Origin of the sequence: Streptomyces sp. NPDC052396, assembly GCF_044593195.1 — a bacterium.
Taxonomy (GTDB): Bacteria; Actinomycetota; Actinomycetes; order Streptomycetales; family Streptomycetaceae; genus Streptomyces.
Genome location: NZ_JBIUAW010000012.1, coordinates 1 through 57671 on the forward strand (window position 1 = coordinate 1; position 57671 = coordinate 57671).

A 57671-nucleotide genomic window follows, 5' to 3' on the forward strand; every position below is an offset into this window, starting at 1 on the left:
TCGCGAGGGAGTCCAGATCTGGCGTCACAACCGATCTTTGGGCTCCCTCGCTTCATCTCATGCGCGCCAGCAAGCCCTTGGCATCAGTCATCTAGGGCTGAACGGCCCCATCGCGCGGGATGGTTTCCGGCCTCAGGGGTGCGTTCCATTCCAGGTGGGTACCGCCCCCGGCCGGGGTGCCCAGCCTCAGCGCGCCACCGGTCTCCTCGGCCCGCAGGGCCAGGTTGCGCAGGCCGCTGCGGCGGCCTTCGGCGGGGATGCCCACCCCGTCATCGGCCACGACGACCAGCACCTGGGAGTCGGTGGCGCGCAGCGTGACCTGGACCTGGCCGGCGTGCGCATGGCGGGCGGCATTGCTCAGTGCCTCGGTGAGCACGGCGACGACATGGTCGGCGAGTTGGGGTGGCACATCCGTGTCAAGCAGGCCCTCCATGCTCAACCGGGGTGCGAAGCCCAGCAGTTGCTGGGCTTCCGCCACCGCCCGCACGGCCCGGGAGCGCAGGCTCTGGCGGGCTTCCTCCTCGCGGGTGCGCAGGCCGAAGATGGTGGTTCGGATGATCTTGATGGTCTCGTCCAGGTCGCCGACGGCGCGCATCACGCGCTCCTCGGCTCCGGAGTGGTCGATAAAGCGGGCGGCGCTCTGCAGGGTCATCCCGGTGGCGAAGAGCCGCTGAATGGCCAGGTCGTGCAGATCGCGGGCGATGCGGTCACGGTCTTCCAGCAGGGTCAACTGCTCGGCGTCACGCCGCCGTTCGGCCAGTTCCAGGGCCAGGGCCGCCTGGTCGGCGAAGCCCAGCAGCGGACCGATCTCATCCGCGCCGAAGCCCGGTCCGCCGGTGCTCCGGGCCAGCAGCAGCACGCCTTGCACCTGCCCGGTCGCGGCGCCCAGCGGGACGGCCACCGCCGGGCCCAGCCCGTCGAAATGGCGTGGTCCGGCCGTGAATCGGGCGTCCGCGCCGAGGTCGGGACTGGTCACCGGGCAGCCCTGGCCATAGGCGGCACCCGAGAGAGTGCCCTCGGCGGGCATGGTCAGCCCGCGCCGCCGGGCGGCGTCGCCACCCAGCGCCAGCTCCACACTGAACCGGTCGGTGCCCGCCACCGGCACCACCACATCGGCGACCTCCGCACCGGTGATCTCCCGGGCGCGCTGGGCGATCAGTTCCAGCACCTCACCCCGCGAACTGCCGGACAGCAGGCTGCGGGTGATCTCCGCGTTCGCCCGCAGCCAGGACTGCTGACGGCGCGCCTCCTGGTAGAGACGGGCGTTGTCGATGGCCACCCCGGCCGCCACGGCGAGGGTGGCCAGCACCGCCTCGTCCTCCGCGTCGAAGTCCTCACCGCCGCGCTTGTCGGTGAGGTAGAGGTTGCCGAAGACCTCCTCGCGCACCCGCACCGGTACGCCGAGAAAACTCTGCATCGGCGGGTGGTTGGCGGGGAAGCCGGCGGAGGAGGAGTGCTCGGCCAGGTCCCGCAGCCGCAATGGCTGTGGGTGGCGGATCAGTTCACCGAGGATGCCCTTGCCCGTCGGGTACGGGCCGATCGCCTTGATCTCGTCATCGGCCAGCCCCACGGTGAGGAACTGGACCAGTGTCCGGCCGTCCGGCCCGATCACCCCCAGTGCCGCGTACTCGGCATCCACCAGGGTCGCCGCCGCCGCCACGATCCGCTCCAGGACCTGGGTCAACTCCAGCTCCCTGCCCACCGCGAGGACGGCCTCCAGCAGGTTCTGTACGCGGTCGCGCGTGCCGCGGACGTCGTCGATGCGTGCCTGGAGTTCCTCCAGCAGTTCATCCAGGCGTAAACGTGGGATGCGCGGTGACGCGGTCACCTTGTCCACGTACCTTCTCCCTCCCGGCCCCGGCCGACTTCGCAGGGTCCCATCCTGCCATCCGGCGATGGACCGGAATCGCGGGTCCGGTCACCGGGCGGGCGCGGATGCCGGTGCCTGACTTCCCGGACACCGCCGGCGCCCGCACGATGCCCGCGCTGCGCTTCGAGCGCCATGTCCAACTGGCCGTCCTGAACACTGGATTCGACCGGCCGGTGGACTGGCCGCACGCGGGCCGGGCCATCGAGCGGGTACCGCCGCCGGCTCCCGCCCAGGGTGTTCGTTCGGACCTCCCCGCTCCACCAGCTTCTGGAGTGGCCGGCGATCGCCTCGCGGGTTCCGGCGACGGCACTTGGCGGCCGCGTCCAGCCGCCGCGCGAAGTACGGGGTGGGCGCCAACGCCCCGCCGGGCAGCCGCTGGTGGACGACCGGGCCGTACGCCTTGATGTCCAGCACCGCAAGGTCGGCGGCGGCCGGCAGGGCCGGTTGGCCCCGGCCAGGGGCAGTGCAACCAGCGCACCGGGGACGAACCGGGCATTCCCGGCCCGCGCCTGGTCAAGTGCCCAGCGCAGGCGGGCGGTTTACCTGCCTTCCGTGAGCCTCACGGCACGTCGCGCCAGCCACAGGTCATAGCGCACGCTGGGAGAGCGGAGCAGCGACCGCTCAAGGAGCGCCTCGATGCGTGCGAGCCGTTTGCGGGTGGCGGTGGTCGAGAGGGACAGCTCGGTCGCGGTCGGGCCGAGCCGGCCGTCATTGCACAGATAGGTGGCCAGGGTCCGTTCGAGTTCGCCCGCGGAGGGTCTCATCCGGATCGGATGGAGCTGCCGGTGGGCCCATGCCACTGCGGCCGGTTGCGTCAGGAGGTCATCGAGTGAGTGCGCGGTCCTGGTGTCCCGGTTGCCGGAGGGTATGGCATCCGCGCGGAAGGCCAGGGCCAGGAGCGACTGGTCGGCAAGTCGGTCGAGGTTCAGGTTCAGCAGCTCTCCGATGTGCTTGAGGCGAGCGGACAACGTGTTCCGGTGGATCTTCAGGTGTGCGGTCGCCTGTGAGGAGAAGGTCAGCCAGGAGGCCGCCGTGGCCACGAGTTCCCCGCTGCCGGGGTCCTGGGAGCGTTTCGCCGAGTAGGCGTGGAGGGGTGCCAGCACCTCCTTCGCCCAGGCGGCCGCGGCCGGCCCGATGGCGAGCGCCAGATCCGGCCGGCCGGCGAACCGGGCATGCCGGGCGGACTGGCTGCGGGCCGCCGCGAGGGCGTGAAAGGCCTGCGCATAGCCGGTGGCCGTGTCGCGCAGGGGCAGTTCCTCGCTCGCGCCCACCAGGCAATCGTCCGTCAGCGCGGCAAAGGTCTCCGCCAGTGCCGGGGCGCCGGCGGGTGCGATCACCAGGATGTGGTCCACATAGACCGGGCACGGGACGACCCAGGCGTCTTCGGCCACCTCGGCGCAGCGGGCCGAGAGGTCATCGCGTACCCGGGGCGGGCATTCGACCGCATAGAAGCGGATCATCGGGGGCAAGGGCGGGTGCAGCGCCCCGGCGACCTGATGGGCGGCCGTGAGATGACCGTTCATCAGCAGGTGCAGCACGGCCTCCCGGTTGCGCGCCTCGGCACGTTCGATCCGCCGGCGCAGCCGCTCGGCGTGCTCGGCCTGCCAGCACAGGCTCAGGGCCGACGCGGCGTCGGCGAGCAGCGCGGGCAGATGGACCGGTACCGGCCGTTGGACAACCGCGGCGAGGGCCGGCGCGCGGACCCCGCGCGGGGCGCTCAGGGGGAAGAGCAGCACGGTGTGGTTCTCGCCGTCGATGGCCATGGAACGGAGGCTTCGGGAAGCGAGCTCTCCCAGGCCGCGGTGGATGAGCTCGGCGGCCTCGTCGTCCAGGCCGCCGGCCGGGTCCACGGGCACCGCGGCCCCGGCGGTATCGATCAGTCGGGTCCAGGTGCCGGTCCGGTCGGCCAGCCAGCGCAGGAGCGACCGGGTGCCGCCCTTACGCACCGCGCGCTGCATGGCCAGCACGTCCTCGGCTCGCTGTGCGCGCCGGGTTGTTCCCTCGCTGCTGGCATTCGCCTGTATGTACATATCGCCCCTGGCGACAAAGGGTACAGCGACATCCGAACCAAGGTCAGTTCGGATTTCCGGTGTGAACTCAGGACTTCCCCCGGCTGCATGGTGCGCTTCGCGGCGGTCGAGGCTGGGAGGCCGTCGTCGGCCTGGTAGCCGTGGCGCGCGGTGAGCCCGCGCTCATGCGTGCCGTGGTGCCTGGCTCATCGCCGGGTGAGGTTTGTGGGGTGACACCCGACTGCTGTATGCGCTCGAAGAGGTCGTCGAGGCCGAGCTCAACCGGCATCTGAAGGTGGCCAAGGAGTGGATGCCGCACAAGTACGTGCCGTGGAGCGACGGGCGGACATCGGGCGGACCGCCCTCGTCGTCAACCTGCTGACCGAGGACAACCTCCCCAGCTACCACCACGAGATCGCCTCGCTCTTCGGCCGCGACGGCGCCTGGGGCACCTGGGTGCACCGCTGGACGGCGGAGGAGGGCCGGCACGGCATCGTGATGCGGGACTACCTGCTCACCTCGCGCGCCGTCGACCCGGTCGCGCTGGAGCGGTTCCGCATGCGGCACATGTCGGAGGGCTTCGAATCCGACAACCGGCACAGCATGCTGCACTCGGTCGCGTACGTGGCCTTCCAGGAGCTCGCCACCCGCATCTCGCACCGGAACACCGGCCACCACTCCGGCGACCCCGTCTGCGACCGCATGCTCGCCCGCATCGCCACGGACGAAAACCTGCACATGGTTTTCTACCGCAATCTGCTCGGCAAGGCCTTCGAGCTGGCCCCCGACCAGACCATGACCGCGGTCCGCGACGTAGTGGTCGGCTTCCGGATGCCCGGCCACGGCATCCCCGGCTTCGAGCGGGCCGCCGCGCAGATGGCCATCGGCGGGATCTACAACTTGCGCATCCACCACGACGATGTGCTCCAGCCCGTGCTGCGCCACCTCAAGGTCCTGGAGATCGCCGGCCTCGGCCCGGACGGCCTGCGCGCCCAAGAGGAACTGGGCCTGTTCATGGGCGGTCTGGACGCCGAGGCCACCAAGTTCGACGAGCGGCGCGAGGCCCTGCTTGCCCGCCGCGCCGCCCGCGCGCAGCGCGGCTGACGGCGCGCCGAGGGCGCCTCCGGGAAGTCCCGGGGCGCCCTCGGCGCTCAACGGCCGGTCAGCCGGTCAGCAGTCCGAACCGGTGGGCGAGGACGACCGCCTGGACGCGGTCGCGCAGGGCGGAGCAGCTCCGCGGGCGCGCGATTCGAGTCGCGGACGTGGCGGATCCGCTCGTCGGTCATGGCGGGTGCTCTTCATCCGGCACGCTGGTGGGCCGGGGGCAGCTCTGGTGGAGCCATGGATGTGCCCGGATGGCGGTCGTCATGGACTCTCCAGCCGGGCTGCCAGAGCCTCGGGAAGGGTGTCCCGGTTCGCTTGGGTCACTTGGATGAGTTCGATGCCGGCGCGCTGCTTGAGGGCGTCGGTGAACGGGGCGCTCTTCGCGTGGACCGTGGCGACGATGTCGATCTCAGATGTGAACAGGCACCGGACGGTGTCCTGGAAGGCGGTGCACGCCAGCTCCATTCGACCGAGCTCGTCGATCAGCACGAGCTCCCCGGGGACCGGTTGCGTCGCCGCCGACCTGAGCGGCGGCAGTGCGAGGCGTTCCATGACGCCCAGGTCGATACCGTACCGGCCCACCCGCGGTGGGCCCGGGAAGTCGACATCGGCGAGCACGGCTCGCAGACCGCCCGCCAGCGGTTCCAGCGCGAATCCGGTCCGGGTGCCGCCTTGCCGGATCTCCTGCGTGGTGAAGCCGACAGCCTTGCGCGTGTGCAGCAGCGCGGCCAGTCGGCGGACGACGGTCGTCTTGCCCACGCCGGGCCGTCCCTCGAGCAGGATTCTCGTCGGCATCTTGTGCTCCGTATCAGGTCCGTCCTACGAGGTTCCCGGTGCGCCCGTCGGCGTACGCGGCCAATCAGGTGTTGTGCACATCTGGCCCGGTGCCGACCGGGCTGTTGCGGGTAGAGCCGCGCGCATGACCGGAATTGAACTCAGGAGCACGGCGTTCAACGACCATGGGGCGATCCCTCGACGCCACAGCGGGGAGGGCGATGACGTCTCGCCACCTCTGGCCTGGTCGGTGGTGCCGGACAATACGTCGGAGTTGGTCCTGCTCTGCGAGGACCCTGATGCCCCGGGAGGGTCGTTCCTGCACTGGCTGGTGACCGGGATCGATCCGCGGAGTTCTGGTGCGGCGGAGGGGGAGCCACCTCCCGGCGGCCAGGAGTGGCCCAACGGATTCGGCCGACTGGGCTGGGGTGGTCCGATGCCTCCGCCGGGGCATGGCGCACACCGCTACTTCTTCCACCTGTGGGCCGTGTCGGAATCGCTTCCCTTGCACGGCAAACCAACGGTCGACGCAGTGCATCGCGCCGTGAAAGGCAGAGAGCTGGCGAGCGGCAGGCTGGTGGGCACTTACCAAGTGTGACCATTGTGGTGGACATCGGCAAAGCCGCTCACGGACGCCGGGGACCGCGCGCTGGGTGGCGCCCCTGCCGCACCCCGTTCGGATGCGCTTCGAGGTCTCCCCTTGTGGCCGTGGCCGTCACGGCGCACGATCCCCTTACGTCGGGCGCGAATAGCCACAGCAGGTATGCGCGGCCCCTACGGCAATAGGAATTCGCCCCGCATCACCGGCGTGTGCCCATGGTTCAAGTGCCCCCGGGGTCAGAGCCCCTGATCTCGGATGTCCGTCAAACCGAATCCCGGAAGGTTCTCAACAGGACCTGAGCCGTGCCGCCGCCGGTCGCCAACAGGGTTCATCCGGACGGTTCTCAACAGCTCCTGGCGCGGCACACGCAGCACGCCTTCGCCGGTTGGTCATCAGCCCCGGAGGGTTCCCAACAAGAGTGGGTCAACCGTGCTTTGAGGCAGTTCTCATCACCTCTCGGGCCCGGTTAGCACGCCTAGGATGTCGGCAACCCACCACGGCTCCCCCACCATAACCTTGCACAAATGCACAGGTGAGTGCTGTGTGCGCCATCAAAAGCTTTGTGGCTCCCATCCGCGCGCATCAGGGGCGTCCGAGCGCTCGGACGCCCCTGAACTGCTTCCGGCCGGACGGACCTCCGACGGGCGCCTCAGCCTGCATGATCCCGATTTTGGTAACTCAGCTGTTGGGACGGAGAGTCCACACCACGGTCATCTCACCCGTAACCGCCTCGTCCTCACGCTGGATGGCAATGCTCACCGGAAACTCCGGCCGCCGCCCCGCGTCAAGCTCCGCGATGACGTCGGCGATCGGACGCCCCAGCGTGGCCGTGGCCGTCACCACACCCTTGGCGACCTTCTTGTAGCCGATCTCGGCCCGCACCGCCAGCGGAACGGCCCGCGACAGCTGGTCACCGAAGGCGGCGAGGACGATGGCGCCGCTGGCCGACTCGGCGAGGGTGAACATGGCGCCCGCATGCGGCCCCGCGATGTGATTGTGGAAGTCCGGCTGGTCCGGGAGCCGGAGCACCGCGCGCTCCGGAGAGATCTCCAGGAACTCCAGGTTCAGGGTGCGCACCATCGGCACCGTGGCAGCCAGCATCTCGCCGATCGACGGGTTCTCAACAGTCATGGCGCGAGGTTACCCGCCAGTAGAGCCACTGACCATACTCCAGTTACCCATGAGTAGTAACGGGCTGTGAAGGGGCCCGATCAGCGGCCGCCTCCGCGCCCCTTATCGTTGACGGCCATGTGGCCAGGACAGCAGCCCGCCAACGGGGGCGAGCAGAACCCGCAGCAACCCAACCCGTATCAGCAGCCGGGTTACCCGCAGCAGCCGAATCCCTATCAGCAGCCGAACCCCTATGCGCAGCAGTGGACGCCGCCGCCGGCGCAGCCTCCCCAGAGCGGTGGCAGCGGGGGAGGCGGCGGGAACAAGCGCACCACCGTGATCGCGATCGGCGCGGCGCTGGCGGTGGTGGTGGCGGCCGGGATCACCGGCTGGCTGGTGCTCAAGGACGATGGCAAGAAGACCGAGGCCAAGGACGACCCCAAGGCGTCCGCCTCCGCTTCGGCGTCGTCCGCCGGTCCCGCGCCGAGCGCGTCCGAGGACAACCCGCGGGCGGCGGACGGCGGGGAGAAGCCGGTGATCAGCGGCTGGAAGGTGGTGGTCAACCCCACGCACCACGACGCCTTTGATGTGCCGGCCGACTGGAATGTGCTGCCGCCGGACACCGAGTACGGCCAGGAGGACCAGCTCCACAAGCCCGACAAGAACTCCTTTGGCCCCAAGCCGGTCGCGGTGATGGGAGCGCCGGCGACCTATCGCAGCGGCGCCTGCCAGAAGGACACCGCCATGGGCGCCACCGGCACCAAGGGGGCCCAGGGCGCCAAGAACGAGGGCGACGCCGCCGAGATCGAGGCGCTCAACTGGGTCTGGGCCGTCTTCGACCAGCACAAGACCGGCAAGTTCAGCAAGACGGACGCCAAGCCGTTCAAGAGCGACCACGGTCTGACCGGCTACTCCTCCTCGGCCACCGTCACCGGTGTCAAGAAGGACGGCAAGTGCGATTTCGACGGCAAGGCGTTCACCGTCGGCTACAAGGACGTCACCGGCGACTATGGCGTCTGGGTGCTGTACAGCGCCACCGGCACCAAGGACGAGGTGTCGGACGACATCGTCAAGAAGATCATGAGCACCCTGCGCCCGCTCAAGCAGTCCGAGTGAGCCGGGCAGGCGTCCTCACCCCACGCTGAACGCCCCGCCCGGCGGTTCCGGTGAGCCCGTGGCCTGTGCGTCGCTCACCGGTGCCGCTCCGGCGATAAAGCGGACCAGGGCCGTGCCGTGTTCGACCCGGGCCGGGAAGGCGTCGCCCGCGGTGCGCCGGGACAGTTCGGCCAGCGGGAGTTCCGTGTGCGAGGCCAGGAGCACCGCGTTGCCGAAGCGGCGGCCGCGCAGCACCGGCGCCTCGGCGATCAGGCAGAGGTGGGCGAACTCGGCGGCGAAGTTGGCCAGTTGGGCGCGGAGGAAGGCGAAGGGCGCACTGTCCGCCAGGTTGGCCGCGTAGCAGCCGCCGGGCCGCAGCACCCGGGCGGCCTGCCGGGCGTACTCCAGCGAGGTCAGATGGGCGGGCACCCGGGAGCCGCCGAAGACATCCGCCACGATCACATCGGCGGCGGCGTCCGGCGCGGCTTCCAGGGCGGCGCGGGCGTCTTCGGTGCGTATGTCGATGCCGCAGCCCTCGGGCAGCGGCAGGTGTTCGGTGACCAGGGCCACCAGCCCCCGGTCGGCCTCTACCACCAGCTGGCGCGAGCCGGGCCGGGTGGCGGCCACATAGCGGGGCAGGGTGAGGGCGCCGCCGCCCAGGTGCAGGACGTCCAGCGGCTGCCCCGCGTCGGCGGCGGTGTCCAGGGCGTGGCCGATCCGTCGCGCGTACTCGAACTCCAACTGGGTGGGGTCGTCCAGGTCCACATACGACTGGGGTGCGTCGTCCACGGTCAGCAGCCAGGCCCGCGCCCGGTCGACATCGGGCATCAGCTTGGCGGTGCCCCAGTCGACATCGCGGGTCACGGGTATCGGTTCGTCCACGCCCCCATTGTGCCCACCGTGCCCAGCGCCACGGTCCGGCCGCCCTCGCGGACAACCAGGCCCAGGCCCGGCTCCAGGGGGACCGGGCGGTCCAGACAGACCGTCACCGTCACCTCCTCGCCGGGGCGGGCCCGCCCGCCATAGCCCAGGTCGGCCACGCCCGTCACCTCGGCGGTGCCGAGGTGGAACCGGGGGCGGTAGCCGCTGGTCACGGGGGTGCGACGGCCCCCGTGCGAAGGTGGCAGCAGGCGCAGCCGGGCCGTGAACAGCTGCCCTGTCGCCACGGTGCCGGGCGCGGCCAGCGCGTCCCCGCGCCGTAGCCGGTGCCGGTGGGGCCCGGGCAGCAGCAGTGCCACCTGGTCACCGGCCTGTGCGCCGGCCATGGGTTTGCCGAAGGTCTCCAGGCCCGCGACCCGGACGGTCTCGCCCGGGCCCGACGCCCGCACCCGCTCCCCCGGCCGTACCGTGCCGCGTGCCACCACGCCGGTGGCCAGCGTGCCTTGGCCGGGAAGGGAGCGGACCCGCTGCACCGAGAGCCGGAAGGGGGCGTCGGTGTAGCGCACCGGTACCGGCACATAGGTGTCGACGGCGTCCAGCAGCGCTTCCACCGCGCCGGTCCAGCGGGCTTGGCCGCGCAGGGCGCCCTCGGCGCACACCCGGACCACCGGGGTCAGGCCGCCGGGGTGGCCATGGGCGTCGAGCAGTTCACGCACCGCCGCCTCCGCCCGGCCGGGGTCGGCGTCCCCGGCCCTGGTCAGGGCGACGATCAGGTGCTCCACGCCCATCCGGCGGGCCAGCAGCAGATGCTCGGCCGTCTGCGGCCGTACCCCCTCCGGGGCCGAGACCACCAGGATCGCCGCGTCCAGTGCGGCCGCCGCGCTGATCACATGCCGGACGCGGGCGGGCTGCCCGGGCAGGTCGGCATGGGCGTAGTGGCGGGTCCCGGTCTCGTACTCGAGGGGCGCCACCGGCCCGGTGCCGCCGGGGGCCGGTCCGGGCCGGCCCAGGACCTTGGCGATGGCGGCGGTGAGTGTGGTCTTGCCATGGCCCTGGTGGCCGATGGTGCCGATATTGAGGTGGGGCTTGGTGCGCGCGTACGCCTGCTTGGGCATGCTGCTGCTCCGGCTTCTGGGGAGTCTGCGGTGGGGACTGCTGCGGTGCGGGGAGTCGGGCCGGTCCGGCGTCGGGCGCGGGCGGCCGGTGGCGCCCGGGCGTGCTACCCGCCGTGGCAGGCCCGGTGCGGCGAGGCGGTGCCGGCGGCGGCCCTCGGCGCGCCCACGACCAGGGGCGTCATCGCACGGAGGAAGGGCCGGCCCATGGCTGCGATGCTCGCTCACGGCGGTGGAGGCGTCGACTGGTTTTCGGTCGGCCGCTGGTTTTCGGTCGGCCGCACCTTCGGCCCGGTGTCCGGCCGGGCGACGGAGGGCCGGCGGCTGAACACCCGTGCGCCCCCGCTTGGCGGCGTGCGAACGAGTGCTTCGGCGCGCCCCCTCGCGTGATCCGTAGATCACACCGTCGCATCTCCAGGTCGGTTACGCTCCTTCGGTGCTCGATTCCGCAGTGCCCTCCCCCGGTCCCGCCGAGCGCTGCGTCCGTGTGCTGCTGTCCCCCTGGTCCCGCCTGGTGCTGCTGATCGCGCTGCTGGTCGCGGCGGTGATCACGGTGCTGGCCTGCCACCCCGAGCGGCTGCTGACCGACGGTCTGGCCACCCGTACGCCGGGCGTGGCCTCCCTGACGGTGTTCACCCTGGCCTATGGGCTGTGCACCGCGGCCTTCGTCCCGCGCCCGGTCATCAGCCTGGCGGCGGGCAGCCTCTTCGGCACCGCGGCCGGCACCCCGGCGGCGGTGGTGGGGACGGTGCTGGGTTCGGCGCTCTCCTTCGGGCTGGGCCGGCTGCTGGGCCAGCAGGCGCTGCGGCCGCTGCTGCGCGGCCGGTGGCTGACGGCGGCCGACCGCCAGCTGAGCCGGCATGGCTTCCGTTCGATGCTGGCGCTGCGGCTGCTGCCCGGGGTGCCCTTCGCGGCCACCAGCTACTGCGCGGCGGTCTCCCGGGTGGGCTGGTCCCCGTTCCTGCTGGCGACGGCCCTGGGCAGCGCGCCCAACACGGTGGCCTATGTGATCGCCGGCAGCCATGCCTCCTCGCCCACCTCGCCGGCGTTCCTCGCGGCGACGGCTTTTCTGGCGGTCACCGGGGCGGCGGCCGTACTGGTGGCCTGGCGCCGGCGGGGCCGGCGGTTCTCCCTGCCCGGGCGGCAGCGGGCGTCGTCCCGTGTGCCGGGCTCCAACGCGCCCTGTTCCGCCGGGGATTGACCGGAGCGGGTACGGTTCGGCGGGCAATCCGCCCGGCCCTGCGGGGATTTGAGATGGTCCCCTGACAGCAGAAGGCCGCCGATTTCGGACGGTCCCCCGCGCCGCCCGAAACCAGCGGACGTACCGGAATCCACCCCGCTCAGCGGGCAGGACAACCAGTACCCTGCTGAGTATATTGGCTCGGAGCCAGTCAACGCAGGAGTTACAGCATGGTCCCGCGCAGGGCGTCGGTCAATGAGGAGTTACGCCGCCGGTCCCGGGAGCGGCTCCTGCAGGCGACCGTCGAACTGGTGGGCGAGCGCGGCTATGAGGCGACCACCCTGGCGGACATCGCCGACCGGGCCGGTGCCGCCCGCGGCCTGGTCTCCTACTACTTCCCCGGCAAACGGCAGCTGCTCCAGTCGGCCGTGCACCGCCTGATGCACCGGGAACTGTCCGCCGGGCTCGGCCGCGCGCCGGCCACCGAGGACGGCCGTGAACTGCTGGCCCGGGCCATCGATGTGATCCTGGGTCTGGCCCGGGACCACCCCCGCCTGATGCGCACCCATATGGCCGGGATCCTCACCGCCGAGGGTTTTATCCAGTGCCCCGAGCAGCAGCGGCTGGCGTTCCTGCTGCGGGACACCGTGACCCGCTATGGCTCCGCCGACCCGGAGACCGACTACCGCCTGCTGCGGGCGCTGCTGATGGGCGCGGTGGTGGCGGTGCTGGTGCCGGGCGCGCCGATGCCGGTGGAGCGGCTGCGGGCCGAGCTGTTCCAGCGCTATGGGCTGGAGTGGACGCTCGGTGTGCCACCGGATGCGGAGCCCTCGTCGCCGGGTGTCTGACCGCCGGCGGCCGCCGGTGTCCGTGCCTGCCGCCGCCGTGTCTGTACGGGCCGCCGCCGTGTCTGTACGTGCCGCCGCCGTGTCTGTACGGGCCGCCGCCGTGTCTGTACGTGCCGCCGCCGTGTCTGTACGGGCCGCCGCCGTGCCCGGATGTGCCGCTGCCGCGCCCCGGCAGTGGTGCGATGCTGGACGCAACCGCCGGAAGGAGCTCCTCCGTGCTTCGCGTCGCAGTCGTGGGATCGGGGCCGAGCGGTGTCTTCACCGCTCAGGCCCTGGTGGGTCAGGAGAGCGTGCCGGACGTCCGGGTGGATGTGCTGGACCGGCTGCCCTGCCCCTACGGGCTGGTCCGCTATGGGGTGGCCCCCGATCACGAGAAGATCAAGTCACTGCAGAACACCCTGTGCACGGCCCTGGAACACCCCCGGATCACCTTCCGGGGCAATGTCCGGGTCGGCGAGGGGCCCGGTGCGGTGGCTCCCGGACGGCTGCGGGAGCTGTACCACGCGGTGGTCTACTGCGTGGGGGCGGCGTCCGCCCGCCGGCTGGGCATCCCCGGCGAGGACCTGCCGGGCAGCTGTTCGGCCACCGACTTCGTCTCCTGGTACAGCGCCCACCCGGATGCCGCCCCCGGCGGCTTCGAACTGCCCGCGCGCTCCGCCGTGGTGATCGGGGTGGGCAATGTGGCGGTGGACGTGGCCCGGGTGCTGGCGCGCGGGGCGGAGGAGCTACGCCCCACCGATGTGCCGCACCGGGCGCTGGCGGCGCTGGCCGACAGCCGGGTGACGGACATTCATATGGTGGGCCGGCGCGGCCCGTCGCAGGCCAAGTTCACCAGCAAGGAGCTGCGCGAACTGGGCGCGCTGCCCGGCGCGCAGGCCCTGGTGCGGGCCGCGGAGGCGGAGCTCGATCCGCACTGGCGGGACCCCTCGGCGCTGCCGGCGGCCGTACGGCGCAATGTGGAGGCGCTCCAGGACTGGGCGCGGCGGCCGCCGCGGGACCATGGGCGCCGGATCCATCTGCGGTTCTTCCTGCGGCCGGTGGCGCTGCTGGGCGAGGACGCGGTGCGTGCGGTGCGTTTCGAGCGGACGGTGCCGGACGGCCGGGGCGGGGTGACCGGCACCGGGTGCTTCGAGGAGATCGAGGCGCAGCTGGTGCTGCGTTCGGTGGGCTACCGGGGCGTGCCGCTGCCCGGGCTGCCGTTCGATCCCGGCAGCGGTACGGTCCCGCATGCGGCGGGCCGGGTGCTGAGGGCGGGGGCGCCCTCGCCCGGTGAGTATGTGGCGGGCTGGATCAAGCGCGGCCCCACCGGGGTGATCGGTACCAACCGGCCGTGCGCCAAGGAGACCGTGCTCTCGCTGCTGGCCGATGCCGAACTCCTGCTGGCCCGTGGGGCATTGGACGATCCGGGCGTCCGGCTGCGGGCGCTGGGCGTGGATCCCGTGGAGTGGCCGGGCTGGCTGGGCATCCAGGCCGCGGAGGCGGCCCTGGGCCGGCGGCTGGGCCGCGACAAGGTCAAGATCCCTGACTGGGCGGGGCTGTTGGCCGCGGCACGGGCGGCCGGCTGAGGTCCGGCTCGGGCCACGGTTCGTACCGTAGTGGCCTGAGCCACTAGAGTGACGCCCCGTGGCTGGACGTCCTTTGCATGAAATCGTCGAACCGGGCTGGGCCAAGGCGCTGGAGCCGGTCGCCGGGCGGATCGCCGCCATGGGCGACTTCCTGCGCGCCGAGATCGCCGCGGGCCGTACCTATCTGCCGTCGGGGGCCCATGTGCTGCGTGCCTTTCAGCAGCCCTTCGACGAGGTGAGAGTGCTGATCGTGGGTCAGGACCCATATCCCACCCCCGGGCACGCGGTGGGGCTGAGCTTCTCGGTGGCGCCGGAGGTGCGGCCGCTGCCGGGGAGCCTGGAGAACATATACCGGGAGCTCCACAGCGACCTGGGGCTGCCCAGGCCGTCCAACGGTGACCTGACCCCCTGGACCCGGCAGGGCGTGCTGCTGCTCAACAGGGCGCTGACCACCGCCCCGCGCAAGCCCGCCGCCCACCGGGGCAAGGGCTGGGAGGAGGTCACCGAGCAGGCGATCCGGGCGCTGGTGGCACGGGCGCGGCCGCTGGTGGCGATCCTGTGGGGGCGGGACGCCCGTAATCTGCGGCCGCTGCTGGGCCAGGTGCCCTGTGTGGAGTCCGCGCACCCCTCCCCCATGTCGGCCGACCGCGGTTTCTTCGGCTCGCGGCCGTTCAGCCGGGCCAATGACCTGCTGACCGGCCAGGGTGCGGCTCCGGTGGACTGGCGCCTTCCATAGCGGCCGGCGGTAGGGTCCCCGCCATGGGGGCTGGTACGGATTCCGCGCAGGTGCTGGGGGTCGACTCGGGCGGCTCGGGGATCCGGGTCGCCCTGGCGCCGCTGGAGGCCGGTGCGCCCGCGCTGACCTGGTCCTCGCTGTCCCCGGTCGGCACCGGTGAGCGGGGTATCGACGCCCGGGATCTGCTGGCACGACTGCTGCCCGCGGCCCGTGAGCTGCTGCGGCAGTCGGGCGCCGGACCGTGCCGGGCGGTGTGTGTGGGCGCGGCCGGGATGGCCGGCCTGGGCGGCGAGCTGCGCGCGGTGCTGCCCGGGGCGCTCCGCGCCGAGCTGGGCGTACGCCATCTGGTGCTGGCCTCCGACGCGGTGACCGCCTATGCGGGCGCCCTGGGCCAGCGCCCCGGCGCCGTGGTCGCCGCGGGTACCGGGCTGGTGGCGCTGGGCACCGATCTGCTGCCCGGATCCGGCTGGCGCAAGGCGGACGGCTGGGGGCATCTGCTGGGCGACTGCGGTGGCGGCGCCTGGATCGGCCGGGCCGGGCTGGAGGCGGCGCTGCGCGCGCACGACGGGCGGCGCGGCGGTTCGGCCGCACTGCTGGCGCGGGCGGAGGCGGTGTTCGGTCCGGCGGCCGGGCTGCCGGGCCGGCTCTACCCGCGCACGGACCGGCCCGCCTTCCTGGCGTCCTTCGCGCCCGAGGTCGCCCGCTGTGCCGCCGGTTGCCCGGTGGCGGGCGGCATCCTGCGCGCGGCCGCCCGGCGGATCGCCGAGGCGGCGGCCGCCGCCTGCCCTCCTCCTGCGGAGCGTCCGGGTCCGGACACCGGTCAAGTGGCACTCACCGGCGGGCTGTTCGAGCTGGGGGCGCCCCTGCTCGATCCCCTCCAGGAAGAATTGCAAAAGCAACTGCCTTATGCGCGGCTGGTGAACAGTGCGGGCGGCCCGCTGGACGGCGCGGTGCGCCTGGCGGCGGCCCTGTTGACGGACAGTCTGCTGCTGCCCGTGGACTCGGCACTTCTCACCGTCATCGCCTGAACACACACTCTGTCGATCGGATAAACCACCGAATAAAATCGGCCAGAGGCCGTCTGGTAACCCCCGCCCGAACGGCCGAGCCCTCGGAGCGACTAACATGCGGCGCCATGAGCTCCCCCACTGGACCGGCCTCCGGCCTGCCTGTACGAATGCCCCGTCCCCGCCAGCCCGGGCGGCACCGGCGGCCGGAGCCCGCGAGTGCGCCGGCGGGTGCGCCCCCGCTCGTTCTGGCGGTGCCCGGCGCGCCCGACCCTGCCACGCGCCGTCTTGCCGAGGAGATCCTCAGCATCGCCCGCTCCGAGCTGCCCGGCCTGGACGCGCGGATCGGCTATGTGGACGCCCAGGGGGACGCCGAGGGCTACCCGGCGCTGGACGCCGTGCTCGGCTTCGCGGCCTCCCAGCACGCCGCCCGGGCCGAGCAGGCCCGCCAGGCGGCCCTGGCGGCCGACTCCGACTCCGACGCCCCCGCCCCGACCTGGGCGGACGGACCGGCCGCGGTGGTGGTGCCGCTGCTGGCGGGGCCGGACAGCGCGGTTTCGCGCCGGATACGCCAATCGGTGGTGAGCAGCGGCTCGGCCTTTGAGCTGACCGACACCCTGGGCCCGCACCCGCTGCTGGCGGAGGCCCTGCACGTCCGTCTCTCCGAGGCCGGCCTGGCCCGTGCCGACCGGGCTCGCCTGTTCACAGTCGCAACTGCTGCGGACGGCATCGTGCTGGCAACCGTGGGGGGCGCCGAGGCGGTGCAGGCGGCGGGCATCACCGGCATGCTGCTCTCCGCGCGGCTGGCGGTGCCGGTGCTGGCGGCGGCGCTGGACGAGGAGGGCGCGGTGACCCGGGCCGCCGAGCAGCTGCGTAGCTCCGGCTCCCGCAGCCTGGCGCTGGCCCCCTGTCTGATCGGCCCGGAGGCCGACGAGGCGCTGCCGTCCATGGCCGCCAAGGAGGCGGGCTGCACGGCCGCCGAGCCGCTGGGCGCCTACCCGGCGATCGGCAAGCTGGTGCTGGCCCACTACGCGACGCTGCTGGGCATCACCCTGTCGCCCCAGGGGGCGCCCGGCCGTTGACCGGCCCCACGAACGGACGGCGGGACGGGACCAGCGCACAGGTCCCGGCCCGCCGTCGTGTTTTTCCGGTTTTCCGGCGCGGCGCTGATGGCACGGCCCCGTTCCCATGAGACGGGACCCAAGAACACGGCCCCGTCCCCTGGGACCGGCCCCGGTCAGGAGAAGATCACGCAGGAGGCCGCGGGCACCGGCACCGAGCCCGCGCGCCGGGGCACTCCGGTGCCCGGGTCCACGGTGAACCAGGTGATGTCACCGGAGCGCTCATTGACCGCGTACAGCAGGCGGCCGCCCGGATGCCCGGCCAGATGGCGCGGCCAGTGCCCGCCGCACCCCACTTCCGCGCGCGGCTCCAGGCGGTCGCCGGCGGGGTCCACGGCGAGGGTGAGGATGCTGTCCCGGCCCCGGTTGGCCACCCACAGGAAGCGGCCGTCGGCCGACATCACCGGGCTGGAGGGGAAGGTCTCGCCAGTGAATCCCGGCGGCACCACCCGGATTGCTCCCAGCGGCTCCAGGACGCCGGCCGTCGCGTCCCACCGGCAGACGGTGACCGTGGGCTCCAGCTCCCCCAGCACATAGGCCCGCCGGCCGCTGGGGTGGAACACCAGCTGCCGTGGCCCGGTGCCGGGCGGCAGCGGTGTCTCCCGGTGGGCGGCCGGCACTCCGGTGGCCGGGTCGAGGGCGTAGCAGTGGACGGAGTCGGTGCCCAGGTCCACCGCCAGCAGCCAGCGGCCGGAGGGGTCAGGCAGCACCGCATGGGCGTGCGGGCCCTCCTGCCGTCCGGCCACCGGGCCGCCGCCCCGGTGGGCGAGCACCGCCGTGGGCTCGCCCGGGGCGCCGTCCGGCCGCAGCGGCAGGGCGCTGACGCTGCCCGAGCCGTAGTTGGCGGTGAACAGCTGGCCGGCGGCCAGGGCGAGGTGGGTGGGGGCGGCTCCGCGCACCGGCACCGGGGCGGCGAGCGGCGCCGGGTGTCCGGGATCGGCGAGGGAGAAGGCGGCCACGGCGCCGTCGTCCGTCTCGCTGACCGCGTAGAGGGTGTCCCGGCCGGGGCCGTGCGCCAGGAAGGAGGGGTTGGCCACGGCACCGGTGCTGTGCACCGGCGTCAGTGCCCCGGTACGGGCGTCCACCCGGGCCGTGGTCAGGCCGTGGCCGCCCGCCTCGGTGAACGAGCCCAGATACGCCAGAGAACCCCGAGCGCCCCGAGCATTCCGGGAACCGCTCATCACGCGCCGCCTTCCGTCGTCCGGTGCGGGCGAGGTTACCTCCGGCCTTGCCGCCCGGCGGCTCAGCCCTGGGCGAAGACCCCGGGTGCCCCGCTCCGCAGCGGTGCCGCCAGCGAGACCAGGGCGGCCTCCAGGTCGTGCAGATGGGCCAGGGCCCGTTCGGCGCCGGGGTGGTGGGCGGGGGCTCCGTCCGGCGCCGGGCCGGTGGCGGCCTCGTCCGGTGCCGCCAGTTCCAGCAGTGTGCTCTCCACCCGGTGGCAGGCGGCGATCAGCCGGATGTCGTGCGCGGCCCCGGGGTCGGCGGCGGCCTCGGCCAGTGCCCGGGTCTGCCGTGCGCAGTCGTCGAGGTGGGCCAGCACCTGACGGGCCCGTTCCCGCCGTGCGCGCAGCGGGTTCAGCGGGTGCAGCAGCGGCGCCAGCGCGATCCGCACCCGGGTGAGCAGCAGTTCCAGCTCGGCGATGTGCGGGGCCGGGTCGGCGCGGTGGTCGCCGGCCAGTCGCCGTGTGGAGTGCGCCATGCACTCCCGTACGGCCAGCAGGGCCCGGCGCACCCAGCCGTCGGTGGCCGCGTGGGTGGTGACCGGCAGCACCAGGGCCACCGCCAGCCCGGCGGCCGCCGCGCCCACCAGGGTCTGCTCCAGGCGCAGGCCCAGCAGGGCGGGGTGCAGCACCCCCATCAGCCCGTAGAGCAGCCCGGCCAGCACGGTGACGAAGAACATCATCCAGCTGTAGGACGGGCCGGCGGTGTAGAAGATGCCGAAGACGCAGGCCGCCAGCAGCAGCACGGTGGGCAGCACGGCCCCGTGCAGCGGGACCGCCACCAGCAGTCCCACCCCGATGCCCGTCACGGTGCCCACCACCCGGCGGAAGCCGCGCACCAGCGTCTCGCCGCGGGAGGCGGTGTTGACGAAGATCCACCAGGCGGCGCCCACCGCCCAGTACCAGCGCGTGCCGGAGACGGCCTGTCCGACGGCCAGCGCCAGGGCGCAGGCGAAGGCGGCCTGGCAGGCCTGCCGGGTGGTGGGCCGGGCGAGGCCGCGGGCCGGGGACGGGGCGGGCTGGGCCGGCGGCGGGGTGCGGCGCTCGAAGCACCACAGGCCGAAGCGGGCCAGTGCGGCCACCGACAGGGCCAGTGCCACGGCGGCGTAGAGCTCGGCCAGTTCGCCGGGGCGGGCCCGCAGGAACTGGGTGGCGAAGAACATCATGAACGCGAACACCCCGAGCGCATGTCCCCGGGCGCCCCAGCGCCGGGCGTACACCCCGCAGAAGACCACGGCCACAAAGGCCGCGTCGCGTGCCGGCGGCTGTGCGTGCAGCAGCGTGGCCAGGGTGAGCACCGGCAGGCCGGCCGCCGGCAGCAGCGCGGTGGTGACCGCCTGCCGCCGCACGGTCGGGTCGGCGACAGTGAAGAGGGCGAGCATGGCCGCCAGGCCGCCCAGGATGGCGGCGGGCAGCGGCAGACCGGCCAGCAGACAGGCCGTGACCGCGAGGCTCACGCCGAGCACGGCCCGGGCGGAGCTGCGCAGCCTCACCCGGCCCGGGTCCGGAGCCGTGAACATCCTCTTCAGAGCCGTCGCCCCCTTTCGGCGCCCGACAGCACACGGCACGTGGCATGACAGAGCGCATGGCATGACAAAGGCGCTGCGGGGGTCGGGATCCGGCTTCCTCGCCGTCCGACGCAGCATCGCAACGCCATCGATGGGAGAAGGAAAGCATCCGCTTCACCGGTGGCTCAACTGTTCCAGCAGAAATTGAGCCATTGGTACAGTGATCAGCCCTGATCCAGAACCACAAGGGAGCCGTTGGCCCATGGCCGTGGACGCGTTGGACGCCAAGATCCTCAAGCTGCTGCTGGAGCGGCCGCGCACCAGCGTGCGGGAGTACGCCCGACTGCTGGGCATCGCCCGGGGCACCCTCCAGGCCCGGCTGGACCGGCTGGAGCGGGATGGTGTGATCACCGGCACCGGGCCCCGGCTGTCGCCGGCCGCGCTGGGGCACCCGGTGCTGGCCTTCGTCCATATCGAGGTGACCCAGGGGCACCTCGATCCGGTGGCGGACGCGCTGGGCGGGGTCCCGGAGATTCTGGAGGCCTTCTCCATCACCGGCGGCGGAGATCTGATGGCCCGGGTGGTGGCCCGCGATCCGGCACATCTGGAGGACGTGATCCAGTTGCTGGTGCGGATGCCGGGGGTGGTGCGCACCCGCACCGAGATGGTGCTGCGCGAGCGGGTGCCGTTCCGGATGGTGCCACTGGTGGAGGCGGTGGGCCGGGCCACCGACAAGCGCGGCGCCTGACGCGGGGCCCGGCCCCGTGGTTCCACCCGCCGGGTCAAATCACGTTAAACGCAGCCGGAATTCGCACCCCTGGCCATCTAACTCATGTGCCGCAAAAGGGAGCTGAGGCCATCGATTCTCCCCGGCACCCGGGGCCATGGGAGTATCGGCTGGTTCCCCCGGCAGGCGGGGGAACCGGCATGAAAAGGAGTGACATGCAGCGACATGGGGCCAGACCGGTCCGCCGGTGGGGACTGGCGCTGACCGCGTCGACCGCCGCCCTGGCGGTGGCGATTCCGGCGGCCACCGCCGAGGCGGCCACCGGTCCGTCGGGCATCGCCGCCAAGGGCGCGTTCCTGCTGGACAGCGGCGCCAACCGGCAGCTGTGGGGCAAGTCGGCCGACACCGAGCGGCAGATGGCCAGCACCACCAAGATCATGACCGCGGTCACGGTCCTGGAGACCCGGGGCGTCAACCTCAACCGTCAGGTCACCATCAAGCAGTCGTACCGCGACTACGTCGAGCGCACCGGCGCCAGCACCGCCGACCTGCGTACCGGCGACAAGATGACGGTGCGCCAGCTGCTCTACGGCCTGATGCTGCCGTCCGGCTGTGACGCGGCGTACGCGCTCGCCGACACCTTCGGCACCGGCTCCACCGAGGCCGCGCGCACCAAGTCGTTCGTCGGCAAGATGAACAAGAAGGCCGCCGAACTGGGCCTGAAGCACACCCACTACGACTCCTTCGACGGCATATCCGACAAGGGGGACAACCACACCACGCCGCGTGACCTGGCCAAGCTGGCCCGGCGCGCCATGACCAGCCCGGCCTTCACCACGGTCGTCAAGACCACCAGCACCCGGCAGAAGGCCACCAACCGCAATCGCACCTACACCTGGTACAACACCAACAAGCTGCTGGGCTCCTACAAGGGCGCCATCGGCATCAAGACCGGCACCGGCACCGCCGCCGGCCCCTGTATCGTGTTCGCCGCGCAGCGCGGCAAGCGCACGGTGATCGGTGTCATCCTCAATGACTCGGTCCAGCGCTACCCGGACGCGGTGAAGATGCTGGACTGGTCCTTCGACACCAAGTCCAGTGTGAAGCTGCGCAAGCTTCCCCCCATCGCGCAGAAGGACTGACCTCCCGCCACGGAGGCCCGGCGCATCTCCCTTTGGGCCCTGAACAGGCAACGCCTTGTTCAGGGCCCTTTGTTGTGCCTCCCGCGCCGTATCGCGGACAACTCATGCCCGGCTTTCTGTTATCGCCGGTAGCCCTGTCGCCTCTCCTGTTCCGAGGACCTCTCGTTCCGCAGCAGCACGACCGGCCGCATCGGCGCGGCCGGCCGGATGAACAAGGAGCAGCTCATGGCACGTCATCCGCGTCTCAGGTCAACGGCCGTCGGCCTGGCGGCTTTTGCCACGGTCACCGGCCTGCTGGCCACCCCGGCTCTCGCGGTGTCCGGCCCGGCGGGCCCGGCCAAGTCCCCCACGAAGGCCCCGGCGAAGGCCCACGTCAAGACCCCCGCCAAGCCCGTCGCCGGTGCCAAGTCCGCGAAGCGGCCGCTGCCGCCGGCCGGTCCGGCCGCCGCCACCGCTTCGGACCGCCCCGCGGTGCAGGGCGCACCGCTGGCCGCCGCCCGGCTCCGTCCGCACAGCGCACCGACGCCCCAGCACAGCGGCACGGCGGCGAAGAAGAAGAGAGCGGCACGGGCCGACGCGGCCTCCTGTACCCCGGCGGACTTCGCCTCCCGGAGCGGCTCGGACCTGGTCGACTACATCAGGGCATCGACCACCGACTGCGTCAACACTCTGTTTACCGTCACCGGTGGGGACGCCTACTGGACCTTCCGCGAACCCCAGATGGTCACCGTCGCCAACGCTCTCCGGAGCGTCGCGGCGACCTACTCCGGCGACAACTCGACCGGCGCGCAGCAGCTCGTACTCTTCCTGCGGGCCGGCTACTACGTCCAGTACAACCACCCCAATGATGTGGGCGGTTACGGTACGGACCTGTCGGCCGCCATCGAAGGCGCCCTGGACGCGTTTGTCGCCAACCCGCACTTCATGGATGTCAGCCAGGCCAATGGCGATGTCATCGGTGAGGTGATCACCCTCACCGACAGCGCCAATGAGCAGGCGCGGTACCTCGACACCTACAAAAAGGTCCTCAACGCCTACGACAGCTCGTACGACGCGTTCCCCGCCATGATCAGCGCGGTCAACAACGTCTACACCCCGCTGTTCCGGGGGCATCAGAACCCCGCCTTCATCCAGGCGGTCACCAACGACCCGGGCATCCTCGACACCCTCTACTCCTTCGCCCAGAACCACCTCGGCCTGCTGGGCACCGACAACTCCTTCCTGGCCTCCAACGCCGGCATCGAAATGGCCCGCTTCATCCAGCACTCCGCGCTCCAGGAAAAGGTGCGCCCGCTGATGAAGGGACTGCTCGATGCCTCGTCGATCACCGGCAGGACCGCCCCGCTCTGGGTCGGCATCGCGCAACAGGCCGACTCCAGCGACAAGGACAACTGCTCGTACTACGACACCTGCAGCCTGACCGACCGGCTCACCGCGGCCGCGCTGCCGATCAGTTACACCTGCGACGGGACGCGCACCATCCGGGCCCAGACGCTCAACTCGGACGAGCTCGCCGCCGCCTGTGACAGCCTCCAGAAGCAGGACGGGTACTTCCACGGCCTGGTGAAGGACAACGGCTCGATCCCCGGCCAGTACGAGGACACCCTTCAGCTGGTCGTCTTCTCCAGCCGCCTTGACTACCAGACATACGCGGGAGCGATATTCGGCGTCGACACCGACAACGGCGGCATCACCCTGACCGGGAACCCGACCGACCCCGCCAACCAGCCCCGCTCGATCATGTACCAGAAGGGCTATGACGACGGTTTCACGGCGGGCATATGGAACCTGAACCACGAGTACACGCACTACCTCGACGCCCGCTACGACATGAAGGGCGACTTCACCCAGGAGATCACTGTTCCGGACATCTGGTGGATCGAGGGGCTGGCCGAGTATGTCTCCTACGGCTACCGCGGGGTCACCGACACCGAGGCGGTCGCCGAGGCGGGCAAGCACACCTATGCCCTGAGCACACTGTGGCAGAGCACCTACAACAACAGTGATGTGACCCGCACTTACCCCTGGGGCTACCTGGCGGTGCGCTATATGTTCGAGAAGCACCCGGAGGACATCCAGGCCATGCTCGCCAAGTTCCGGGCCGGTGACTACGCGGGCGGCTATGCCGTCTACAACTCGGACATCGGCACCCGTTACGACGACGACTTCAACACCTGGCTCGACACCTGCGCGGCCGGCGGCTGCTCGGCGGACGCCGCACACGGCAACCACGGCAACCACGGCACCGCACAGCACAGCACCGCACAGCACGGCTCCGCACGGCACGGCAACGCGCGGCACTGAGGCACCCGGTAAGGGGCGCGGCTCCTGAACAGTCGGGCGGGACCGGCCTGTTCAGGAGCCGCACGGCGGCCTTGCCGGTCCTGGCTCCCGCCCGGAATTGACTCATTCCCCTGTGCAGGTGGCCTCGGCCATGCTGAAGTTGATGGAGATTCCGCGTCCTGCACGGTTGCACAAGGGGAGAGTGCGGTGCTGCTTGGGCTGGTGGCGCTATGCGTGGCGATCAACGCGGTGTTCTGCGGCATCCTGCGATTACGGCGGATCCGCCGCCCGCGCCCCCAGCCCCCGCCCGCCGAGCGGCTGTCTCCGGCGGCCGTTCAACTGCTGCTGCACAACGGCTCGGTCACCACCTCGGCAGTGGCACACACCCTGCTCGCGCTGGAACGCGCCGCACGGGTTCACCTGACCCATCTGGACCATGGCCGGCTCGCCGTCACCACGGCCCCGGCCACCCCCGCTCCCGAACAGCGGGACGCACGGCCACCCGCGCGTCCCGAGGACGGTCCGCCCGGCGTCGCGGGAATCGAACCAGCCCCCCGCCATGGCGAGTTGGTGCTCCAGCGGATCGAACAGCGCCGCGGCGGCCTGGAGTGGGTGCCGCTGGCCGCACTCGGACCGGCGGACGGCAAGGAGTACGACCGCTGGTGGAAGGAGTTCCGGCAGGCCGTGCGCGACGAGTCCGACGAGGCCGGCCTGGTCTGGGGGCCGGCCGGTGACGGGGAGTTGTTCGCCTGGAAGGCCCTGGCCCTGCTCCTGGGGGTGCTGCTGTTCTGCGGATGGCTGCCGTATGTCGGCTCCCTGTACTGGTCGGGGATGCTCGCGCTGCTCACCCTGCCCCTGATCATGGTGCCGGTGAACCTGCTGACCTATGGGCCGAAGCTCACCCCGGAGGGCAGACAGGCGGCCCGCTGGTGGCGCGCCAACGGATCCCCGGCCGACGACCCCGCGCTGGATCCCCTTGTCGTGTGCCGATCGCTGGCCCCCGGAGCGGCCCCCGGCGAGACTCCCCGCTCCGACCGCTGGGTCTGGTCATCCCATGGCGGCCGGTGGCGGCCGGTGCGGATCGGCTCCGTCTCCCGGTGGGGGCTGCCCTCCCAGTTCGTCGTTCTGACACTGCTGTGCGCGGCCGTGGCCCTCTCCCTGGGCTCCGGCTTCCGCCGGCTGCCCGCATCCGAGGCGGCGGTCCCGGTGTCCGTGCCGGTGCTGTGCTGGGTGGTGGTGACGGCACTATGGCTACCCGCGTTCCGGAGGCTGCGCCGGTTCCCCGCCGAGGAGTCCTTTGAAGCCACCGTGGTGAGCCTGTGGTCACGGGTGATCACATCCGGCCGGGACAACAGCCGCTCCCGGACCGCCTACTACTGCGCCCTCGACGACGGCCGCTCGTCCTATGCCTGGTCCTTCGGCCTCGACCCCAGGCTATGGGCCCGGCTCCGCACCGGCGACCTGGTCCGCGCCGAATGCCGCTCGCACCGAATCCGCCTGACCTCACTGACCGTGCTCCAGCAGACCGGACAGCCGCCGGTCCCGCTCGACAAGCGACCTCGGGAGACCTGACGATGCCCCCTGGGCACAAGCCGGACGACGGCACCCAACCCGCCCGTTTCAAAGCGAAGTTGAGCGGCCTGCCGGAGACGCTGCTGTGGACCCTGTGGAATCGGGCCTGCGAGGCGGGGCACGCCGACCCGGTGCTGGACGATCCCCTGGCGACCGCGCTGATCCAGGCCCTCGACTACCCCTTCGAGGCCCGGCTGGGTCCTCCGCATCCCCTCTTCTCCCAGGTGCAGGGGCTGCGTTCGCTCACCTTCGACCGGGCGGTGCTGCGGTACACCGACCGGCATCCGGAGGCCACCGTGGTCGCGCTCGGCGAGGGTCTGGAAACCGGGTTCTGGCGCGTGGACAACGGGCGGCTGCGCTGGCTGAGCGTCGACCTGCCGGAGGCCGTCGGGCTGCGGTGCGCGGTGCTGCCGGAACATCCACGGCTGCGGGTCCTTGCCCGGTCCGCCGCCGACCTCAGCTGGCTCGATGAGATCGACGCCCCTGAACGGGGCACGATCGTCACCGCGCAGGGGCTGATGATGTATCTGCGGCCCCGCGAAGTGAGGGAGATCATCGCCGCATGCGCCGAGCGGTTGCCGGGCGGAGCGCTGATCCTGGACTCGATGCCCCGCTGGATCACCAGGCTGACGCGCGAGGGAAAGATCCGGATCGGCGAGCTGACCATCCCGCCGATGCACTGGTCGATGGCGCCCGGTGACCGTCACCGGCTGTACTCGGTGCATCCGCGCATCACCGAGGTGCGGGCGCTGACCATGGAGCGCGGCCGTGGGGTGACGGGCCGGTTCATCCAGTACCAGCATCTGGTGCCGGTCTTCCGGTCCATCTCCCCCGCGGTGACCCTGCTGCGGTTCGCCTGAACCGCAGCGTGCTCAGCGGGGAGCGGCTCCGCTGCGGGCCACGATCCGGTAGGCGTTGGAGAACCGCGTCCGGCTGAGGAGCGGGGCGAGCAGCTGGTCGAGACCGTAGACGCCGGCGATCAGGGGGACGGCCGACCAGAACAGGGCCTCGCGGGCCGTCCGTTGGAGACGGCTGGGCGGGCGGGCGCGCCAGGGGTCGTCGGCGGGCGGCAGGAAGTGGCCCAGGGCGAGGGCCGCTGCGCCGGTGAGTTCGGCCCGGATATGCGGCTCGCGCCGTCCGACGGCCACCACGGCGCAGCCCAGTGATTCCAGTTCGCGGCGGAGGTTGGCGAGCGGGATGAGGTGCTGGTGCTGGGGCTGGAAGTACCCCGTCCACCAGCGGCCCAGGATCCGGCTCATCACACACTCCGGGTCCGGCACCTCGATGATCAGGTGCCCGCCGGGGGCGAGGACGGTCCGGGCGGCGGTCAGTTCCGCGCGCGGGTCGGTGGAGTGCTCCAGATAGTGGAACATGCTCACCGCGTCATATCTCGCCTCCAGCTTGGGCGCCAGCTCGGTGAGCAGACCCTGGTACGCCTCGGCGATCCGGCCCTGGTTCCTGGCCTCCTCGACACCTTCGCCGAGGTCGAGGCCGTCGAAGACGGTGGCCGGAAGCACAGTCCGGGCGGTCTGGGGGAAGTGCCCGTACCCGGTGCCGACGTCCAGCCAGCGGCGGGGGGTGCCGAACGGGAGCAGGGCGCGGGCGCCGGCGAGGTAGCGCTTGCGGCTGCCCTGGGCGCCGAAGACCCATTCCGCCTGGGCGGCACCCAGTCCGTCATAGAAGTCCCGGTAGTAGAAGTCCAGTCCCTCGGGGGTGAGTTGGGGGTTCTGGAAGGAGTGGGAGCAGTCCCGGCACTGGTCGATGACAAAGGTGCCGGGCTTGTGCTGGAGCAGGTCGACGGTGCGCAGCCGGGTTCGCAGCCGGGATGAGCCGCACCAGGGGCACACGGTGCGCTTCGCTGCCTGGAAGCGTTCGGTGCCAAGGGCGAGTTCGCGCTGGTAGGCGATGCGGAGCCGGGCGACTTGCTGGGTCCGGTTCATGCTCCTCCTGGTTCTCCTCGTGCTGTGGCGGCGAGTTCTTCGAGGTGGGCGGCGGCCGCGGCGGCTCCTCCCGCGGCGCGGAAGGAGTCCTGAACCCGGCGGGCGGCCGCGCGGTACTGAGGGGCGGTGAGCAACTCGTCCAGTGCGGCGCCGATGACGCGGCGGTCGCCGCGGCCGAACCGGACGCGGATCCCGGCGCCGGCCGCGGTGACCTGTGCGGCGATCACGGGCTGGTCGTCCCGGATCGGGGCGACCACCAGCGGCACCCCATGCGTCAGGGACTCGGCGACGGTGTTGTGGCCGGCGTGGCAGACCACCGCCGACGCCCGGGGCAGCAGGGCGAGTTGTGGCATCCGGTCCACCGCCAGCACATCGTCGTCCGGGGCGCCGTCGAGCACCCCGCCCGGGTCGGCGATCACGGCCTGGACCTGCCGTGCGCGGTCCCTTACGGCCGCGGCGCACTCGGCGAGGAAGCGGGCGCCGAGATCGGTGTTGGCGGTGCCGAGGGAGACCAGGACGGTGTGCCGGCCGGGGTCCAGCCGCTGCCAGGGGAAGGGCGCCGGTTCGGGCCGTGGCGCGAGCGCGGGTCCTACAAAACGGGTCTGCGGGGGCGGGGTGCACTCGCCCGCCAGGGCGGTGGTGGTGAAGGCGAGGACAAGGTCCGGCGAGAACCGCGGGTCATGGGTGCGCGCCGGATCGCCCAGCGTGCCGCGCAGCCCGGCCAGCAGCTCATGGATCCATGCCGCCACCTTGGGCATTCCGTCGAGCGCGGCGGAGAACTCGGCGGAGGTGGTGGCGGAGGTGGCGCAGCGGATGCCCAGCCGTTCGGCGGTCAGCGCTCCGGCGAGCGCCTGCTGGTCGGCGACGATCACATCCGGGTGGCAGGCGGCGACGGCCCGTTCCACCCCGGGCGCCATCGCGGTGGCGAGCGGCCCGAGGAAGTCCTGCCACAGAAAGCGCAGCGCCGCCACCCCGCGCAGCCCGGGAGGCCGGTGCAGACCGGCGGGCGCCGCGCAGGGGTGGACTTCCGCGCCGGGTCCCGCCAACTCCTCGACCAGGGCGGGGAGTCCGGCCCAGGCCACCCGGTGGCCGCGCCGGGTGAGTTCGGCGGCGACCGCGACCGCCGGGTTGATATGTCCGACGAGCGGTGGCACCACAAAGAGGAAGCGCCTCATACCCGGATGGCCTTCGCCGGGTGCCGGTGCCCCGTACGGAGCCAGTCCAGCATCAGCGGTCCGACGGTCCGTGGGGTGCCGACCAGCACGGAGTGGCCATGTCCCGCGATCCGGCGGGTACGGCAGTCGGGGAGCAGGGACTCCAGCCAGTCCGCCATTGCGGCGAGGTCGGAGGTGTCCCCGTACACCGCGAGCACCGGCACATCCAGAGTCCGCCAACGCTCTTCGTTGGGTATGCGGCTGGCCGCGATGTCCTCGGCGATCGTCGTCCCATGCAGCAACGGGCAGGCCCAGCGCACCAGTCGGGCCTCATGCCGGCCGTAGGTCCGCTCGATCCAGGGCAGGGTCCGCGGGTCCCGGAGCTGGTGTGCCGAGCCCGCCAGCAGGGCGCTCATCTTGGCCGCCCAGGCCACGGTGGGCGGCTCGGACTCCACGACCAGGACGCCGGCGATCCGGTCGGGGTGGTGCAGCGCGTAGTCGAAGGCGACGGTGCCGCCGAAGGAGTTGCCGACCAGGTGGACCGGGCCGGTGATGTCCAGGTCGTGGAGGAGGGCGTCAAGATCGCCGGTGAAGTCCGCCAAGTGGTAGCCGGTGGCCGGGCGTTCGCTGCGGCCGTGGCCGCGCTGGTCGTACATCACCACATCGTGTCCGGCCGCCGCGAGGACCGGGGCCACGGTGAAGTAGTAGCTGCTCAGGTTGTCCGTGGCGATGCCATGCACCAGGACGACAGGGTTCCGGCCGGGCGGTCCGATGCGCACGGCGTTCAGGCGCGGGCGCCGGATGGCCGTCACCCCAGGCATCCGGCGATATAGCGGACGACCTGACCGACGGAGAGCCCGATGATCTCGGGGAGTTCCAGGGCGGCGAAGAAGGCCGGGAAGTCGACCCGGTCGCCATAGCGGCGCCCGAGTTCGCCGGTGAGGGTGATCAGGTCGATGGATTCCAGGTCGAGGTCCTCGACAAAGCGGGTGTCCATGGTGATGGCCATGGCTTCGAGGCCAAGCTCGGGGAGCACACGGTGCAGTGCCTCGGTGAGTTCGGCGAGGACCGCGCTCTCGCCGGCCTCCGGGAGGGCTTTGGACGCGTTGGACGCGGGGGTGGGGGTCATAGGGGGCTCTCCTCGTGGTGCTGCCGATGAGTGTCCTCGGTCCAGGCGACGACATACCGGCGGGGCCGCAGGCCGGGCGGGTTGCCGATCTCGGCGAGGGACACGGGGTGGGTGTGGCCACGGGGCGTATGGACCGTCAGCCGGTCACCGTCGGCGGTGGCGACGCGGAAGTCCCGCGGTCTGCCTCGCAGGCCGGTGCCCTCGGCCTTGGCCGCGGCCTCCTTGGCCGCCCAGAAGCGGATCAGGGTGTGCGCGTCGCCGCCGAGCCGGTCGAAGAGCGGGCGCTCCTCGGGGGCCAGCACCGCGTCCCGGGTGGCCGCCGGCCGCTCGCTGATCTCCTCGATGTCGATGCCGGTGGGTACGGCGCCGGCCGGGCGCACCAGGGCCACCGCGGCTTCCGCGCAATGGGCGAGGGACAACTCCAGTGGGGGCAGCTCCCGGCCGTGCACCCCTTCCGGGTGCGGCCGGCCGCTGTCGTCGTTGCGGACCCGGATCTCGGCGGGGAAGACCGGGCCGGCACCGTGCTGCCATAAGTACTGACGCACGGCGTCCTTGGCGGCGATCCGCCCGAGCAGCCATTGCTGTCTCCCCCGTGGCGGGCGGGCCGCGTAGGCGTCCCGTTCGGCGCCGCCCAGCAGGTTGCGCATCATCAGCTCGCGGGAGGCCGGGTCGGGGAAGTACTCGAAGACCAGATGCCAGCCACCGGGCTGGGCCTGGGCCAGCGTGCTGCGCTCGGGCCACCGCCGGATGGCCTCGGTGACGGGCGGTGCGTCGAACCGGCGGTCCTCCCAGCCATTGATCGCGCACCAGACGGTTCCACGGTGGCTGAGCTGGATGTCCGCCGCCAGCAGGGTCTCGGTGAGGGAGGTGATCCGGATGTGGCAGTCGAGGAGTTGGCCCGCCGCGGGCTCCGGTCCATGGAAGCGGATCTCCCGGATCCCGACCGGCAGCACCACCGTGCGGTCGGGGTGGGTGGCCATCAGCCAGTAGCCGAGCAGCTGTCCGGCGTTGTCCAGGAGCGCGCCGGGTGCCGGCGGAGCGGTGAGCACGCCCCGGACGTGCCGTGCGCCCAGGGCGGTGACCGTGGTGACGCCCCGGAAGAGCGGGCCATGGAACATCCAGCGCTCCTGGTACATCCGCCGGGCCGAGACGGTGGGCACCTCCTCGCCGGCCGGTTCGGGCCAGCGGGCGGGCGGTGCCGGGTGGCCGGGCGCCGTCTCGATCTCCGCACGCGCATACCGGCCGAACTCCACCGTATGGCGGCGGGTTTGGCCGGGGTTGGTCCTCACGGTCATGGTGGCCTCGACGGCCGGCTCGGCGACCAGCCACTCCAGGAACCGGGCCTCGCGGACGGCTACCGGGACACCGGTGCCGGTCGCGGTCACCGCGTCCGCCATGCGCTGGATCATGGTGGTCGCGGGGACCACCGGCCAACGGTCCCCGATATCGGGCCAGTTGGGCCGCTGACGGTAGAAGCAGTGGTCGGCGAGGTAGGGCATGGTGTCCAGGGCCACCCGGACCGTGCTGGTCCGGGCGAGGTCCGCCGGGTGGCCCGCCATTGTCGCCCGCCGTGGTGCGGGTGTGGCGGGCCGGGGGCCGCCGTGTGCGGCGAAGAGGGCGGCGGCCGCGTCGGCCGTCTCGGCCAGCAGGGCACTCAGCTCCGCCGCCGCCGGGAACCGCCGTGCGGCGTGGTCGAGTTGACTGGATCCGCCCGGGGCGGCCGGCGCGTCGCGCAGCGCCGCGCGCAGCCGGTCCCGGGTGGCGGGTTCGAGGTGGACCGGTCCGGCATCCAGGGCGAGCCGCACCTCCGGCCGGGCCGGGCCGGTGGCCGGTCGCGGAGGTACGGTGCCGGTGCCGCGGACTCCCCCGGGGTCCAGGGCCGTGAAGTCGGGCTCCGCCCCATACGCCCACAGCCCGGCCACGGCCCGCCGCAGTTGGCCCAGGCCGTCGTCGTCCATGGTTCCGGCGGAGACCGCCAGGTGCTCGCGGCCGGTGAGGATATCGCCGGCCAGCGCCGGCAACTGGCCCTGGCCGGCCTGGACAAAGGCCCGGAACCCGGCCGCGTACAGGGACTCGACCAGACCACGGAACCGGACCGGCTCCAGCAGATGGCGCACGGCCAGTTCACGGACCTCCGCCTCCCCCTGCGGGAACGGCGCGCAGGTCGTACCCGACCAGACCGGCACCCAGGGCCGGTGCAGGGTGAAGCGGCGCATCGCCTCCCGGATGGGCCCCAGATAGGGCGCCAGCATGGGGGTGTGGAAGCCGGACTCAAAGGGCAGCTCGCGGCCGAGCACGCCCGCCCGGCGCAGCCGTTCCGTCACCTTCGCCACCTGGGCGGCACGGCCGCAGACCACGGACTGGTGCGGGGCGTTGTCGTGGGAGAGCACCACCTGGTCCACACCGGCCAGGGCCGCCTCCACCTGGTCGGCGGGGGCTCCGAAGGCCACGAACACCAGGTCCGGAACGCGCAGTGAGGTGGGGTCGAACTCCCTTAGGAAGGCGTCCACTTCCTTGTCGGCGAAGATCCCGCCGACGGCCATGGCGGTCCACTCCCCCACGCTGTGCCCGGCCAGGGCGTCCGGAACCACACCCACGCGGCGCAGCGCGGCGGCCAGGAGGCGGCCGGCGTCGACGACGGCGGCGCCATGTTCGGCCACGGCGCCCACCCGGGCCTGCTGCCAGGTGGGGCGGGGCAGTTGGAAGTGCCGGGCGATGTCCGCGCCCTGGGGTGTGAACCCGGCCTCCAGGCCGGGGAAGAGGAAGGCGGTGCGGCCGCCGCCGGCCGGTCCGAGCAGTGGCCGGGGCGCGAACCACACCTCGCGGCGGCCGCCCCAGCCCAGGCCGCGGGCGACCACCTTCCTGGCCAGTGACAGGCGTTCGGGCCCGGGCCCGGCCACGGCCACCCGGGCGCCGCCGGCACCGATGGCCCCCTCGGCCCGCAGCCGGGTGTCTTCACCCTCGAGTAGCGTGCGCAGCTCTTCCGTCGTGTCCGCCGCGATGCGCAGAAGCGGTTCGGGCTCGCGGACTCGCAGCGCCGGGGATGCGGCCCGCCGCTTCCCGGTCGCGGGGGCGAACTCCTCCAGCACCACATGGGCGTTGATGCCGCCGAAGCCAAAGGCGTTCACCCCGGCCCGGCGCACCGCCGCCGCCCAGGGGCGGGCCGTCGGGGCCGGGCGGAAGCGGGTGGCGAGCAGGGCGGGGTGGGGGTCTTCACAGTGCAGGGTGGGCAGCAGCACCTGGTGGTGGAGGGCCAGGGCGGCCTTGACCAGGCCCGCCGCGCCGGCGGCCGGCATGGTGTGGCCGATCATCGACTTGACCGAGCCGATCACCGCGTCCGGTTCGCTCGGGGTGCCGAACACCCGCCGCACGGTGGTGATTTCGGCCGCGTCGCCATTCGGGGTGCCCGTGCCATGCGCTTCCAGCAGGCCGATCGCCCCCGGGGCGGCGGGGTCCACCCCGGCCGCCGCCCAGGCCAGCCGGACGGCCCGGGTCTGGCCGTCCGGGTCGGGGTTCACCAGGGCCGCGGTCCGCCCGTCACCGGCCACCCCGACTCCCCGTACCACCGCGTACACCCGGTCGTCGTCGCGTACCGCGTCGGCGAGCCGTTTGAGGACGACCACCGCGGTGCCCTCGCCCATCAGCACACCGTCCGCGTCCCGGTGGAAGGGGCGGATCCGCTGGGTCGGGGAGAGCGCGCCCAGGCGGGCGAAGACCGACCACAGGGTCACATCGTGGCAGTGGTGCACGCCCCCGGCGAGCATCACATCACAGCGTCCCGTGGTCAGTTCGGTCACCGCCTGGTCGACCGCCAGCAGTGCGGAGGCGCAGGCCGCGTCGACCGTGTAGGCGGGGCCGCGCAGGTCCAGCCGGTTGGCGAGGCGTGCGGCGGCGAAGTTGGGGACCAGTCCGATGACCCCGTCGGGGCTGTCCGGTCCCAGGGCCTCCTCGAAGGCGGTACGGATCCGGGCCAGCCGTTCCTCGCCCAGGCCTGGCAGCAGCTCCCGCAGGGTGCGGGTCAACTGGCCGGCGGTGCGGACCCGTTGGTCGAGCCGCGCCAGCCCGGCGGTCAGATAGCCGCCGCGGCCCAGCACCACACCGATCCGGGCGGGGTCCACGGCGGTGAGGCCGCCCGCGTCGGCGATGGCGTCGGCCGCCGTGCGCAGGGCGATCAGCTGGTCGGGCTCGGTGGCCGGGACGGAGCCCGGCATCATGCCGAAGGCGGCGGGGTCGAATCCGGTGAGCCGGTCGTCGATGAATCCGCCGCGCCGGCAGTAGATGGCACCGGAGCGGTACTCGTCCTGGTCCCAACGGCCCGGCGGGGCCTCGGAGATGGCGTCGGCGCCGGTGCGGAGGTTGTGCCAGTACCGGTCGAGGTTCTCCGCGCCGGGCAGGGTGACGGCCATCCCGATGACGGCCACCGGCTCGGGGTTCACCGTCACCACCCGGGAGCGGCGTAGACGACCTCGTCCATCTCGTCGTCGCCCCAGCTCAGTTCTCGCAGCAGAGCGAGCACACCCTCCCTGGGGTCGATCAGGCCGATACCGCGCCGGGCATACTCCCGGGCGAGTTCGGGGCCGACCATCCCGCCGTGCACCTCGTCCGGGGCCCATGGCCCCCAGTGCACGGTCAGTACCCGCCGGCCCGTGCGGCGGTGCCACTGTCGGCCCAGCGTGGCCAGGGCGTCATTGGCGGCGGCGTAGTCGGCCTGTCCCCGGTTGCCGTACACGGCCGCCACGGAGCCGAACAGCACGGTGAAGCACGGTGGTTGGGGCAGCCGGCGCAGCGCGGTGAACAGGGTGCGGGCACTGTCCGCCTTGGTCTCGTAGACCTGGGCGAACGAGGCCGGATCCTTGTCGGCGATGAGCCCGTCCGCGATAACTCCGGCGGCGTGCACCAGACCGTCGATGCGTCCATGGCGGGCATGGGTCTCCTTGACCGCCTGCTCGACGGCGGCCGGGTCCCGCAGATCGACGCGACGGTACCGGCCCTCGCCGCCGGCCGCGCGGATCCCGGCGAGGGTCGCCTCGATCTCCCGGCGGGCCAGGACGCGGCCGGCCTCCCGGTCGATCTCCGCGGGGCCGCCATGCTCCCCGCGCGCCGCGAGCGCGGCCCGCAACGCGGTGCGGCCGGTGACGCCCGCGATCCCGGGCGGCTCGGCGGTGTCGGCCGGGCCGGTGCGGCCGAGCAGTTCGATCCGGCAGCGGGCGGCCGCGGCGAGGGCGATGGCCACCCGCGCGGCGATGCCCCGCGCGCCGCCCGCGAACAGCAGGACGGACTCCGGCCCGAGGCCGAGTGCCTCGGCGGCCCGTTCCCCGGTGGACTCGTCATCGGTGCGCAGCCGGTCCCGTGGGGCCTCCCGCGGTTCGCTGCCGAACCGCCGGCCGTCCGTGGTGCGCTCGACGACGGGCGCCCGGTCCGGTGCGAGGAGCTCTCCGAGGATGGCGTCCGCCGTCCCGTCGTCGTCCCACGAGCCGGGAACGGACACCAGGCGGGCGACCGTGTCCGGATACTCACGGGCGACGGTACGGAAGAAACCGGCAAGCCCTTCGCCGCCTCCGTCGTCCCCGGCCTGCCGGACATACAGCAGCCGGCGCGGCCCGCGTCCGAGCAGTTCCTTGAAGAGGGGGAAGGCGTCCGGCAGCACCGGCCTGGCCAGCTCCCCGGCGGGACCGGCCAGCAGGATCACTCCGTCCAGCGGCCCGGCGGCGTCGCCCGGGGCCCCGTCGGAGTGGGCGACATGCGCCCCGAGGCCATGGAGCCGGGCGAGGAGGGCCTGGGTGAGGCGGGCACTGCCGCCGAGCACCAGGAGGTGGCTGCCCCGTAGGGCCGTGGTGCCGTCCGGTGCCGGCGCGTCGCTCAGTGCCACGCCCCGCAGCACATACCGCTGGGGCGCTACTCCGGTCGGCACGGTGGCCGCGGGGGCGGCCGGCTCCGGCTGCGCCGGGACGCCCGTGATGCCCGTGACGCCGGTGCTGTCCGTGGCGCCCGCGGCAACCATGACGCCGGTGCCGCCGGTGCCGCCGGTGCTATACGTGGCACCCGTGGCGCCGGTGGCGCCCCTACCGTCCGTGACGCCCATGACGCCGGTGGCGCCCGTAACGCCCATGCCACTGGCGTCGACCGCGCCGTCCGTGACGATGGTGCTGTCCCTGCCGTCCGCGACGCCCACGGCGCTGGTGCCGACCAAAACGCCCACGGCACTGGCGCCAACCGTGCCATCCGTGACGCCCGTGGCGCCGGTGCCAACCGTGCCACCCAAGGCACCCGCGCCGCCCGACTGCGCGGCCATCCACTCGGCGATCGACGCCGCGGTCCGCGCCCGGGACACCTTCTCCAAGTAGGTGTCGTCCCACGTCCGTTGGCCGGCCCCCGCACCCCCCAGCCGCTTCAGCAGTTCGCCCGCGATCTCCGTCCGCTTGATCGAGTCCACGCTCAGATCGGCCTCGAGGTCGAGCTGGGGATCGATCATCTCCACGGGGTAACCGGTCCGTTCGCTGATCACCGACAACACCGTGTGCAACAGATCCGGCTCGCCGGCCTCCGCGTCATGGCGTGCCTCGGCCGGCACCGCCTCGGCCGGCAGGGCGGCCGGTTCCGTCATCGGCGCGGGGGCCGGTGGTGGAACCGCTCCCGCGCCCCCGAAGTACGTCAGCAGGATGTCCCGCTGTGCCGCGATCAGTTCACGGCTGCCGCGCAGGAAGTCCTGGAGCAGCACCTCCCGCTCCACCCGCCCGGTGCCGTTGGCGCCGTCACCGCCGGGGGCCGACATGAGCGGCGCGATCTTCCGTGCGGGCCGCAGGCCGCCGGGGAGCGGTCCGCCGTCCGCGGTGCGGACCAGGTGGCCGTCCACGATCCAGCCGGGGCGCTCCGGCAGCCGCCCGGGTTCGGCCACCACCGCGTCCCGGCCCGCGAACAGCGCTTCCGCGTCGACCCGGACGCCGCCGGAGACCGCCAGCCGGGCCAGCGCCTCCAAGTGGCCGCGCAGCCCGGCCTTGGGGTGCGGTTCGAAGGGGACGGCCAGGTGCGGACGGTCACCGAGGGTGGCGCGTACCAGGCCGGTGAGTGCGGTGCCCGGGCCCGCCTCGACAAAGATCCGCGCGCCGGCTTCGTACATCGCCTCGATCTGTTCGGCGAAACGCACCGGCGCCACGATCTGCCCGGCGAGGCGGGCCCGCAGTTCCGTGGTGTCCGCCGGGTAGCGGGTCGCTGTCAGGCCGGACCACACCGGGAGCTCCGGTGTCCGCAAGGGGCGGGAGGCGAGCACCTCGGCGAAGGTCTCCGCCGCGCCGGCCATCATCGGGCTGTGGAAGGCGCAGGCCACCTCGAGCGGCTGGACCCGGAAGCCGCCGTCCTCCAGGGCCACGACCGCCTGCCGCACCGCTTGGGCCGGCCCCGAAATGGTGGTCTGGGACGGGGAGTTGTGCCCCGCCACCACCACCTGGCCGATGAGGCCGGCCCCGGCCAGCGCGGCGTCCACCGGGGCCGCCCCCGCCGTGACGGCGGCCATGGCACCCGGCTCCTCCCCGGCCGCGTCCAGCATCGCCTCGGCACGCAGCAGGCTCAGCTCCGGCAGCGTCTCGGCGGGGAACGCGCCGGCCACGCACAGCGCCACCAGCTCCCCGTATGAGTGGCCGGCCGCCATGTCGGGGCGGATGCCCAGATCCATCAGCACATCGTGGACGGCCAGGCAGGCGGCGCCCAGGGCCGGCTGAGCCCGGCGGGTGTCGGCGAGCCGGGCACGCCGCGCGTCCCGCTCGTCCGGGCCGAACGCGGCCGGCGGGAACATCTCGCCGACCGGGGCTCGGCGCAGATGCCGGTGGGTCTCGGGGAAGGCGGTGAACAAGTCCGCGAGCATGCCGGGCCGTTGGCTGCCCTGGCCCGGGAAGAGGAGGGCCAGCGCGCCGGTCACCCGCTCGGCTCCGGCGGTGAAGACGCCCGGTGCCGGCCGGCCGGCCAGCGCGGCCCGCAGCAGGCCGGGCAGTTCGGCCAGGCCGGCGGCGACCACGGCCGCGGTGACCGGGCCGGCGGCCGGGTCCGAGGCCCGGCGCGCCGCGGTACGGGCCAGATCGCGAAGGCGCCACGCCGGGTCCGCCTCCGCCAGCCGCAGCAGCTCCTCGACCGCCGTCTCACCGCGGAACAGGAACAGTTCGGCGGGCCAGGCGTCGGCGGCCCGGCGTGGCGGCGCCTCGCCGTCGCACCCCCGCATCACCACATGGAAGTTGGTGCCGCCGAAGCCGAAAGCGCTGACCCCGCCCACCCGTTCACCGGCCGGCTGGGCCCAGGGCAGGGCCCGCCGGTGGAAGACAAACGGGCTGGTCCGTGGGTGCCACGCCGGGTTGGGCCGCTGGAGGTGCAGGGTCGGCGGGCGCACCCCGGTGTACAGGGCCAGGGCCGTCTTGATCAGACCGGCCAGGCCGGCCGCGCATTTGGTGTGGCCGATCTGCGACTTGACCGAACCGACCACACACCGGCCCGGCTCGGCGCCCGACTCCTGGAACACCTGGGTGAGCACCTCGAGTTCGGTGCGGTCGCCGACCACCGTGCCGGTGCCATGTGCCTCGACCAGCCCGACCCGGGAGGGCGGGATATGGGCCTGGGCATAGGCCCGTTCCAGGGCGGTGCGCTGGCCTTCCGGACGTGGCGCGGTCAGGCCGAGGGACCGTCCGTCGCTGGAGGCGCCGATGCCCTTGATGACGGCATAGACCCGGTCCCCGTCCCGTCGGGCGTCGGAGAGCCGCTTGAGCACCACACAGCCGACGCCCTCGCCCAGCGCGATGCCGTCCGCCCCGGCGTCGAAGGTCCGGCAGCGGCCGGTCGGGGAGAGCGCGTGCACGGAGGAGAAGAGCACATAGTCGTTGATGCCGTTGTGCAGGTCGGCGCCGCCGCACAGGACCAGGTCCGCCGCCCCCGCCGCCAGCTCCTTGCAGGCCACGTCGACGGCGGCGAGCGAGGAGGCGCAGGCGGCGTCCACGGTGTAGTTGGCGCCGCCGAGGTCGAAGCGGTTGGCGATCCGGCCGGAGATGACATTGGCGAGCATCCCGGGGAACGAGTCCTCGGTGAGGGTGGGCAGTTGTTCCGCCAGTTCCTCCGGGATCCGTCCGCCGAGATAGGACGGCAGGACGGTGCGCAGCGTGGCCGCGTGGGACAGATCGCTGCCGGCCTCGGCCCCGAAGACCACCCCGGTGCGTTGACGCGGGAACTCCCGGTGCTCATAGCCCGCGTCGGCGAGGGCTCGCCGGGCCGCCTCCAGGGCGAGCAGTTGGACGGGTTCGATGGCGGCAAGCGAGGTCGGAGGGATGCCGTAGCGCAGCGGGTCGAAGGGAATTCCCGGCAGGAAGCCGCCCCAGCGCGAGGCCGAGACATCGTGCGCGGGCGCCTCTTCGCCGTGGTACAGGGCCGGATCCCAGCGTTCCGGGGGCACCTCGGTCACCGCGTCCATGCCGCCGAGCACCTGGGCCCAGAAGGCGGGCAGGTCGGGGGCGCCGGGGAACATGCCGGCCATGCCGACGATCGCGATATCGAGCGGCCGTGGCGCGGGCACCCTTGGTGTGCCGTCCGCCGCCCCGGAGACCGCGCCGGCCGGCACTTCCGCCGCTCGCCGTTGGTAGAAGGCGGCCGCCCCGTCCGTCACTCCATGGTGCAGTTCGGCGACGGTGGTGATGGCGTCGCGCAGCACCGCCACCTCTCCGGCCATAAACATGCCCTCGTTGAACTGCCGTCCCTCGTCCACCTCATGGAGCTCACCGTCCACCCGCTCGATGCCCTTGCTAGCGATGCGCAGCCGCCCGAGGTTGAGCCGCTCCAGCCGCTCCCAGGCCTGCCGTCCGGGGACGCCCTGCCGGCGCAGCTCCTCCTGGTGCGTGCGGTAGGTGTCGGTGAACGGGCTGGGTACGCAGCGGGTGACATGGCCCGGAGCGGTGTCCAGCAGGACGGTGCTCTGAGCGCCCAGCACCGTGTGCTGGAAGACCGGCCGCACCGCGCCGCACTCCACCGCCTCGCGGGTGAAGAGATAGGCGGTGCCCATCAGGAGGCCGATCGCGGCACCGCGCCGGGTGAGCCCGGTGGACAGCGCCGCGACCATCGCCGCCGAGCGCTCGTCGTGCACCCCGCCGGCGAACAGCACCTCGATGCCCGGCGCCTCGTCCCGACCCGGGCGGGCGTCCAGGAAGTCCGTCAGGACGGCCAGTTGGGCCTCCCACAGGGGGAAGGAGTTGCTGGGTCCGATATGGCCGCCGCATTCGGCGCCCTCGAAGACAAATCGCCGGGCACCCGCGTCAAGGAACTGGCCGAGCAGCCCGGGTGTCGGAACCTGCAGGAAGGTGCGGATGCCACGGGCGTCCAGCGCGGCGGCCTGCGTGGGGCGGCCGCCGGCGAGGATGGCGTGGGTGGGCCGGAGTTCGCGCACGGCCTCCAGCTGGGCGGCGCGCACCTCCTCCGGCGCGAAGCCCAGGATGCCCACGCCCCAGGGCCGCCCGTCGAGGGCGTTCCTGGTCTCCTCCAGGAGGGATCTGGTCTGCTCGGGGCCGGCCAGGGCCAGGGCGACAAAGGGCAGGCCGCCGCCCTCGGCGATGGCGGTGGCGAACCGTGCCTGGTCGCTGACCCGGGTCATCGGCCCCTGCACCACGGGGAGTTGGGTGCCGAGCGAGCGACTCATGGCCGATCCGGGGAGCAGCGCCTCCGTCGCACCGGGGGCGCGGATCGCCCGGTCGATGCCCTCGAGCACGGACCGCACCGCGGCACCCACCGTGCGGTACTGCTGGGCGAAGCGGCGCGCGAGGAAAGCGTCCTGCCCCAAGGGGACGGGGCGGTCGCGCAGTTCGGCGGGGACCCCCGGACGATCGCGGTCCAGCAGGCGCTGTCCTTCGGAGAGCACCGTCCCGGTGCCGTCCGTAGTACGCAGCAGCCGGGCGAGCGCGGCCGGAGTGGCCGCTTCCGCCAGCAGCGCGAGCTGTACATCGAGGACGACACCGGCGGCGCCCGCCACCACGGCCGCCGCCGCGGTGTTCGGTCCGATGCCACCGCAGGCCCAGATGGGTACGGTCAACTCGGGGTCGGCGAGGAGCTGTTGCAGCAGTACAAAGGTGGACAGTCCGCCGGCCGGGCCGCCGCACTCACTGCCGCGTCCGATGATGCCGTTCGCCCCCGCCCGTACCGCGGCCCGGGCCTCGGCCCGTGAGCGGACCTCGGCCAGCACGGTGCGGCCCCGATGTCCGCTCTCGGGCCAGCTGACACCCGGGGCCAGCAGGACGGTGCCCGGCCCTCCGTCGTCCCGGTCGGGCAGCTCCGCCGGCTGGATCGCGCAGCCCTCCGGGACACGCACCCCGAAGGTGCCGCGAGTCCACCGGCGGGCGAGGGTCAGGGCTTCACGGTGAGGGCGCCCCCCGCTGCCCAGGTCGAGCACACCGAGCCCGCCGGCCCGGGAGACGGCCGCGACGATCCGTGCGTCGGCTTCGCCGAACGGACTGACACCGATGACGGTCTGCATCATGAAGCCTGCCCCCCACCAGGGACTCTGGAAGCCGGACAATACGGCAGGAGTCGGACGATACGGCAGGAGCCGGGTGCTCGATCGCTCCCGCCTCCACAGTCGCTTCTTTCCCACAGACAGCATGACGTTCCGCATCACCGTTGCACCCAACAGATGAGACGTCAAGTAGCGTTCGAATAGGTGTAGTTGTCTGCCTGGCGAGCCCACCACCGTCCGTGCATCACATTCCGCTTCACAGCGGGCGTCACCCCCGCAACCTCGGACAAGCCCTTCGCTCGCCCCCGTGCGTCACTCACCTCACATGTGCGTCAGGGGAATTGGCCGGCCGCCAAGCGCCACCCGGGCAGGCCAAGCCGAACAAGGCATTCCGGTGCCGCCGCAAAGACAACCCGGGTCGGCTCGAATTGCGGACAGCGGGGAGTTGTCTCCGAACCCGGTACCGGAGAAGGCCCGTTGGAGCACCGGTGACATCAAGTCACCTGTAATTGATCACCGTTCAATGGATCCAATCTCAAAGCTGAGCACAAATTACACACATCCCCTCTACATACCGGCTCCGATGGCCTAGATTGTGCGTGCTTCAGCTACCCGGGCACGAGGCGATCAATAACGATCTTCGGAGCCCGGGAGGGGACCCTGGGTGCGGGGAGCACCCGCGGTTTTCGACGGGTTCCCGCGCACCTCGAGAGTCTGGCAGGACAGGCGAGTCCGCTGCCGTCAGGGCGGTTGTTCAAGGAGCACTGGAACAGCACGGGATGTCATGCGCGGGAGGCGGGGGCCTCCCGGGTGAGAACAGTGCGGGGGGCGGGGGCCTCCCGGGGGGAGGAACAGTGTTAGGCGAACACGTCGCACCACTGCTGACCTGGGGGGTCCTGTGCGGCAGGGGGGTTTAGTCAGCTCGTTTCCATCGGCACGAAGACGTTTGGCGAACGGGGCGATCGGCCAGCCCGCGATCGACTGGGAACAGCGGTACCGCCGTACCGTGATCACCAGCGACACTCTGACCACCGCCTTCGTGGTGGTGGCGATCGGGATCTTCTTCGGGGCCCGGGACGCGGTCAACTGGCATGAGAAGTGGGGAATTCTCGCATTCGGCACCGAGCTGCTGGTACTGGGAGCGCTTGCGGTGAGCCGGGCATGGGCCCCGGCCGTACTCGGCCAAGGGGCCGAGGAATTCCGCCGGCTCGGACGCTCACTGTTCACAGCGGCCGTCCTATTGTCGCTGGGCGGGATCGCTCTCGCCTCGCGCAACATCAAACTCTGGATCTTCGTCGCGATCCCCGCGATAGCGATCATCACCATGACCGCGCGGTATCTGCTGCGCCTCTGGCTGCACAAACAACGGAAAGAAGGATGGTGTCTGCGACCGGTGCTCGCTGCCGGGAGCCCGGACACCCTGCGCGACCTGATCACCCGGACCCGCAAGTTCCCGCACCTCGGCTGGCGGGTGGACGCGGTGTGCACCACGGACGGGCTCGGGCTCGACGGTGACCAACTGGACGGAGTGCCGGTGGTGGGCCCACTGGCGGACGTCGCCAACCATGTCCGCCGCGACGGCTACCGTGTTGTCGCGGTCACCCCGGACCCGCACTGGACACCGGACCGGCTGCAGCGGCTGGCCTGGAACCTCGAGGGCAGCGATGCCGAGATGGTCGTGGCCCCCGTGCTGATGGAGGTGGCCGGCCCACGGCTGCATGTCGACGCGGTGCTCGGGATCCCGCTGCTGCGGGTCAGCATGCCGGCCTTCACCGGGGGCCGCCGGGTGGTCAAAGGGGTCGTCGACCGGCTGGGCGCGGCGGTGCTGCTGATGCTGTTCGCGCCGCTGATGGTGCTCGTCGGGCTGCTTGTGCTGGTGGACAGCCGGGGTGGGGCCTTCTACCGCCAGCGCAGGGTCGGCAAGGACGGCCGCGAGTTCACCATTCTCAAGTTCCGCACCATGGTCGCCGGGGCCGACCGGGCACGTGCCGAGCTGGCCGACCGCAATGAGGGCGCCGGCCTGCTGTTCAAGCTCCGCCGGGATCCCCGGGTCACCCGGGTGGGAGCGGTGCTGCGCCGGTACTCGATCGACGAGCTCCCGCAGCTTTTCAATGTGCTCACCGGATCGATGTCGCTCGTCGGTCCACGGCCCCCGCTGCCGGAGGAGTCCGCCGCGTACGGCCCGGACATCCGGCGGCGGCTGCTGGTCAAGCCCGGGCTCACCGGCCTGTGGCAGATCAGCGGACGCAGCGACCTGCCCTGGGAGGAGGCGGTCCGGCTGGACCTGCGGTATGTGGAGGACTGGTCGCTCGCCCTGGACACAGTGATCTTGTGGAAGACGCTGCGTGCGGTGCTCTATGGGCAGGGGGCCTACTGATGCGCGGGGAGCTGCGGCTCAATCGTCCGGCCGGCGTGCGGACCGCGGGCCGCCAGGGCCTGCCCAGGGGGAGGAACGGGTCATGAGAGTCAGCGTTTTCGGGCTTGGCTATGTGGGCTGTGTGTCGGCCGCGTGCCTGGCGAGCATGGGGCACCAGGTCATCGGGGTGGATGTGAACCAGGTGAAGGTCGGCCTGGTCAATGACGGCAAGGCCCCGGTGGTCGAGGAGCGGATCGGCGAGCTCATCGCCGAGGTCGTACGGACCGGAGCGTTACGCGCCACCGGCGACGTCCGCGAGGCGGTCAGGGACAGCGAGGTGTCGCTGGTCTGCGTGGGCACGCCGTCCGAGCCCAACGGCAGCCTGTGCACCACCTACTTGGAGCGGGTCACCGAGGAGATCGGCGCCGCGCTGGCCGAGCGCGGCGGGCGGCACACCGTGGTGTTCCGCAGCACCATGCTCCCGGGCACCTGTCTGAACCTGCTGGTGCCCATTCTGGAGAAGTACGTCGGCGGCACGGCCGGGGTGGACATCGGGGTCGCGGTCAACCCGGAGTTCCTGCGCGAGGGCACCAGCGTGCGGGACTTCTTCGACCCGCCCAAGACCGTCATCGGCGAGCTCGACCCGGCGAGCGGCGACGCGGTGCTGGCGCTCTACGACGGCCTGCCCGGCGAGGTGTTCCGGGTGCCGGTCCCGACGGCCGAGGCGATCAAATACGCGGACAACGCGTTCCATGGCCTCAAGATCGGCTTCGCCAATGAGCTGGGCGCGGTGTGCCAGGCGCTCGGGGTGGACTCGCACCAGGTGATGGATGTGTTCCTGGCCGACCGCAAGCTGAACATCAGCCCCGCCTATCTGCGGCCCGGCTTCGCCTTCGGTGGCTCCTGCCTGCCCAAGGACCTGCGCAGCCTGGTCCACGCGGCGCAGCGGGCCGATGTCTCGGTGCCCATCCTCGCCCATGTGCTGCCCTCCAACTCCGCGCATCTGCAGCGCGCGGTGGAGCTGGTCGAGCGCACCGGCAAGCGCCGCGCGGGATTGTTCGGGCTGTCCTTCAAACCCGGCACCGACGACCTCCGCGAAAGCCCGCTTGTCGAGCTGGCGGAGCGGCTGTTCGGCAAGGGGTACGACCTGAAGATCTATGACGCCCATGTGAGCCTCTCCCGGCTGCTCGGCGCCAACCGCGAGTACATCGAGACCCGGCTGCCGCACCTTGCGCAGCTGCTCGCGGACTCCGTCGAGGAGGTGCTGGAGCACGCCGAGGTGTGCCTGGTGGGGACCAGGGATCCGGCCGTGCTGTCGGCGCTGCCCCATGGTGACGGCCCGGTGCTCATCGACCTCATCCACCTTCCCGACGCCGAGGCGCGCCGGGCCGAACCGGGGTACCTGGGCCTTGCTTGGTAATGCGACCAGTAGAACCGGACCGGCCCGTCGCGCGCTGATCCTGGTGGAGAACCTGTCGGTGCCGTTCGACCGGCGGGTATGGCAGGAGTGCACAACGCTGCGCGACGCGGGCTGGAAGGTGCACGTCATCTGTCCCCGGGGGAGCAAGCGGGACACGGAGCCGGAGGCGGAGATCGACGGGGTGCGGATCCACCGCTACCCCTTGCGCGCGGCCACCGGAGGGCCGGCCGGCTATCTGCGGGAGTACGGATCGGCGTTGTGGCATACGGCCCGGCTGGCCCGCAAGGTCGGCCCGGTCGACGTGGTCCATGCCTGCAACCCGCCCGACCTGCTGTTCCTGCCGGCCCTATGGCTGAAGCGGCGCGGCGCGCGGTTCGTCTTCGACCAGCACGACCTGGTGCCCGAGCTGTATCTCTCCCGGTTCAACCGCGGCGAGGATCTGCTCTACCGCGCCGTGTGCGCCCTGGAACGGCTGACCTACCGGGCCGCGGACGTGGTGCTCGCCACCAATGAGAGCTACCGGGACGTCGCGCTGCGCCGTGGCGGCAAGCGGCCGGCGGACGTCTTTGTGGTGCGCAGCGCGCCCGCCGTCGACCGGTTCCAACCGGTGCCGCCCGAGCCGGAGTTGAAGCGCGGCAAGCCTCATCTGCTGTGCTACCTCGGCGTCATGGGCCCGCAGGACGGCGTCGACTACGCCTTGCGGGCCCTGGCGAAGCTGCGCGACGAGCTCGGACGGACCGACTGGCATGCGGTGTTCATCGGCGCCGGTGACGCCTTTGACGCGATGGTGGAGCTGTCCCGGCGGCTCGGGCTCGGTGAACAGGTGCGGTTCACCGGGCGCATTCCGGACGCCGATCTGGTGCGCTACCTGTCCACCGCGGATGTGTGCCTCTCCCCCGACCCGCGCAATCCGCTCAACGATGTGTCGACCATGAACAAGGTCCTGGAGTACATGGCGATGGGCCGGCCGATCGTCTCGTTCGACCTCCGGGAGGCGCGGGTCTCTGCCGGTGACGCCGCCGTCTACGCGCCCGCCAACGAGGAGTCCGAATTCGCCAAGCTCATCGCGCTGTTGCTGGACGATCCGGAGCAGCGGGCCCGGATGGGCAGGGTGGGCCAGGAGCGGATCAGCGGGCAGCTTTCCTGGCGGAACTCGCAGGCGTCGCTGCTCGCCGCCTATGCCGTCGCCTGCCGTGACCACCCTCCGGTGTCGGCGGGCGGCCCGGTCCGGTCGGGGCGGAGGCCGCGCCGTTGAGCGAGGACCCGATACGCCTGGTCACCATCGGGCGGATGCTCCGTCGGCGCTGGCGGTTTCTCGCCATCCTCACCGTGCTGGGCGCGCTCGTCGGCTACGGCACCTCGGTGCTGTTCCCGCCGCGCTATACGGCGTCGGCGTCGGTGCTGCTGCCGGGGCAGTGGGAGGAGCGGGCGCTGCTGACCCAGGCGGAGATCGCGACCAGTTCGGCGGTGGTCGACCGCGCGGCTGCCAAGCTCGGCTGGGCGGGCGGCGGCCGGCTGCGGGACCGGGTGAGCGCCAAGGCCGCCGACGGGAACATCATCAAGATCTTGGGTACTGCCGACACCCCGGAGCGCGCACAGCGGCTCTCCGACCAGGTGGCCCAGCAGTTCGTCACCTTCGCCGCGCGGATCGCGGGCGACGGCGCCGACCCCGACCCGACCACCGGGCCCGAGGCACTGCGGCAGAAGGTGGCGGAGACCAACCAGCGCATCACCGACCTGGCCAATGCGGCCGATCCCGGGCGGACCGTGGAGAGCGTGCAGGTCCGTACCGAGCTCGAGAAGCTGCGCACCGGGCTGGCGGAGGCCATGAAGAAGCTGGACCAGGCCGGTCCGGGGGCCAACAAGGCCGGCATGGTCGTCATGGGTCCGGCGGCCCGGCCGACCGGCGCGGCCCCGCCGACCAGGACGCAGCTCAGCGTCGCCGGGGCGCTGCTGTTCTTCCTGCTGGCGGTCATCGGCCATCTCGCCGCCGCACGGGTCAATCGCCGGCTGCGCACCGAACCGGAGATCGCGGCGGCGCTGGGCTCGGCGCTGCTGGGCACCGTCGACGTACCCGGTGAACGGTCCGTGTACCGGCCACCGGGCCATGGCGCGCGGGCCTGGATCCGCCGGCTGCTGGGCGTCGACATCCGGTGGGACATACCGGCCCCGCAGAGGTCCGGCGACGAGGCCGGCCGGCGGATCCGCTACCGGCGGGTGTGCGCTCGCCTCCGGGAGCAACTTCCGGCCCCCCGACGGCTGTTGGTTGTGGTACCGGACGGCGACGAGATCGCCCGCCGGGCCGCCGAACAGCTCGCCGCCGAGGCCGGGAGCGACCTGATGCCACGCATGGTGGCGGTTTCGGTGCCCCGGCCGATGGTGCCGGACCACGACACCGAATCCGGAGCCCTGGTTGTGGTCAGCGCGGGCAGCTGGACCGCGGAGCAACTCGCCGGCATCGCGGAGGCATGTGCGGACGGCGGGCATGAGGTCGTCGGCATCGTCGTCGCCGGCACGGTCCGGGCCCGTCCGACGCCGTCCGCCGACCGTCCGCCGGCTGGCGCCACTCCGGCGCTCGCGGTTCGCGGCCACGCGAGCGGAGGTTCTGTGTGACGACGAGCAGGACTTCGGAGTCGTCGGCCGCCGCTCCGCTGCTGGACCTGCAGGCACTGGTGGTGGCGGTGCGCAGGCGCCGCCGGCTCTGGTGCTCCATGGCACTGCTGGGGCTGCTGGTCGGCGCGGTGCTGGCGGTCCTGCTGCCGCCACCGCCGACCGCGGTGACCAAGGTGCTGGTCGCGCATCAGGCGGACCAGCCGAACGACACCGGCACGCTGATCCGCACCGATGTCGAGCTGCTGCGGACCACCCGGATCGCCGGCGAGGCCCTGAGGTCCCTCAAGTCACCGGAAAAACCGGAGGACTTCATGGGGACCTACCGGGGTACCGGCCTGACCAACAACCTGCTGCAGATCGATGTGACAGGTGACAGCGACGCACAGGCGGTGGCCCGGGCCAAGGCGCTGGCCGACGCGTTTGTCGCGGACCATCTGCGACGGATGCGGGAGGCCGCGACGGCCGAGGCCAAGGCCCTGCTCGACCAGCGTGACCGCATGCGGGACGAGCTCACCCAGGTCAACAAGGCGATCGGGGACCGGTCGCCGGGGAACGACCCCAAAGCGTCGGCGAGCATTGAGTCGCTCTTCGCCCGCCGGGCCGAACTCAACTCGCGGATCACCGATTTCGACCAGCGCGCCGCGGAGGCACGCACCGGCACGCCCAAGCTCATCGCCGGCACACAGATCGTGGACGCCCCGCGCGCGGTGCGGCACTCCCTGCCCAAGGCCGCGCTCACCAACGCCGCGATCGGGCTCGTCCTCGGACTGGTCCTCGGGCTCGCGGTGGCCGCGGTGGGCACGGTGGTGGCGGACCGCCCCGTGCTGCGCCGGGAGATCGCGGCGAACCTGGGCGCCTCGGTCATCGCGGAGCTGCGCAGCGTGCCCCGCGGGCCGGCCGGGCGGTGGCAGCGCCGGCGGACCCGGGCGGCACGCGAACGGCTCACCGCGATCCTGGCCCGCACCGTGCGCGGCTCCACGGAACCGGTGTCGCTGCTGGAACTGGGCTGTGCGCGCAGCGCGAGCGCGCTCGCCCTGGACGTCGCCAGGGCACTGGCGGCGGAGGGGCCGGTGGTCATCATCGATGGCCTGCCCGGCCCTGAGCTCACCAACAGCCACCCGAAACCCGGTGACTTGACCGTGGTCAGCGGCGAGCCCGCCACGGATGTGCCGCATCAGGCGCGCCGGCTCGGCGTCGGCTCGGTCGCGCCCGGCACGGCGTGGACCGACCTGCGGTACCTCGGCGGCCAGACCGTGCTGGTGGTGCGTGCCGGGCACGGCAGCGCCGCCTGGCTGCACACCGTGGCGCGGCAGCTCGCGGATCAGTGCGTTCCGGTGATCGGTGTGGTGCTGGTCGACCCCGATCCGCGTGACCGGACCGACGGCACGCTGTGGGACGGGCCGCGCACCGCGCTGCGCGGCCGTTATGAGCGGCCGGCACTGCAGAACGGGACGGTCAGGCCGCGGCCGGAGCGGCCGCCGCGGCCGGCCGCACGGGTTCCGGACAGCGACCAGGAGGCGCGGTAGAACATGTGTGGCATCGCAGGTACTTACCGATGGCCGGGCGGGAAGGCCGTGACCGACCGGCTCACCGAGATCCTCGCCCACCGCGGTCCGGACGGGACGGGCCGCTACAGCCACCCCGCCGGTGACGGCGAGGTGCAGCTCGGGCACCGCCGGCTGGCCATCATCGACCTGTCCGGGACCGGCGCCCAGCCCATGGTCTCGGGCGGCCTCGCCCTGACGTACAACGGCGAGCTCTACAACGCGCCCGAACTGCGTGCCGAGCTGGCGGCCGCCGGGGTGCGCTTCCGCGGCACCTCCGACACCGAGGTGCTGCTGGAGGCCTGGCGGCGCTGGGGCACCGACTGCCTGCCCCGGCTGCGCGGCATGTTCGCGTTCGCGGTCTTCGACGAGCGAACCGGTGAACTGGTGCTCGCCCGCGATCAGATGGGCATCAAGCCGCTGTTCCTGCTCCGGCGCGGTGCGGGCCTGGTGTTCGCCTCCGAGCTCAAGGCGCTCGCCGCCGTGACCGGCGGATCGCTGGAGGTGGACCATGCGGCGCTGGTGGCCTCGCTGCTGTACTACTGGGTGCCGGACTCGCGCTGTGCGTTCCGCGAGGCGGAGAAGCTGCCGCCGGGAAGCTGGCTGCGGTGCCGGCCCGACGGCCGGGTGGAGCGCGGCCGGTTCTGGAACCTGAAGGACGTCGCCGCCGAGGCCCGGGAGCGGGCGCGGGGCGGCGAGCAGCCGGATGTGGCCGCCATCGTGGCGGAGTCGACCCGGCGGCACCTGCTCTCCGACGTACCCGTGGCGACCTTCCTCTCCGGCGGGCTGGACTCCAGCTATCTGACCGCGCTGGCGGCCCGCCACCAGCCCGGGATCTCCGCCTACACCATTGGATTCCGCGCCGAGGACGCCAGGTTCGAGGCGATGCCGGACGATCTGCGCCATGCCCGGCGGGTGGCCGCGCGGTTCGGCGTCGACCTGCATGAGATCGAGATCGCCCCGAATGTGCTCGACCTGCTGCCGCGGATGACCTACCACCTGGACGAGCCGATCGGCGACCCCGCCGCGATCAACACCTTCCTGATCTGCTCGGCCGCCCGGGAGGCCGGGGTCAAGGTGCTGCTCTCGGGGATGGGTGCCGACGAACTGTTCGCCGGTTACCGCAAGCATCTGGCCAATCTGCTGGCGCTGCGCTATCAGCGCATCCCGCGCCCCCTGCGGCGCGGTCTGTCCGCGGCCGTGGACCGGCTGCCGGTCGCCACCTCCCGCCGGGGGTACCGGTCGGTGCGCTTCGCCAAGCGGTTCCTCTCCTTCGCCGAGCTGCCGGAGGAGACCGCGTTCCGGCGCAGCTACACCATGTACGACCAGGACGAGCTGCTCGCCCTGATCCATCCGGACCTGGCCGGGACGGTCAAGGACGTGCTGACCGAGCATGCGGACATCTACCAGGACAACGGCCTCGACGACTTCGTCAACCGCATGTGTCTGGGCGACGCCCGGATGTTCCTGCCGGGTCTGAATCTCGCCTATACGGACCGGTCGAGCATGGCCGCGTCGACCGAGGTGCGGGTGCCGTATGTGGACGTCGAGGTGGTCAAGGCGGCGTTCGCCGTGCCCGGCGCTCGCAAGATCGTCGGACGGCAGGGCAAGGCCGTCCTCAAGGAGGCGGCCACCTCGGTCCTGCCCCGGGAGATCGTCTACCGGCCCAAGGGCCTGTTCAGCGCCCCGCTGCGCGCCTGGATGAGCCGGGATCTGGCACCGCTGGTGCGCGAGGTGGTGCACGACGGTGTGCTGGTCCGTTCCGGGTTCCTGCGCCGCGAAGCGCTGGCGCGGCTGGTCGCCGAGGACGCCGCCGGGCAGCGGGACTTCTCCAAACATCTATGGCATGTGCTGACCCTCGAGTACTGGTACCGCGGTGCGACCTCTGGCTCCGGCCAGGGCCGGACCGGTTTGACGGCGTAGAAACAAGAGGAGCTTGGGTGAAACAGGTTGTGCAGAACTACAAGAGCGGCGAGCTGGCGGTGCTCGAGGTGCCGGTGCCGGGGTGCAAGCCGGGCGGGGTGCTGGTCCGCAGCGCCTACTCGCTGATATCCACCGGGACCGAGCTCATGAAGGTGTCCGAGGCCGGCATGTCGATGCTGGGCAAGGCCCGCTCCCGTCCGGACCAGGTGGCCAAGGTCATGCAGAGCGTGGCCACCAACGGGGTGCCCGCCACCTACCGCAAGGTGATGGGCAAGCTGGACTCCTATACGCCGCTGGGCTATTCGCTGTGCGGGGTGGTCGAGCAGGTCGGCGCCGGGATCGACGATGTGAAGGTCGGCGACCTCGTGGCCTGTGCCGGCAATGAGCACGCGTTGCACGCCGAGCTGAACTGGGTGCCCAGGAACCTCTACACCCCGGTGCCGGACGGCCTCGCGCCGCGGCACGCGGCCTTTGGCACCGTCGGGTCCATCGCGTTACAGGGCGTCCGCCGCGGCGAGTCACAACTCGGCGACGTGGCACTGGTCATCGGCCTCGGGCTGATCGGGCAGCTGGTGGTGCAGCTGCTGGCCGCCTCGGGGGTCCGTGTCATCGGGGTCGACCCCGACCCGGTGCGCTGCGAGCTCGCCGAGCGCCTGGGCGCCGCGGCCTGCGGCGATCCCGCGTCCGCGGCCGTGGAAGCCGCCGTCGCCGAGCTCACCGGCGGTCATGGCGTGGACCAGGTGTATCTGGCCGCCGGCGGCGGCAGCAACCAGCCCGTCGAGCTGGCCGCCCGGCTGAGCCGGGACCGCGGCCGGGTCGTCGACATCGGCAAGTGCCGTCTGGACCTGCCGTGGAACGCCTACTACGAGAAGGAGCTCGACGTCCGGTTCTCCCGCAGTTACGGCCCCGGGCGCTACGACCCGGAGTACGAGCTGGAGGGGCGGGACTACCCGATCGGCTATGTGCGCTGGACCGAGCGCCGCAACCTGGCGTGCTTCCTCGATCTCCTCTCCCGCGGCCGCATCGATGTGGAGCCCCTGGTCTCCCATATCGCCGACTTCGATGACGCCGTCGAGACCTACCAACGCCTCAAGGACGGCGAACTGAAGGCCGTGGCCGTGCTGTTCCAGTACCCCGGACACCAGGCGGAGGCCGAGGCCCCGGCGGTCACGGTGCCCACGGTGAACGTACGGCGGAGTCCGGCCCGGGCTGTCAAGGGGCCGGTGCGGCTGGCATTCGTCGGCGCGGGGAACTACGCGACATCGATGCTGTTGCCGCACCTGGCACAGCGCGACGGCGTCCAGTTGGCGGCAGTGGTCACCACCACGGCGTTGTCCGGGGCCAACGCGCAGCGGAAGTTCGGTTTCGCCAAGGCGACCACCGATCTCGACGCCGTGCTCGGCGACCCGTCCATCGACGCGGTGTTCGTGGTCACCCGGCACAGCTCGCACGCCGAACTGACCCGGAAGGCACTGCTGGCCGGCAAGGCGGTGTTTGTGGAGAAGCCGCTGGCCCTCACCGAGGACGAGCTGGCCGGCGTGCTCGCCACGGTGGAGGAGTCCGGCAACGACCGGCTGCAGGTGGGCTTCAACCGCCGGTTCGCGCCGCTGCTGCGGGAGGCCGGGAAGCGGTTCGGCGCCCGGACCGGTCCGGCGAGCGTCCGCTATCTGGTCAACGCGGGCCGGCTGGGGCAGGGCAGCTGGTACCTCCAACAGGGCACCGAGGGCTCGCGGTTCGCCGGCGAGGGCGGCCACTTCATCGACACGGTGAGCTGGCTGCTGGCGGCCGACCCGGTCTCGGTGTACGCGGCCGCCACGCCCGGCAACGAGGACCTCCAGGTTGTGCTGCGCTACCCGGACGGGTCCACCGCCACCATCAGCTATGTCACCACCGGCGCGCCCGGCTTCCCCAAGGAGACGCTGGACCTGGTCGCGGACGGCAAGGTGCTGCGGCTCGACGACTTCGTCCGCGCTTCGGTGTATTTCGAAAGCACGGCCGGCCGTAAGCGGTGGGTCAGTTCACGGCTGCCCCAGGCCCGGGACAAGGGCCAGAACGCCGAACTGGCCGCGTTCATCAAGGCCGTACGGACCGGCGGGCCGATGCCGGTGCCACTGGAGTCGCTGGCCGCCACCACGGCGGCCACCCTCGCCGTGCGGACCGGCCTGACCGGCGGCGCTCCGGTGACCCTGGCGAGAGCGCGATGACGGTGAGCTCGGGAAGTCCCGGCTGGTACCTGCGGCGGCTGTCCCGGATGGGACCACGGGAGGCCGCCGGCCGGGTGGGCGACGTGGTGCGCAGGCGGCGGTGGCGGTCGGCGCCGCCGGACTGCCCTGGCGTGACCGGCGCCCGGTTCACCGCGGTACTGCCCGCCGGGGCGATCGCCGCGGTGCCACCGGATGCCGCGAAACGTCTTGTCGCGGAGGCGGACCGGCTGTTGGACGGGCACGCCACGTACTTCGGGGTGGACCGCGACGACCTGGCCGACCCGGACTGGTGGTACGACCCGAAGACGGGGCGCCGGGCTCCCTGGGGCCATGCCTTCGATGTGCCGTACCGGAACGAGGACGCGGTCGGGGACATCAAGCAGATCTGGGAGCTGTCCCGGCATCAGTACCTCACCGTGCTCGCCGCCGCCTACGCGCTCACCGGGGACGAGCGGTACGCCGAGCGAGTGGCCGGGCACCTGCGGTCCTGGTGGGCGGTCAACCCGCCGCTGCGCGGGGTGCACTGGATCAGCGGCATCGAGCTGGGCATCCGGCTGCTGTCCTGGGTGTGGATCCGCCGGCTGCTCGACGGCTGGCCGGGCGCGGCCGGGCTGTTCGAGGACAACCCGGCGGCGCGGAACCAGATCTGGCACCACCAGCGCTGGCTGGCCGCCTTCCCCAGCCGGGGATCTTCGGCGAACAACCACGTCATCGCCGAGGCCGCCGGGCAGTTGGCGGCGGCCTGCGCGTTCGGGTGGTTCCCCTCCTCGGCGCGTTGGCGAGCCGACGCGCTGCGGTCGCTGGAGCGGCATCTGCGCGGCAACACCTTCCCCTCCGGCCTCAACCGCGAGCTGGCCACCGAGTACCACGGACTGGTGCTGGAGCTCGGTCTGGCCGCGGTGGCCGAGGCGGATGCCGCCGGCGTGCCGGTCCCCGCGACCGTCCGGCTGGTGCTGCTGCGGATGACCGACGCGCTCGCGGCCATCGTGGACGGCCGACTGCGGCCGCCGCGCCAGGGGGACGCGGACGACGGCCACGGTCTGGTCGTGGACGGCGCGGGCACCGACCGCTGGGCCTCGCTGCTGGCCACCGGGGAGGCCGTGTTCGGCCGGCTCGCCTGGTGGCCGGCCGTGACCGGCACCGATGTGCGCACCCCGCTGCTGACCGCGCTCATCCGGCCGTACCCGAAAAACGGATCCGCACCGGCCGTGACCCGCCCGGCAAGCCGGCCGGCCCACTTCGCCGACGCGGGCATGACCATCCTGCGCGGTCCGGCGGAGATGGCGGAGATCTGGTGCCGCTGCGACGCCGGGCCGCATGGCTTCCTGTCCATCGCCGCGCATGCCCACGCGGACGCGCTGTCCGTGGAGGTCCGGCACGACGGGGTCGATGTGCTCGCCGACCCGGGGACGTTCTGCTACCACGGGCAGCCCGAGTGGCGGCAGTACTTCCGGTCGACCCTCGGCCACAACACCCTGGGGCTGGACGACGGTGACCAGTCCGTCTCCGGCGGCCCGTTCCTGTGGACCCGGCATGCCCACAGCCGCGTCCTGGCCGTGGACACCTCCGGCGAGAGAGTGGCCCGCTGGTGTGCCGAGCACAACGGTTACCAGCCCTCCGTGCACCGCCGCCGGGTGGAACTGGACGCCGCCAGGCGGGAGTTGCGGGTGGTCGACGAGGTGCGCGGCCCGCGGCGGGCCGTGCGCCTGGCGTTCCACCTCGGCCCGGCGATCGCCGCGGACCTGGTGGGGAACCGGGCGGTGCTCACCTGGACCCGGGACGGCGAGGACCGCTCCGCGGTGCTCGACCTGCCCGGGCAGCTGTGCTGGCGGGCGCATCGCGGCGAGACCGGTCCGCCGCTGGGCTGGTACTCCGCCGGCTTCGGACGCAAGGAACCCGCCACCACGCTGGTCGGCACCGGCTTCGCCGACGGCGCGGCGGGGTTCACCACCGTGCTCGGGTTCCGCGGCTAGGGAGGACGTGTGGGGATCAAGTGGCGGAACTGGGCGTTGCCGGCGGCACCGCTGGCGCTGGCCCTGCTGGCGACCGGCTGTGCGAGCACCTCGGGCGCCCCGGCGGAGCCGACCGCCCAGCCATCCACCTCCGCGGCCCGGCCCGTGGCCCGGGTGTGCGCCAAGCCCGCGGCCGGGCCGGCGAAGGCGCCGGCGGGCGCGGTGACGGTCGACCCCGGGGTGGTCGGCGACCTGGCCGCGAAGACCAGGAGCAGCCCCCCGAACACCACGTTCTGGCTTGGGCCGGGCACCCACCGGCTGGAGCCGGACCGCTACGCCCAGGTCGTCCCCAAGGAAGGGGACAGCTACCTGGGCGCGCCGGGCGCGGTGCTCGACGGCCGGAAGACCAACCAGTACGCGTTCGCCGGCGCCGCCCGCAATGTCGCCATCCGCTATCTGACCGTGCAGGGTTTCGTCGCCCCGCAGAACGAGGGCGTGGTCAACCATGACTCTGCCGACGGGTGGGTGATCGAGCACACCACGGTCCAGAACAACTCCGGCGCCGGGCTGATGGCCGGTGCCCGTCAGCGGGTCCGCGCCAGCTGCCTGCGCGCCAACGGCCAGTACGGAATGAACGCGTACAAGGGCGGTGCCCCCATCAGCGGCCTGGTGGTCCAGGGCAATGAGATCGCGGCCAACAACACCGACGACTGGGAGCGGCGGCAGTCGGGCTGCGGCTGCACCGGCGGCGTCAAGTTCTGGGCCGTCAACGGCGCCGATGTACGCGGCAATTGGGTGCACGACAACCGTGGAACCGGGTTGTGGGCGGACACCAACAACAATGACTTCCGCATCGAGGACAATGTGCTGGAGGCCAACGACGGTGCCGCGCTGATCTATGAGACCAGCTATAACGCGGTCATCCGGAACAACACGATCCGGCGGAACAACTGGGTCGAGGGCCGCAGATACGCCGACCGCGGCGACAACTTCCCGTTCGCGACCGTCTACTTGTCCGAGTCCGGTGGTGAACCACGGATCCAGGCCCGCACGGACAAGATCGAGATCTACCGGAATGTGCTGGAGAACAACTGGTCCGGCATCACCCTGTGGGAAAACGCCGACCGGTTCTGCAACAGCCCGGCCAACACCTCCTCCGGTGACTGCACCTTGCTGGTGCGGCACTCCGGCCGCTGCGCACGGCCGACGATCGCCACCGCACCGCTCTACACCGACTGCCGGTGGAAGACCCAGCGGGTGGACATCCACCACAACCGCTTTGTGCTGGACATGTCCGTCGTCAAGTGCACGGTGAAGTGCGACCGCATGGCGGTACTGGCCAACTACGGCACCTATCCGGACTGGTCGCCGTACCAGGGCGAGCGGGTGGCCGAGGCGATCACCCTCAAGCAGGACAACCGCTGGCACGACAACGTCTACCTCGGACCTTGGAAATTCGTCGCCCATGACCCGAGCCGGGTCCTCGACTCCGGGCAGTGGCAGGGCGCGCCGTACCAGCAGGACGCGGGCAGCACCTTCGCCGCACGGGACGGTGACTGAGATGAGCGGGGACCTGACGCGCGAGGGGCTGCCGGGCGGCCCGGACACAGCGGGCACGCCGAGGACCGTCGGCATGGTCTGGGGGTCGCTGATCCTCAACACCCTGGGCTCCGCCGGGGCGAAGACCATCATTCCGCTGCCCCGCTCCCTCATCCAGCTGGTCACCATGGGCGCGCTGGTCGCCGCGTTCGCGCTGGCGCTGGCACTCAATCTCCGGCTGCGCATCCAGGCCGGCGCCTTCCTGTTCCTGCTCACCCTGCTGCTGGTGCCAAGCGTGATCTCCAGTGCGCATCTGGAGTCCGGGTTCGGCGCGCTGTTCCGGTGCGCCCGGCTGGCTCTCTTCACCGGCACGCTATGGCTGCTCAGCCGCTGGTGGGACGGCGGCCTGACGTTTGTCCGGCACCACATCCGGATGTACTTCGCGGTGCTCGGGGCGGTGGCCGCCGGCCTGCTCATCTCGCCGGGCGCGGCCATGCCCGGGCTCTACGGCGGGCGGCTGGTCGGCGCGTTATGGCCCCTCACACCGCCGCAGATCGGCCAGTACGCGGCGGTGATCATCGGGCTTACCGTGCTGCTGGTACTGGGCCGGCGGACCGACCGGGCCAGTGCCGCGATGGTCATCGTGCCATCACTCATCCTGCTGGCGCTGACCCATACCCGGACGGCCACGCTCGGCCTGTTCATCGGGCTGGCGCTGGCGATCGGCTCGCTCCTCCTGGCCAGCGCCGCGGCCCGCCGGTTCTTCACCTGGGCGGTGCTGTGCGCCGTGGTGGCCGCGGTGGGGCTCAGCTCTGTGCTGCAGGCCTGGTTCCTGCGCGGCCAGAGCCAGGAGAACTTCAGCAACCTCACCGGCCGGGCCAAGGTCTGGGACGCCCTGCTGGCAGCGCCCCGGACGACCACGGAGCAGCTGTTCGGCGTGGGCCTGGGCGACAAGTCCTTCGGCGGG

The 57671-nt window shown here is 72.3% G+C and carries 37 protein-coding genes and 1 pseudogene (1 of these 38 running past the window's edge); 24 read left to right on the forward strand and 14 right to left on the reverse strand.

What is annotated here, in order from left to right:
- Positions 1 to 91: 91 nt before the first annotated feature.
- Entirely contained in the window at positions 92 to 1837 is a 1746-nt protein-coding gene (locus ACIHFE_RS27360; protein ID WP_400110617.1) for a GAF domain-containing protein, read from the reverse strand.
- Positions 1838 to 2409: 572 nt separating this feature from the next.
- Positions 2410 to 3900, reverse strand: a complete 1491-nt coding sequence (locus ACIHFE_RS27365; RefSeq protein WP_400110619.1) for a helix-turn-helix domain-containing protein — start codon at positions 3898 to 3900, stop codon at positions 2410 to 2412.
- Between the two features lie 220 nt (positions 3901 to 4120).
- Between ACIHFE_RS27365 and ACIHFE_RS27370 the strand changes: the two are divergent.
- Positions 4121 to 4983, forward strand: a pseudogene (locus ACIHFE_RS27370) (acyl-ACP desaturase).
- A 261-nt stretch (positions 4984 to 5244) separates the two neighbouring features.
- Here ACIHFE_RS27370 and ACIHFE_RS27375 read toward each other — a convergent pair.
- Positions 5245 to 5778, reverse strand: a complete 534-nt coding sequence (locus tag ACIHFE_RS27375) for a nucleoside-triphosphatase (RefSeq protein WP_400110621.1) — start codon at positions 5776 to 5778, stop codon at positions 5245 to 5247.
- Between the two features lie 124 nt (positions 5779 to 5902).
- Here ACIHFE_RS27375 and ACIHFE_RS27380 point away from each other — a divergent pair, with 124 nt between their 5' ends.
- Entirely contained in the window at positions 5903 to 6355 is a 453-nt protein-coding gene (locus tag ACIHFE_RS27380; protein ID WP_400110623.1) for a YbhB/YbcL family Raf kinase inhibitor-like protein, read from the forward strand.
- Positions 6356 to 7036: 681 nt separating this feature from the next.
- Here ACIHFE_RS27380 and ACIHFE_RS27385 read toward each other — a convergent pair.
- The gene (locus ACIHFE_RS27385; RefSeq protein WP_400110624.1) at positions 7037 to 7489 is read right to left on the reverse strand and encodes a DUF4442 domain-containing protein; all 453 of its coding nucleotides are present in this window, start codon (positions 7487 to 7489) and stop codon (positions 7037 to 7039) included.
- Between the two features lie 117 nt (positions 7490 to 7606).
- Here ACIHFE_RS27385 and ACIHFE_RS27390 point away from each other — a divergent pair, with 117 nt between their 5' ends.
- On the forward strand, positions 7607 to 8584 hold the full coding sequence (locus ACIHFE_RS27390; RefSeq protein ID WP_400110626.1) for a hypothetical protein: 978 nt from the start codon (positions 7607 to 7609) through the stop codon (positions 8582 to 8584).
- 15 nt (positions 8585 to 8599) lie between these two features.
- Here the strand turns inward: ACIHFE_RS27390 and ACIHFE_RS27395 are convergent, their stop codons facing one another.
- Positions 8600 to 9445, reverse strand: coding sequence for a spermidine synthase (locus ACIHFE_RS27395; RefSeq protein ID WP_400110628.1), 846 nt, complete (start codon positions 9443 to 9445; stop codon positions 8600 to 8602).
- Positions 9424 to 10557: a GTP-binding protein gene (locus tag ACIHFE_RS27400; protein WP_400110629.1), complete on the reverse strand. Its 1134-nt coding sequence runs from the start codon at positions 10555 to 10557 to the stop codon at positions 9424 to 9426. Before ACIHFE_RS27400 ends, ACIHFE_RS27395 begins: the two co-directional genes overlap by 22 nt.
- A gap of 433 nt (positions 10558 to 10990) precedes the next feature.
- Here ACIHFE_RS27400 and ACIHFE_RS27405 point away from each other — a divergent pair, with 433 nt between their 5' ends.
- The 6 genes from ACIHFE_RS27405 (at position 10991) to ACIHFE_RS27430 (ending at position 16972) form a co-directional block, all read left to right on the forward strand.
- The gene (locus ACIHFE_RS27405) at positions 10991 to 11755 is read left to right on the forward strand and encodes a TVP38/TMEM64 family protein (RefSeq protein WP_400110631.1); all 765 of its coding nucleotides are present in this window, start codon (positions 10991 to 10993) and stop codon (positions 11753 to 11755) included.
- A 209-nt stretch (positions 11756 to 11964) separates the two neighbouring features.
- Positions 11965 to 12582: a TetR/AcrR family transcriptional regulator gene (locus ACIHFE_RS27410; protein WP_400110633.1), complete on the forward strand. Its 618-nt coding sequence runs from the start codon at positions 11965 to 11967 to the stop codon at positions 12580 to 12582.
- Between the two features lie 215 nt (positions 12583 to 12797).
- Positions 12798 to 14147 carry an FAD-dependent oxidoreductase gene (locus tag ACIHFE_RS27415; protein ID WP_400110634.1) on the forward strand — a complete coding sequence of 450 codons (1350 nt, stop codon included), beginning with the start codon at positions 12798 to 12800 and terminating at the stop codon, positions 14145 to 14147.
- Positions 14148 to 14205: 58 nt separating this feature from the next.
- Entirely contained in the window at positions 14206 to 14883 is a 678-nt protein-coding gene (locus ACIHFE_RS27420; RefSeq protein WP_400110635.1) for a uracil-DNA glycosylase, read from the forward strand.
- A 23-nt stretch (positions 14884 to 14906) separates the two neighbouring features.
- Complete coding sequence (locus tag ACIHFE_RS27425) at positions 14907 to 15911, forward strand: N-acetylglucosamine kinase (protein ID WP_400110637.1); 1005 nt, start codon at positions 14907 to 14909, stop codon at positions 15909 to 15911.
- Between the two features lie 107 nt (positions 15912 to 16018).
- The gene (locus ACIHFE_RS27430; protein WP_400110639.1) at positions 16019 to 16972 is read left to right on the forward strand and encodes a sirohydrochlorin chelatase; all 954 of its coding nucleotides are present in this window, start codon (positions 16019 to 16021) and stop codon (positions 16970 to 16972) included.
- Between the two features lie 155 nt (positions 16973 to 17127).
- Here the strand turns inward: ACIHFE_RS27430 and ACIHFE_RS27435 are convergent, their stop codons facing one another.
- On the reverse strand, positions 17128 to 18192 hold the full coding sequence (locus ACIHFE_RS27435) for a lactonase family protein (RefSeq protein WP_400110641.1): 1065 nt from the start codon (positions 18190 to 18192) through the stop codon (positions 17128 to 17130).
- 62 nt (positions 18193 to 18254) lie between these two features.
- Positions 18255 to 19751, reverse strand: a complete 1497-nt coding sequence (locus ACIHFE_RS27440; RefSeq protein ID WP_400110643.1) for an FUSC family protein — start codon at positions 19749 to 19751, stop codon at positions 18255 to 18257.
- Positions 19752 to 20001: 250 nt separating this feature from the next.
- Here ACIHFE_RS27440 and ACIHFE_RS27445 point away from each other — a divergent pair, with 250 nt between their 5' ends.
- The 5 genes from ACIHFE_RS27445 to ACIHFE_RS27465 all read left to right on the forward strand — a co-directional run bounded on the left by ACIHFE_RS27445 (position 20002) and on the right by ACIHFE_RS27465 (position 26323).
- Positions 20002 to 20487, forward strand: coding sequence for an Lrp/AsnC family transcriptional regulator (locus ACIHFE_RS27445; protein WP_400110645.1), 486 nt, complete (start codon positions 20002 to 20004; stop codon positions 20485 to 20487).
- Positions 20488 to 20681: 194 nt separating this feature from the next.
- Complete coding sequence (locus tag ACIHFE_RS27450; protein WP_400110647.1) at positions 20682 to 21608, forward strand: D-alanyl-D-alanine carboxypeptidase family protein; 927 nt, start codon at positions 20682 to 20684, stop codon at positions 21606 to 21608.
- 225 nt (positions 21609 to 21833) lie between these two features.
- Positions 21834 to 23912, forward strand: a complete 2079-nt coding sequence (locus tag ACIHFE_RS27455; RefSeq protein WP_400110648.1) for a collagenase — start codon at positions 21834 to 21836, stop codon at positions 23910 to 23912.
- A gap of 186 nt (positions 23913 to 24098) precedes the next feature.
- Positions 24099 to 25463 carry a hypothetical protein gene (locus ACIHFE_RS27460; protein WP_400110650.1) on the forward strand — a complete coding sequence of 455 codons (1365 nt, stop codon included), beginning with the start codon at positions 24099 to 24101 and terminating at the stop codon, positions 25461 to 25463.
- Positions 25464 to 25465: 2 nt separating this feature from the next.
- On the forward strand, positions 25466 to 26323 hold the full coding sequence (locus ACIHFE_RS27465) for a class I SAM-dependent methyltransferase (RefSeq protein WP_400110651.1): 858 nt from the start codon (positions 25466 to 25468) through the stop codon (positions 26321 to 26323).
- A gap of 12 nt (positions 26324 to 26335) precedes the next feature.
- Here ACIHFE_RS27465 and ACIHFE_RS27470 read toward each other — a convergent pair whose 3' ends face one another.
- From ACIHFE_RS27470 to ACIHFE_RS27495, 6 genes are read right to left on the reverse strand one after another with little or no spacing between them, the layout of a single operon-like run.
- Positions 26336 to 27403: a methyltransferase domain-containing protein gene (locus tag ACIHFE_RS27470; protein WP_400110653.1), complete on the reverse strand. Its 1068-nt coding sequence runs from the start codon at positions 27401 to 27403 to the stop codon at positions 26336 to 26338.
- A complete protein-coding gene (locus ACIHFE_RS27475) occupies positions 27400 to 28578 on the reverse strand; it encodes a glycosyltransferase (RefSeq protein WP_400110655.1) in 1179 nt (392 codons plus the stop codon). Before ACIHFE_RS27475 ends, ACIHFE_RS27470 begins: the two co-directional genes overlap by 4 nt.
- Positions 28575 to 29369, reverse strand: coding sequence for an alpha/beta fold hydrolase (locus ACIHFE_RS27480; RefSeq protein ID WP_400110657.1), 795 nt, complete (start codon positions 29367 to 29369; stop codon positions 28575 to 28577). Before ACIHFE_RS27480 ends, ACIHFE_RS27475 begins: the two co-directional genes overlap by 4 nt.
- The gene (locus ACIHFE_RS27485) at positions 29366 to 29686 is read right to left on the reverse strand and encodes an acyl carrier protein (RefSeq protein ID WP_400110659.1); all 321 of its coding nucleotides are present in this window, start codon (positions 29684 to 29686) and stop codon (positions 29366 to 29368) included. The genes ACIHFE_RS27480 and ACIHFE_RS27485 overlap by 4 nt, the downstream gene beginning before the upstream one ends.
- Positions 29683 to 34128, reverse strand: a complete 4446-nt coding sequence (locus ACIHFE_RS27490) for a beta-ketoacyl synthase N-terminal-like domain-containing protein (RefSeq protein ID WP_400110893.1) — start codon at positions 34126 to 34128, stop codon at positions 29683 to 29685. The genes ACIHFE_RS27485 and ACIHFE_RS27490 overlap by 4 nt, the downstream gene beginning before the upstream one ends.
- Entirely contained in the window at positions 34125 to 41177 is a 7053-nt protein-coding gene (locus tag ACIHFE_RS27495; RefSeq protein WP_400110661.1) for an SDR family oxidoreductase, read from the reverse strand. The genes ACIHFE_RS27490 and ACIHFE_RS27495 overlap by 4 nt, the downstream gene beginning before the upstream one ends.
- A gap of 874 nt (positions 41178 to 42051) precedes the next feature.
- Between ACIHFE_RS27495 and ACIHFE_RS27500 the strand changes: the two genes are divergently transcribed.
- The 10 genes from ACIHFE_RS27500 to ACIHFE_RS27545 form a co-directional block, all read left to right on the forward strand.
- Positions 42052 to 43530, forward strand: coding sequence for a sugar transferase (locus ACIHFE_RS27500; RefSeq protein WP_400110663.1), 1479 nt, complete (start codon positions 42052 to 42054; stop codon positions 43528 to 43530).
- 82 nt (positions 43531 to 43612) lie between these two features.
- On the forward strand, positions 43613 to 44929 hold the full coding sequence (locus ACIHFE_RS27505) for a nucleotide sugar dehydrogenase (RefSeq protein WP_400110665.1): 1317 nt from the start codon (positions 43613 to 43615) through the stop codon (positions 44927 to 44929).
- Positions 44919 to 46184 carry a glycosyltransferase family 4 protein gene (locus ACIHFE_RS27510; RefSeq protein ID WP_400110667.1) on the forward strand — a complete coding sequence of 422 codons (1266 nt, stop codon included), beginning with the start codon at positions 44919 to 44921 and terminating at the stop codon, positions 46182 to 46184. Before ACIHFE_RS27505 ends, ACIHFE_RS27510 begins: the two co-directional genes overlap by 11 nt.
- The gene (locus ACIHFE_RS27515; protein ID WP_400110669.1) at positions 46181 to 47542 is read left to right on the forward strand and encodes a Wzz/FepE/Etk N-terminal domain-containing protein; all 1362 of its coding nucleotides are present in this window, start codon (positions 46181 to 46183) and stop codon (positions 47540 to 47542) included. Before ACIHFE_RS27510 ends, ACIHFE_RS27515 begins: the two co-directional genes overlap by 4 nt.
- Positions 47539 to 49068 (forward strand): Wzz/FepE/Etk N-terminal domain-containing protein, encoded by a 1530-nt coding sequence (locus ACIHFE_RS27520; protein WP_400110670.1) that lies wholly within the window; start codon positions 47539 to 47541, stop codon positions 49066 to 49068. Before ACIHFE_RS27515 ends, ACIHFE_RS27520 begins: the two co-directional genes overlap by 4 nt.
- A 3-nt stretch (positions 49069 to 49071) precedes the next feature.
- Positions 49072 to 51009: an asparagine synthase (glutamine-hydrolyzing) gene (asnB, locus tag ACIHFE_RS27525; RefSeq protein ID WP_400110672.1), complete on the forward strand. Its 1938-nt coding sequence runs from the start codon at positions 49072 to 49074 to the stop codon at positions 51007 to 51009.
- A 17-nt stretch (positions 51010 to 51026) separates the two neighbouring features.
- Positions 51027 to 53213: a bi-domain-containing oxidoreductase gene (locus tag ACIHFE_RS27530; protein ID WP_400110674.1), complete on the forward strand. Its 2187-nt coding sequence runs from the start codon at positions 51027 to 51029 to the stop codon at positions 53211 to 53213.
- Positions 53210 to 55186 (forward strand): alginate lyase family protein, encoded by a 1977-nt coding sequence (locus ACIHFE_RS27535; protein ID WP_400110676.1) that lies wholly within the window; start codon positions 53210 to 53212, stop codon positions 55184 to 55186. Before ACIHFE_RS27530 ends, ACIHFE_RS27535 begins: the two co-directional genes overlap by 4 nt.
- Before the next feature lie 9 nt (positions 55187 to 55195).
- Positions 55196 to 56725 carry a right-handed parallel beta-helix repeat-containing protein gene (locus ACIHFE_RS27540; protein WP_400110677.1) on the forward strand — a complete coding sequence of 510 codons (1530 nt, stop codon included), beginning with the start codon at positions 55196 to 55198 and terminating at the stop codon, positions 56723 to 56725.
- A 1-nt stretch (position 56726) separates the two neighbouring features.
- Positions 56727 to 57671, forward strand: the 5' portion of a protein-coding gene (locus ACIHFE_RS27545; RefSeq protein WP_400110679.1) for an O-antigen ligase domain-containing protein. 321 nt of this gene lie beyond the right edge of the window; 945 of the gene's 1266 nt are visible here — the first part of the coding sequence; it begins with the start codon at positions 56727 to 56729; its stop codon lies beyond the right edge, outside the window.

Bases quoted from the DNA above. Each gene is read 5' to 3' on its own strand.
- ACIHFE_RS27455 (WP_400110648.1), top strand. From the start codon at position 21,834: ATGGCACGTCATCCGCGTCTCAGGTCAACGGCCGTCGGCCTGGCGGCT.
- ACIHFE_RS27400 (WP_400110629.1), bottom strand. From the start codon at position 10,557: ATGCCCAAGCAGGCGTACGCGCGCACCAAGCCCCACCTCAATATCGGC.
- ACIHFE_RS27535 (WP_400110676.1), top strand. From the start codon at position 53,210: ATGACGGTGAGCTCGGGAAGTCCCGGCTGGTACCTGCGGCGGCTGTCC.
- ACIHFE_RS27450 (WP_400110647.1), top strand. From the start codon at position 20,682: ATGCAGCGACATGGGGCCAGACCGGTCCGCCGGTGGGGACTGGCGCTG.
- ACIHFE_RS27445 (WP_400110645.1), top strand. From the start codon at position 20,002: ATGGCCGTGGACGCGTTGGACGCCAAGATCCTCAAGCTGCTGCTGGAG.
- ACIHFE_RS27495 (WP_400110661.1), bottom strand. From the start codon at position 41,177: ATGATGCAGACCGTCATCGGTGTCAGTCCGTTCGGCGAAGCCGACGCA.
- ACIHFE_RS27385 (WP_400110624.1), bottom strand. From the start codon at position 7,489: ATGACTGTTGAGAACCCGTCGATCGGCGAGATGCTGGCTGCCACGGTG.
- ACIHFE_RS27425 (WP_400110637.1), top strand. From the start codon at position 14,907: ATGGGGGCTGGTACGGATTCCGCGCAGGTGCTGGGGGTCGACTCGGGC.
- ACIHFE_RS27470 (WP_400110653.1), bottom strand. From the start codon at position 27,403: ATGAACCGGACCCAGCAAGTCGCCCGGCTCCGCATCGCCTACCAGCGC.
- ACIHFE_RS27475 (WP_400110655.1), bottom strand. From the start codon at position 28,578: ATGAGGCGCTTCCTCTTTGTGGTGCCACCGCTCGTCGGACATATCAAC.
- ACIHFE_RS27390 (WP_400110626.1), top strand. From the start codon at position 7,607: ATGTGGCCAGGACAGCAGCCCGCCAACGGGGGCGAGCAGAACCCGCAG.
- ACIHFE_RS27365 (WP_400110619.1), bottom strand. From the start codon at position 3,900: ATGTACATACAGGCGAATGCCAGCAGCGAGGGAACAACCCGGCGCGCA.
- ACIHFE_RS27465 (WP_400110651.1), top strand. From the start codon at position 25,466: ATGCCCCCTGGGCACAAGCCGGACGACGGCACCCAACCCGCCCGTTTC.
- ACIHFE_RS27440 (WP_400110643.1), bottom strand. From the start codon at position 19,751: ATGTTCACGGCTCCGGACCCGGGCCGGGTGAGGCTGCGCAGCTCCGCC.
- ACIHFE_RS27430 (WP_400110639.1), top strand. From the start codon at position 16,019: ATGAGCTCCCCCACTGGACCGGCCTCCGGCCTGCCTGTACGAATGCCC.
- asnB (WP_400110672.1), top strand. From the start codon at position 49,072: ATGTGTGGCATCGCAGGTACTTACCGATGGCCGGGCGGGAAGGCCGTG.
- ACIHFE_RS27380 (WP_400110623.1), top strand. From the start codon at position 5,903: ATGACCGGAATTGAACTCAGGAGCACGGCGTTCAACGACCATGGGGCG.
- ACIHFE_RS27375 (WP_400110621.1), bottom strand. From the start codon at position 5,778: ATGCCGACGAGAATCCTGCTCGAGGGACGGCCCGGCGTGGGCAAGACG.
- ACIHFE_RS27485 (WP_400110659.1), bottom strand. From the start codon at position 29,686: ATGACCCCCACCCCCGCGTCCAACGCGTCCAAAGCCCTCCCGGAGGCC.
- ACIHFE_RS27410 (WP_400110633.1), top strand. From the start codon at position 11,965: ATGGTCCCGCGCAGGGCGTCGGTCAATGAGGAGTTACGCCGCCGGTCC.
- ACIHFE_RS27505 (WP_400110665.1), top strand. From the start codon at position 43,613: ATGAGAGTCAGCGTTTTCGGGCTTGGCTATGTGGGCTGTGTGTCGGCC.
- ACIHFE_RS27435 (WP_400110641.1), bottom strand. From the start codon at position 18,192: ATGAGCGGTTCCCGGAATGCTCGGGGCGCTCGGGGTTCTCTGGCGTAT.